This window comes from Providencia sp. PROV200 (assembly GCF_049901995.1).
GTDB classification, from domain to species: domain Bacteria; phylum Pseudomonadota; class Gammaproteobacteria; order Enterobacterales; family Enterobacteriaceae; genus Providencia; species Providencia rettgeri_E.
In genome coordinates, this window is the sequence record NZ_CP096307.1 from 634,386 (window position 1) to 692,056 (window position 57,671).

Sequence of the window (57,671 nt, forward strand, 5' to 3'; positions counted from 1 at the left end):
TTTATAGGGTTAATGGCTGACAATATAGGTAACGATTATACTCTCGAGTATAAAATAACGGTATAATGGCAAAAGTTATCATTGATGGCTTGGGATAAATTTCCGTAACATGAAAAAAACTCATCAAAATCGTAGTGGATCACTCATTGCTTGCACTTTAGCCCTTTTATGAGCTTCATAGGTATGTAGTAATAAGTTAGTAGTGCTGATTATATTAATCATATGATACCGCAGAAAATAATGTATTTTTCTCCATTAACCGCAGTCCCAATAACCACCAACCACAGAAAGAATAATCGCATTTTTGGAGATAAATAATGCAAGTGTTATGGTTAACCACCAAACGGATTTTGGCATATATACCTCTGTTTATTAATTAAAAATAAATTAGCTAATGTTTCCATCAAGGGCGAAATCCCTTGAGTTGGAGCAAAGGATACAACTTGAAGTTAACTTTAAGTCAAGGTTTTGTTGGGATTTTGAATGGTGATTAATTCTATATTTTTTTATTTTGCTAGATAATATCTCTGAGTGAGTGGAGTGTGATGAGTGTCGCAATTACTATTCCTTTGGGATAAAACAAGAAAAAATGATTGTCATGCTGGGAAATTTATGTTTTCTTAAGAAAAGAAATTGAAAAACAATAATCAAATAAATTAGACAGACTAAACAGGAAGAACCCGTGAACATGACTATTAATCACTCAAACCTACTACTAACCGCGCCACGTGCCGCGGTGGTCGTGCGTGTGGTGGTGGTCGTGGGCTTAGCGCCGTAACGGGTACAAATCAACGCAGATTTAGAAACCCCGCCGGCGCAAACCGAGCGGGGTTTTTTATCACTTCTCGCTCAAGTCCGCAGGCTAGCAAAGGATAATTATGATGAGCGAATCGGGCACCACAACACCACATAAAACCCGCTTTACGGGCGCAGAATTAATCGTACATTTACTGGAAAAACACGGTATTACCATCGTTTCTGGCATTCCTGGGGGAGCGGCTTTGCCTTTTTATGATGCATTAGGCCAAAGCCAGAAAATCCGTCATATACTGGCTCGCCATGAGCAAGGTGCAGGTTTTATTGCTCAGGGAATTGCGCGTACCACAGGGAAAGCCGCGGTTTGTATCTCTTCAAGTGGACCTGGGGCAACAAACTTAGTGACGGCTATTGCCGACGCAAAACTGGATTCTATCCCGTTGGTTTGCATTACGGCTCAAGTTTCTTCGTCAATGATTGGCACAGATGCTTTCCAAGAGGTTGATACCTATGGCATTTCGATTCCAGTAACGAAACATAATTATTTGGTTCGTAATATCAATGAATTGCCACAAGTGATTTGTGATGCTTTTCGTATTGCAGAGTCAGGCCGCCCTGGACCTGTTTGGATTGATATTCCAAAAGATGTTCAAACTGCCACAATTGAACTAACTGAAATACCAGAAGTATTACCGAAAGATAAAGCGCCTGCATTTGACATGGAAAAAGTTCTGCAAGCGGCTGAAATGATTAATAACGCGAAACGTCCAGTCTTGTATTTTGGTGGTGGGGTGATTAGTTCCGATTCCACAGAAACCGCAATCGCCTTTGCGGAAAAAGCCTCATTGCCAACCACCATGACCTTAATGGCACTTGGTACTATCCCGATGAGGCATCCGTTATATTTAGGTATGTTAGGTATGCACGCTGCGGCGAGTACTAACATGATAATGGAAGAATCGGATCTATTGATTGTTATAGGTGCCCGCTTTGATGACAGGGCGATAGGTAAGGCAGAAAAATTTTGTCCTAACGCGAAAATCATCCATGTGGATATCGATAAAGCAGAAATCAGCAAAATTAAGCGTCCAGATATCGCTATTCATGCAGATGCAGGACAAATATTGGAATTGTTATTGCCTTTGGTTGAACGTAATGAGCGCGCTGATTGGGTGGCGCAAGTCAATCAATTAAAAGAGAAATATCCACTGAATTTCAGTGATGCGGATAACCCGCTGAATCACTATGGCTTAGTTCTGTCTACAGCACGTGCAGCAGGTGAAGATGCCATTGTGACAACGGATGTTGGTCAGCACCAAATGTGGGCAGCTCAAGCTTATCCTCTGTCTCGTCCACGTCAATGGCTGACATCAGGCGGGTTAGGTACCATGGGGTTTGGTCTGCCTGCTGCGATAGGCGCGGCGTTAGCAAAACCTGAAAAAACGATAGTGTGCTTCTCTGGTGATGGCAGTTTGATGATGAATATTCAAGAACTGGCAACCGCAGCGGAACATCAGTTAAATATCAAAATCATTTTAATGAATAACCAAGCATTAGGAATGGTTCATCAACAACAAGATTTATTTTTTGAAAACCGCATATTTGCTGCAGCTTATCCGTACCAAACTGACTTTATCAAAATTGCGGCAGGGTTCGGTTTGCAAACTTGCGATTTAAATAATGAAGCAGACCCTGAAATGGCGTTAGAAGCGATAATGAATACCAAAGGTCCATGTTTGATCCATGCCTTGATTGATGTTAATCAGAAGGTATATCCAATGGTTCCACCGGGTGCAGCTAACATTGATATGATTGGAGCGTAATTATGGTATTTGAACATCATCCGATTGCTTTAGAGCTAATTGTTCGTAACCACCCAGGTGTAATGTCACATATTTGTGGTTTATTTGCCCGTAGAGCATTTAACGTTGATGGCATTCTCTGTATGCCGATTAAAGATAAAGATGAAAGCCGTATATGGCTATTAGTACAAAAAGATGAGCGCTTGTCGCAAATGATTAACCAAGTTGAAAAACTAGAAGATGTTCGAGAAGTACGCTTTAGTGATGATTTGAGTCTTTTCGAAACAATGCAAAATTATTTACAGTAATTCTGAGATTAAGTTTTATGACCGAATAGCCCATTCAACTGTGTGGGCTATTTTTGTTTGATATTTAATCATAGTGATAAATGGGGTTTCCTAAAGCGAACGATGATGGTATAAATTCAGTTGCTGAACAATAATTTTTCGAATGTATTGTGGGTTTCTATTTGGTAAATTGAATAACAAACAGGTATGAATCTATGCAAAATAACATCTATTTATCGAACACTTATCAGTATGAAATCGAAACTTCCTTACTGGCGCAAGGAGGAGATGATGAGGGTTATTGGGTTGCTTTAAAAGATAATATTTTCCACCCACAGGGTGGTGGACAACCCATGGATACTGCTTGGGTGAATGATATCGCTGTTCGCATTAAGAAACACTCAAGTGGTTTAATTGTGGCATACTTACCAGAAAATGTCATTTTGAGCCAAGATAGCAATGTGGTTGCAAGGGTCGATAAGGAAAAACGTCAGCGTTATGCGGCGCTACATACTGCTGGTCACTTGTTGAATTGGGAATTACGTCGCTTTGGTTGGCTTGCACAAAAAGGCCATCACTTTCCTGATGAATCACGGGTGGAATTTAGCATGATGGAAGGGGATGTCACACCTTTTGAAGAGCTAGATAGTCAATACATTGAAGATATTGTTAACCAAAGCCTTCATAGTGGGCGAGCCGTTGCAATAAAGCAAAAGGGGGATTTGCGGATCAGCTATATCGACCAAACTGAAGAAATGCCTTGTGGTGGAACACATGTTTCTTCGCTAGATAACATTCAGCATTTTTCAATTAAGTCGATGAAATTTAAAAAGGGGACGTTGCGCATTAGTTATGATGCACAACATGCCGCAATTTAAACGCTATCACTAAGGTGAGAGTAAGTCATGACGACGGTTGCTTGCAGTTCTCCTTCCATACAGAGATAACTGTGTGGGAAATCACCACTGAAAGCATAAAAATCCCCCGCCTCTAAGACGACATTTTGGTCGTTATGCAGCCGTAACATGAGTGAGCCAGAATTCACCATAATGTGTTCGTGGGTTCCACTCATATGGGCGGGGCTATTAATGATAGCGCCTCTTTTCATGGTTAATTGCCAAATTTCAGAGATATTTCCCATGCTAATGCGAAACTTAAACTGTTGTGAATACTCTTTTTCATTGGGAGTGGCTTTGAGAAAATAGGGATAGGCCTCATGTTGCCGTGTAAACAGATCGCTTAGTGGAAAGCGCAGGGCAATGGCAATTGACTCTAATGTATCAATGCGTGGGTTTGAATCGCCAGATTCCAACTTGGATAAAGCCGCTTTCGAGATCCCCGATAGACGAGATAGCTCGTTTAGTGAAAGATCTCTTGCTTGCCTAAGTAAACGAATTTTCTGACCTATTTTTAAATTAATTTTTTTATCCACAATGTGTCTTTACCTGAATTTTAATTTATTGTGCTAGTTCTGTATCACTCAGTGAAGCAAATTATACACTCTTAGTTGTATATTGTATTTAAAGTGGCTATTTTGTTTTTTGATATAGATTTGAAATTTAAAATCCGACAAAAATAAAACTATTTTCTGTATTTGAAAGAACCTATAGTGAGGACGTTAAAAAACGTCTGGAGTTAAGGTCATGCCGTTTGAATTATTATCATTAGAAATGGCGATTTGTTTCTCAACGCTACTTTTTGCTTATTTGGTTTTTGGTATGGCGGGGTTTGGTTCGGCCCTCATAGCAACCCCTGTGTTAGCCATGTATTTGCCATTAAATATGATTGTTCCAATTCTTGCGCTAATTGATCTAACCGCCGCAGTTTTGAACTTATTTAAAGATGGTAAAAATGCAGATTATCAGGAAATTAAATGGATAATTCCATTAATGATAGTAGGGAGTTTAGTTGGCGCTGCGATTTTATTAAAAACACGCCCCGATATACTCGTATTATTACTTGGGTTATTTGTTGTAGGTTATGTATTACACGCATTCTTTTCTAAAAAATCAAAATTACCCTTTTCAAAGGCATTGGTTGTCCCATTTAGTTTAGTGGGCGGTGTTTTTAGTGCTTTATTTGGTAGTGGTGGTTTTATCTATGCCATGTATTTATCGAGCCGAATTGAAGATAAACAACGTTTTCGACTCACTCAAATGACGTTAATTGGGTTTAGCACGCTAACTCGAGTGGTGATATTTTTGGTGATGGGAGTGTATCTCAATTTGGATATTTTATTGATTGCTTTAGCTTTTTCTCCTGCTATGTTAATCGGTACGTGGGTTGGGCGGCATATAACATTAAAAATTTCACGTGAAAGTTTTTTAAAATTTATTAATGTTATTATTTTATTATCAGGTATTGCTCTGCTTTATCGATACTTTTTCGTCCTTTAAGTATTTAGAATATTAAAAATAGTTTTATAAAGATAAATAGCAGAATATATAGGTCGTGTTACAATCATCGCGAACATTATTGGTTTTACTAATAATGATGTGGTTTTTTATTTCTAATAACAATCTATTTTATGGAGTTAAAGTCTGTTGTTTTGTTAAAAAGAAACAGATTAATTTCAACATGAGCTCTGATAATCAGCGTTTACAACATTTTCGTCGTTCCCCATCCTTTGCTATTTTTACCATTACAATGAGTATTGCTGTCATTGGTATCGTTATTGGGCTAAGTATTCCAATGGTAGCGCTTAGGCTAAATAATTATGGTATCAATGAGTTGTATATTGGCATTATTTCAGCGGCACCTGCATTAGGCATGTTTTTAATTGCACCTGTCGTTCAACGTATTGTGCGTTGGTCAGGTAAGCGAAAAGCAATGCTATTAGCAACACTTGTTTCTGCTTTAAGTTTATTACCATTATTGAGTTCGTTGCCTCTTTGGTTATTATTTCCGTTACGGTTAGTAACAGGCTTAGCGAGTGGCGTGCTGATTTGTTTGGGAGAAACGTGGATTAATGAATTATCCCCTGAAAATAAACGGGGCCGTATTTTGGCAATTTACACCACTGTATTCACAGTAAGCCAGCTACTCGGGCCTTCCTTTATTGCTTATTATGGTGTGGAAGATAAATCCCCTTTATTGATTTGTACGTTGATCCATTTAATCTCTGTGGCGCTATTTATTTTAATGGACCAAAAAGTCGGTGATCGTTTAGCCGAAAATGCCGAAAAATCTAATTTTTCAATTGTTCAATTTGTGAAAATTGCACCGGGTATTTGTGGTGGAATTTTATTTTTTGCCTTTTTTGATGGAACCATTTTATCGATATTCCCAATTTATGGCATGGGAATGGGGCATACAGAGGCGGTTGCCGCGTTAATGATTAGCGCCATTCTTGCTGGGGATGCCATTATGCAACTTCCTTTTGGCTGGCTAGCAGACCATATGAATAGAGAAAAATTGTACCGAATCTGTGGCATTATCACACTTGCAGCCAGTCTATTATTGCCTTTCCTTATAACTCAACCTTATCTGATTTGGATATTACTGTTTGTCTTAGGGCGACAGCAGGGGCAATTTATACTATTGCGTTGGTGCAAATCGGCCAATATTTCAAAGGGAACGAGTTGATCATTGCTAATGCTGCGGCTGCCATGCTGTGGGGAATTGGTAATTTATCAGGGCCACTACTTGCGGGAATTGCGACTTCAATCTCACCTGTAGGCTTACCGGTGTTATTGGTTCTGTCTGTGACTGTATTTTTATGGTTCACTCGAGAAAAATACAGTGCCCAAAAAGTTGAGCAAGTTACCCAATAAGCTCATTTGCGGTGCTCTACTCAGTCAGCGAGCACCGCAAATAAATTACTCAATAACTTTATACACAACGAGGTTTTCTCGGTATTCATCCGGCCGATGATTGTGCCAGAATAATTCCATGCCTTGCGGTGCTGGTTTAATCGTTTTTGAGAGTACAATTAGCCAGCGGCATTGTTCCGGTTTTTCAAACCGGTCTTGGCGTTGATGTAATACCCCAGTGTAGTAGTAGAGCATCGGCGCTTCAGATTCACCAATATTATCAGATGCCATACAATCATTTTCTGTAAATTGGCCAGTTAAATGCTGGTCTAAATCGACAAAAACCCCTTCGAAACCTTTTGCATAGTCTATCCACCCCAAAAATAAGGTTAAAATTATCCCCCAAACGGCACATAAGCCTAATAACCAGTTTTTCATCATCTGAAAAGCAGGAGGCATAAGGTTTGGAATAATTTTATTGCGTAAAAACCATACCAATGTAATCAACAGAGCACAGATAAATACAACGGGAGAAAATGACATTTGGTAGCTCATGGGGAGCCAGCGACCAAATGGAGCTAGCCATTCTTGCTGATAGCCAGCCAAAGAGATGAAATAGCAGGCCCATAAAAAAAGAATGAGTGCAGACCATAAAACAGCTGCAAAGCGGGCAATATTATTGAGGAGCTTTTCTGGGAAACAAAATAGTGTCTGGGTTCCTAATATGGCCATGGGGGCAATAAAAGGCAGTAAATATAACGCCCGACCAGAAGCTGAAATCTGTAAAAAAACAATACCTAATAAAGGAAATAGCGCTAATAGAAACTCGTTAGAATTCAATAAACGCTTAACTGGGTGCCTTAGAAAATAAGCAACTGCCAGTAAACCAGACGGAAAGGCAAATAAGGAAACCGCTGCTGGGATACGAGTTAAATTCGCTTTTGCCCCTAATTTCTCAACCGAAAAACCAAAGAAGCGACCGATATTATTTTCCCAAAACCATACGATAAACAAATCAGGGTGTTGAAGGTACAGTTGGATAGGCCAAGGTAAAATCGCGATAAAGGCAATTAACCCTGCAGTTAAGCTGTATAACCAAAACTGCTTAGTTCGGCACTGGACGAGAAAAATTGGCGATAAAAATAGGCAAATCCAGAGAACACCTGGGATGAAAACGCCCTTTGACAGCATGGTGACGATGGTTCCAAGAGATAACCAAAGTGCAGACATGTGCATTTTTTGTTGTTGTATCAGCCCCAATAACCCGTACAAGCCAATAGTCGCCCCTGCCATTAGCGCAACATCGGTAAACATATCATGGCTATGCCTGATAACACCGGGAGCGCAGGCATACAGTGCAAAAGCAACCCAAATACGGGTATCGGTGAAGTCTTTGGCATGGAAAAAACGGCGTGCTAAAAGGATAAAAAATGAAAAATTGATAACCGAAAAAATTAAGCTTGCACTACGAGCTGCATCATAAAGTGGCATCAGATTTGAAAGTAAATGAGAGGTAATAGTTGCAACCCAATAATAAAGCGGAGGTTTTTCCATAAATGGCTCACCCGCATTTGTGGGAACTAACCATTTACCTGTTTCATACATAGTGTGAATAATACCAAAACTATAATTTTCATCTTGCTTCCAAGGGCTATGACTATATATTCCTGGTAACAAATACATAGCAAGAAAACCAATAAAGAGTAATAAAATACTCCGCTGCAATATGATTAATGGTGCATTATTATTTGGCATTTTAATGTGTTTTTACTAAATTAAATTGAAACTATAACTGCAGTTGATAATAATTGAGATTATATACTTAAATATATATTTACTCAGTGGTTGATGGCTGTTTTTTTATAAAAAACAATAGGAAACGTATTTTTAGGTACATTTAAAATGACGCATATTACCACCAATAAATAAAATTTCAGCTATTCGTTTTGTAAGAGGATGTTCTAGAATTATATCAAAAAAATAACCGTACTCTTTAAACAGAGACTATATGAAAGGTATTTAGCTATTCTTACGTAACGTAAATGTAACGAAAAATAATCATTATTTAAAAATAATGTTCATTGCATAATAATCTGTATGTTTAGGTATTAAAAAAGATCAAGCAGGCAAGAAATGCTAAAAATGCTTGATCATTTCCCCTATTTAGAATGATAATTGCACCCCTCACAATATGTTTTATTCTAATTTTAAAGCCAAACGATTGCGCAGCTGTTTTCATTGGGGTTTTTCCCCAGTTAGTTTGTTTTTTTCTGAAAAACGTAATCGTTTACGTCAATGTATAGGTTAGTTGTTAGCAGTATTTGAGAGCTTTCGTTTTCCATTAACAGCAGAGGTATACCATGTCAGGCCAACAGGCTTCATCCAGTTGCAAATTGGATTCATTTTTTAAGATAACAGCGCGCGGTTCTTCTGTTCGCCGTGAAATCATTGCAGGGTTAACCACATTCTTAGCGATGGTTTATTCTGTCATCGTTGTACCTGGCATGTTAGGGCAAGCAGGGTTTCCTCCAACCGCGGTCTTTATTGCAACTTGCTTAGTGGCGGGTTTTGGTTCTTTGTTGATGGGGTTATGGGCCAACTTACCGATGGCAATTGGTTGTGCAATTTCACTTACTGCATTTACGGCATTCAGTCTGGTGCTAGGCCAGCAAATTAGCATTCCTGTGGCACTGGGCGCTGTATTCTTAATGGGGTGTTTATTCACCATTATTTCGGTTACAGGTATTCGTAGTTGGATTTTACGCAATATGCCAATGGGGATTGCACATGGTACAGGTATTGGTATCGGTTTATTTTTACTGTTGATCGCAGCGAATGGGGTAGGTTTAGTGATCAAAAACCCAAATGCCGGCCTGCCTGTTGCTCTAGGGGAATTTACGTCTTTTCCTGTCTTGATGTCACTCATTGGGTTAGCGGTCATTTTTGGTTTAGAAAAACGTCGTGTTCCGGGTGGCGTACTCCTTGTTATTATTGCGATTTCAATTATTGGTTTAATTTTTGATCCTGCGGTGAAATATCAGGGCTTCTTCAAGTTGCCTTCATTGGGTGATGATGGGCTCTCATTGGTTTTTAATATGGATATCATGGGTGCATTACAGCCAATGGTATTGCCAAGCTTGCTTGCATTAGTGATGACAGCCGTTTTTGATGCCACAGGCACTATCCGCGCAGTGGCGGGGCAAGCGAATTTATTGGATAAAGACGGCCAAATTATTGATGGTGGTAAAGCATTAACAGCAGACTCCGTGAGCAGTATTTTTGCGGGGGCGATTGGCGCATCTCCTGCGGCGGTATATATTGAATCTGCGGCAGGTACCGCTGCGGGTGGCCGTACCGGTTTAACCGCAGTGGTGGTTGGCGTACTATTCTTATTGATTCTCTTTTTATCGCCACTCTCTTATTTAGTGCCTGCTTATGCAACGGCTCCTGCATTGATGTATGTTGGGCTTTTAATGCTCAGTAATGTCTCTAAGCTAGATTTCGACGATTTTGTGGATTCAATGTCTGGCTTATTATGCGCGGTGTTCATTGTTCTGACTTGTAATATTGTCACGGGTATCATGTTGGGCTTTGCTGCTTTGGTTATCGGCCGTATTTGTGCAGGTGAATGGCGTAAATTGAATATTGGTACTGTCATTATTGCGGTACTTTTAGTGGTATTTTATGCTTCAGGGTTGGCAATCTAAAGTGAATTGCTTCAGGAAGGTGGCTGGCATTGCCACCTTTTTAACTTATTGTATTAATTAATCGTAAAGTCTCAATTTTTTCCCCGAAAATGGATAGCTAGGGATAAAATAGAAAGAAGGCAGTTAATCAAGTGGCTGTGTATGATTTCCACTGGTGGCTGGCTTGGTCTCAATTATCATGGTCTGGACGGTGCTATCTCTTACTATGCGGCGGCAGGCAAAATTTTAGGTTCTAGTCGCTAGGTTAATTCAGTAAGGGCAACATGGAAATTTTCTTTACTATTCTTATTTTGATTTTAGCTGTCTCTGTTTCAGGGGTTGCCGCTAAAATTCTTCCTATTCGTATTCCTCTTCCTCTCATTCAAATCGCGATTGGTGCACTATTGGCTTGGCCACAATTTGGCCTACATGTCACCTTTGACCCAGAACTTTTTATGGTTCTATTGATCCCACCTCTGTTGTTTGTTGATGGGTGGAAAACACCAACACGTGAGTTCTTTCAAAACGGCCGAGAAATTTTTATTTTAGTGTTGGTTCTCGTATTGGTTACGGTTATTGGGATCGGCTATTTAATTTATTGGTTGATGCCAGGTATTCCATTGATTGCTGCGTTTGCTCTCGCGGCTGTGTTATCGCCTACTGACGCCGTTGCATTATCTTCCATTGTTGGAAAAGGGCGTATCCCTAAGCGGATGATGAGCGTTCTGGAAGGGGAGGCATTGATGAATGATGCCTCTGGCCTAGTTGCATTGAAATTTGCAGTTGCAATTGCCATGGGAACCATGGTGTTTAGTGCCTCTGGCGTGACCATTGAATTTTTCAAAGTTGCGATCGGTGGGCTACTCGCAGGTATTATCGTGACTTGGCTGTACAGTAAATCGTTACGTTTAATGAGCCGTTGGAGCGGTGATGACCCCGCGACCCAAATTGTGTTTATGTTATTGCTACCATTTGCCTCATACATGATTGCAGAACATATTGGTTTTTCAGGCATTTTAGCCGCGGTAGCAGCGGGTATGACCATCACAAAATCTGGGGTTATCCGTAATGCGCCATTAGCAATGAGGCTACGTGCTGATAGCGTTTGGTCGATGCTTGAGTTTGTCTTTAACGGATTAGTCTTCATTATGTTAGGGCTTCAATTGCCCGGTATTTGGGAAACGTCTGTTATCCAAGCGGATCTCGATCCAAGCGTAGAAACGTGGATGCTATTTGCCGCGGTGGCAATTATCTATTTTGCTCTACTGCTATTGCGTTTCTGTTGGCTATGGTTGATGAAAAGGTTTAGCCGTTTATTCTTAAAGAAAAAACCGCTGCAGTTCGCTAACTACACTGTACGTGAGCTTTGGCTCGCCTCTTTTGCAGGGGTACGCGGAGCAATCACCTTAGCAGGTGTGCTCTCTATTCCGTTATTTTTAACGGATGGTTCGCCATTCCCTGCCCGTTACCAGTTAGTATTTATTGCCGCAGGGGTTATCTTATTTTCCATTTTTGCAGGTGTGGTCGCTTTACCGCTTCTGCTGCGTAATTTTAAAGTGGGCGACAAAGAAGCGGATGCCAATGAAATTCGAATGGCAAAAGCTGCCATGGCTGAAGTGGCGATTGTCAGCTTAAATAAAATGCAGGAACGTTTATCTGCTGACGTTGATGAAAAACTCGATTCAGAAGATATCAGTGAAGTCGCTTCCCGTGTGACGGGGTATTTAAGACGGCGTACGGCAGGGCAAGATGAAATTGACCATAATTTGCTGATAGAAGACCTTGAACGACGTTTTCGTTTAACGGCACTACGTGCAGAGCGTGGTGAGCTTTATCACTTGCGTGCTACCAAGAAAATCAGTAATGAGACGCTACAAACGTTATTGGTCGATCTGGATTTATTGGAAGCCGTCTTGATCGAAAAAGAGCATTAAAACCAAAAAGCGAGTATTCTAGCCAACATTCTTAAGTTTGGGGCGAAATACAGCATATGTGGTTACTTGTTATTACGACGCTGCTTTGGGCAGCGTCGTTTAGTCTTATCGGCGAATACCTTGCGGGCCAAGTCGATAGTTGGTTCTCAGTATTAGCGCGGGTCGCACTGGCTTCGCTAGTTTTTTTACCTTTCCTACGTTGGCGGCAGTTTAGCGCTAAAGTGATTTCGCTCTATATGCTAGTGGGCGCTTGCCAACTTGGCATCATGTACCTGTTTGTATTCCATGCTTATCAATACCTTACTGTTGCTGAATTTTTGCTTTTTACAGTGTTAACACCGCTATATGTCACGTTAATTTATGACTTATTAGAGCGGCAGAAGCTGCGTAAAGGTTACCTGTTTAGCTCACTATTAGCGGTGATTGGCGCAGCAATTATTCGTTATGACCATTTGAGTGAATCTTTTTGGTTAGGTTTACTTTTTGTGCAGTTGGCAAATATCTTTTTTGCGATTGGACAGGTGGGGTATAAACGACTGATGGAGATACATCCGATCCCTCAACATCAGGCTTTCTCATGGTTTTACCTTGGTGCAACGCTAGTTGCATTGCTTGGATGGCTGCTATTTGGTAATAAATCAATGATGCCCACAACAACGCTCCAGTGGGGGGTCTTATTGTGGTTGGGCATTGCGGCTTCAGGCATTGGTTACTTTATGTGGAACTATGGTGCAACCAAAGTGGATGCTGGAACCCTTGCTATTATGAATAACATGATGGTCCCAGCGGGGTTATTAGTTAATTTTGTTATCTGGCAACAGCATCCAGATTGGCTGAGTTTTACCATAGGGTCGAGCCTGATAGTTGCTTCTCTTTGGGTGCATAAGCGTTGGATCCTTTCGCGGCCTTCACATAAGACAAGTACTCCACAGCGTGATCCGTCGTCGCCTCAGTAAATGCTTCAATAGCTGGCTGGCGTTGCTCTCCTTCACGGCAGGCCGCATACAGCCGGCTCCATAAACCGCTACCCAAAGTTTTGGTTTTTACTAATCCTTGTTTTTCAAATGAATCAACCGCCCAGTGAGGAAGTGCTGCGATCCCCATTTTTGCTGCAACCATTTGAATCAAAATCAATGTATTATCGACATTTTTCACGTTGGGTGACACACCCGCAGGTTGCAGAAAATGGCGCCACACATCGAAGCGATCCCGTTGTACTGGGTAGATAAGCAACGTTTCATCTGCCAAATCATGGGGTTCAATATGTGGTTTCTTGGCTAGAGGGTGGTCATTTGCCACAATCAGCTTCACTTCATAATCAAACATTGGCGTATAGTGGATGCCTTGATCTGGCAAAATGTCAGAGGTCATCACAATATCCAATTCCCTTGAGAGCAATTCAGGTTGTGGGTCGAACGCTACCCCAGATTTAAAATCCACACTAACTTGTGGCCAAGTTTGCCTGAATTGTTGTAGTGCAGGGGTCAGCCACTGAATGCAGCTATGGCATTCAATGGCGATGCGTAACGCACAAACTCCAGGCTCATTACATACTCGAATGGCGTCTTTCACTAATGGCAGAACTTGTTGTGCCAATTGTAATAAAACTTCCCCTTGTGGCGTAAAGCGTAAAGGTTGGCTTTTACGAATAAATAACCGGAAACCTAGCCGATGCTCTAAATCACTAAATTGGTGTGATAAAGCTGACTGTGTCTGGTGCAAGTGTGTTGCTGTTGCCGCTAATGAACCGTATTGGCTGAGCGCTTGCAATGTTTTTAGATGTTTTAATTCGATCATGAGAAACCTTCACGGTGACAATGAAAAATTTGCGCTTGTGCTTTATACAGTACCTGTTGATTATGGATGTGTAAACATCTAGACGGCTAAATATTTTAAGGGGTCAATATGTCTGTTATAAATCATACACTTGGTTTTCCTCGTGTCGGTCTAAAAAGAGAGCTAAAACGTGCACAAGAAGATTATTGGGCAGGTAAGATTGACCAAGCCGCGCTATTAGAAACCGGTTATCAGTTACGTGCGCGCCATTGGCAACAACAAAAAAGTGCAGGTGTTGAGTTATTACCCGTTGGTGATTTCGCTTGGTATGACCAAGTGCTGACAACCAGTTTGCTATTGGGCAATGTGCCGCCACGCCATCAAAATGAAGATGGTTCGATTGATTTAGATACCTTATTTCGAGTTGCTCGCGGTCGCGCACCAACGGGCAAACCTGCTCCAGCAGGTGAGATGACGAAGTGGTTTAATACGAACTACCACTACATCGTGCCTGAATTTCAAAAGGGGCAACAATTTTTCCTGTCTTGGACACAATTGTTTGACGAAGTTGATGAGGCGTTAGCATTAGGCCACAAGGTAAAACCCGTTATCATTGGCCCTATAACCTACCTCTGGTTAGGTAAAGTGAAAGGGGAACCATTTGACCGCTTATCATTACTGAATGAATTACTACCTGTATATCAGGAGATCTTGTCTCGCTTAGCAGAAAAAGGCCTTGAGTGGGTGCAAATCGATGAGCCCGTATTAGTGTTAGATTTACCAGAGCAATGGCAGCAAGCTTATCAGCAGGCTTATCAAGCGCTGTCAGGTTACATAAAGCTGTTGTTAACCACCTATTTTGATGGTGTGAGCCACCATTTAGACTTGATTAAGCAATTGCCAGTGCAAGGTTTACATGTTGATGTGGTCGCAGGCGCTGATGATATTGAAAAACTACACCAAGTGCTACCAGCAGACTGGGTGTTATCACTGGGAATTATTAATGGTCGTAATGTATGGAAGGCTGACTTAGGGGAAAAATTTTTACGGGTGAAGCCACTCTTAGGTCATCGTGATATATGGGTCGGGACGTCATGTTCATTGCTGCATAGCCCAATCGACTTAAATGATGAGACACGTTTAGATGCGGAAGTAAAAAGCTGGTTTGCTTTTGCTGTCCAAAAATGCGAAGAACTTGCCCTGTTAACAAAAGCGTTAAATCAGCCAACAGACAGCCACATTGCTGAATTAGAGACATACAGCGCACCTATTCGAGCACGTAAAACATCAACTCGTGTGAATAATGCATCAGTGGCTCAGCGTTTGGCGGCTATTAGTGAAGGGGATACCGAGCGTTATAGCCCGTATCCACAGCGGGCAGTGCGCCAACGTCAACGCTTTAACTTACCATTATGGCCGACCACCACGATTGGTTCTTTCCCACAAACCAGTGAAATTAGAACGCTACGTTTAGACTTCAAAAAAGGGAATGTGGATAAAACCTACTATCGCACCAATATTAGTGAGCACATTAAGCAAGCCATTAAAGAACAAGAAATTTTAGGTATCGATGTCCTTGTGCATGGTGAAGCTGAACGTAATGACATGGTGGAATATTTCGGGGAGCACTTTGATGGTTATGTATTTACCCAAAATGGTTGGGTACAAAGTTATGGCTCCCGCTGTGTAAAACCCCCTGTAATTATTGGTGATATTAGTCGGCCAGAGGCGATAACCGTGGAGTGGGCAAAATACGCTCAGTCTTTAACGGAGAAACCGGTCAAAGGGATGTTAACAGGCCCAGTAACGATTCTGTGCTGGTCATTCCCACGTGAAGACGTTAGCCGTGAAACCATCGCCAAGCAAATCGCATTAGCGCTACGCGATGAAGTGGATGACTTACAAAAAGCGGGGATCGGCATTATTCAAATCGATGAGCCTGCACTGCGTGAAGGGTTGCCATTGCGTCGAGACGAGTGGGGGGCTTACCTCAAATGGGCGGTTGATGCCTTCAAACTCAGTGCGGCGGTTGCCGATGATGACACGCAAATTCACACCCATATGTGCTATTGCGAGTTCAATGACATCATGGATTCTATTGCGGCGCTGGATGCTGACGTGATCACTATCGAAACATCACGTTCAGATATGGATTTGTTGGACGCATTTGAACATTTTGATTATCCAAATGAAATTGGGCCCGGCGTCTATGATATTCACTCACCAAATGTACCGAATGTGGAATGGATTGTTGCATTATTAAGAAAGGCGGCGAAGCGTGTTCCGGTTGAGCGTTTATGGGTTAACCCAGATTGCGGCTTGAAAACGCGAGGCTGGCCAGAAACTCGCCAGGCATTAGCCAACATGGTAGAGGCAGCGAAACAACTTAGAAACGAACACTAAAATTTAAGTTGGCGAGTTATAGAGGGCGGAGAAACCTGCCCTTTTTGTTTTCCGCATTATTAGTTAAAGATAAAGTTTAATAACTAAACAATTACTGCTATATATTTTATTTAGTTGGTTTATGTGCAGGGATAATATTGAAAGTTGTTAAATTATCAGGTAGTTAATATGTTAAAAAAATATATAAAAAAAACATTAATACCAGCGAGTACAGTTGCACTTTTCTTCGCTGCCTCATTTGGTGTACAGGCTCAAGGGGACAATCACATTATCGAAACAACGGCGGGTAAAGTTCAAGGTAGCACGCAACAGACACTAGTCGTGTGGACAGGAATACCCTATGCACAGGCTCCAGTTGGGGAATTACGTTGGAAAAAACCGATACCAGCAAGTCAATGGCAAGGCATTTTTGATGCAACAAAACCTGCCACAGATTGCATTCAAATCAGTAAAACTGGGCCTACAGGGGCCGAAGATTGTTTGAATCTTAATGTTTATCGTCCTGATAATAACCAGCAAAATCTTCCGGTACTATTTTATTTGCATGGTGGAAATAACCAAACGGGAGCTTCCAGCGAATTTAACCCTCAGGTCGTTGCAACCGAATTGAATGCCGTGATTGTCACGGTTAATTATCGCCTCGGTGCATTGGGTTTTAACCCGATCCAAGCGCTTAATACCGGTGATAAAGTCGAAGATTCAGGAAACTATGCCTTACTTGATATTAAGCTCTCATTAGACTGGGTAAAAGAAAATGTTGCGGCATTCGGTGGTAATCCAAATAACATCACCATTTCCGGTTTTTCTGCGGGGGGGCGTAATGTTATGGCAATGCTGATCTCTCCAATATTTGATAGATCATTCAATAAAGCGATTGTATTTAGCGGGGGTATGACCACTTCAGATAAGGAGCAAGCAGAACAGATCTTTGCAGATAGGCTGGCTAAACTTGTTGTTAGGGATAATAAAAAGCCTACGCTAGATTCAGCGAAAGAATGGGTTCTAAGTCGTTCGCCTGAACTGAAGGCTTATCTCTATCAATTATCTGCAGCAGATCTTGCGAGTTTATTTGGTGATGCAGGCATTCGTATGTCACATTTCCCACACCTTTATCGTGATGGGGTCGTCCTGCCTAAAAATGGCTTTGAAACAGATAAATACCATTCAGTGCCAATTATCATGGTCACAGGACAAGGTGAGTTTTCGTTATTTGCTTTGGGTGATAAGCGCTTTGCGAGTGCAAGTAAAAATCATACTCTGTTCTCCAACACAACGCTTTTAAATCAATATAACTTTGCGAATAAATACGGAAGTCTGTTGTATAGTCTATTTAATGTGAATCAATCGGCACAAAAGATGTACCCACATTATAATGCGCCAATTTATGGCATTGAGTTTGGTATAGGGAACAATGAATTAGTTACGGGTAGTGAACTTGTTCCGTTAGGGACTTTCCACGGTATTTTTTTAGTACTATGGGATAAAACTAAGTTTAGTCCATTTACTCAGCAATTAGTGACGTTAAACGGTACTAAGGATGTAAGGCAAAAATTCAATGGTTATCTCGCTAATTTTTTGATTAATGGAGAACCATCCCTTGAAGGACAAGTGGTATGGAAACGTTGGACACCGGAAAATGAGCAAGCAGGTGAGTCATTATTGGTTATCGATGAGAATAAAGAAAAATCAATAATTTATATGAGTAATAAGCCATATAAATATCAGGATGTTATTGATTCAATTGAGCAGGATAATACCGTAACAGCAAAAGACAAGCAGGAAATTGTCTCTCAAGTACTGAATGGACGCTGGTTTAGTGAACCTTTAGATGCGTATTTTAATCAACAAACGGCGCAATAAATAATTATTGGTAAATTGTGTGATTGATAAGCCCAAAGCTTGGGCTTATCAAGTGAAGTATTAACCAAATAATTTAGATTTCAGTAAGTTCATACCGATAGAAGCCAAATCGAGGTTTTCTGGGACTTCGCCATTGGGTGTGGCGCTATCAACTAACTGAGGAAGATATTTAGCAATCATTTCTGAGGTTGCTTGAGGCTCTAAGCCAACCTGTTGAGCTAATTCCTGGATATTCGCATTTCCAAAAACTTGCATTAATTGGCTAGCATCGATAGGTAAATTATTCCCTTCACTGATCCACGATGCAATAACACCACCTAAGCCTTGTTCGTTAAATTTTTCGATAACACCTTGAAGGCCACCTTGCTCCTCAACCCAGTTTATTACTGATTGAAATTGCTGCATTTTATCGCCTGCAACCATACCCATCATTTGCTCAAATAACCCCATGTTATCTCCTAGGCAATCAGCCAATTCATGCTCTCATCCATAGTATGGAGCATTATTCATAAAATTGTAGTCGGCTATTTTCAGCAATTTGAGTTTTAGGTCAATAGAAATGATGCATTGAATATAGCTCAGTAGAGAAAAAAGGTTTTTCATTTGTGAATTAAACGTGAATAAACATAACGCGCATCACATTTTTTATCACATTATTCTGTGAAAGCTTGTTTCAGGTGTCTTTGCTTTTATTTTGTTTTAATTCAATTGGTTATATTTTAATTGTTTGTTTTTTATATTATCTCAAATGTGATGTTAGTCATGTGTTTGTGAATTTTATTATGTGAGAATTCACAACAGTCACGAAGATTAACAACATCAGGGGTCATTATGGGAAATTTCGTTAATAAAGTTGGCGTGATTGGCCTAGGTTCTATGGGGATGGGGATCGCACAATCTCTTATAAAAAAGACGATCCCTACCTATGGATTTGATTTAAATCAAGACGCTTGCGAAAGCCTACTGCGTGGTGGAGCCGTCGCGGTGGGGCAAAATGCAGCGGAATTCGCCCATGAGATTGATGCTTTATTGCTAGTGGTCGTCAATGGTCGTCAAGTTGAAGCGATTTTATTTTCGGGTGAACAGCCTCTGGTTGAGCAATTAAGCCCCGGTACCATTATTGTACTGCATAGCACACTTTCCGCTGAACAAACCAAAAATATCGCTCAACGCCTTGCTTCATACCAATTGCCTCTTGTGGATGCGCCTATTTCAGGTGGTTCAATTAAAGCGGCTGAAGGTAAATTGACCATAATGGCATCAGGTGCTCCCGCTTTATTTGAGCAGCTTTCACCCGTATTTAACGCTATTTCTGAGCGCTTATATCGCGTAGGGGATGAGGTTGGATTAGGTTCAACCGTCAAAACAATCCACCAGTTATTAGCTGGGGTGCATATTGCGGTAGCGGCAGAAAGCATGGCTTTAGCCGCCAAGGCGGGGATTAACCTTGACGTAATGTATGACATTGTTACCCATGCAGCTGGAAATTCATGGATGTTTGAAAACCGCATGCAACATGTTCTAGACGGAGATTACACCCCAAAATCGTCAGTCGATATTTTTGTCAAAGATTTAGGGCTAGTGATGGAAACAGGGAAAGCATTAAATTTCCCGCTCCCACTCGCGTCAACCGCCCATCAAATGTTTATTTCAGCGAGCAATGAGGGCTTTGGTTTACAGGATGACAGCGCGGTGATCAAAACATTTAAAGGTATTACTTTACCGGAGAAAAAAGCATGACAGTGAAGTTAGGCGTAATAGCGGATGATTTTACCGGTGCGACTGATATCGCAGGCTTTATGGTGCAAAACGGTTGGAAGGTTGTCCAGTTATTGAATGAACCCGATGAAAACACACCGGTACCACAAGATGTTGATGCCATAGTCATTAGTTTAAAAAGTCGCTCTTGTCCTGTGGATGAAGCTGTCAGTGCATCGACTAATGCGTGCAATTGGCTGAAACAAAAAGCGAATTGTCAGCAAATTTTCTTTAAATATTGCTCGACGTTTGACTCCACCGAAAAAGGCAATATTGGTCCCGTTACAGATGCATTAATGGCGCAACTAGGAACAGATTTAGCATTAGTTTGTCCTGCGTTACCGATTAACGGCAGAACCGTTATTCATGGGCATTTATTTGTGAATGGCCAGCTACTTAATGAAAGTGGCATGCAGCACCACCCTGTAACCCCAATGACAGATGCAAACTTATTGCGTGTGATGGAAAAGCAATCAAAAGGCAAAGCAGGTTTAGTCAGACTTGATGATATTCAAAAAGGCAGTGACGTTGTTAGCCAAAAACTTGCCGAATTAGCTCAACAAGGTGTGAGTTACGCGGTCGTTGATGGCTTGACGATGGATGATTTGCTTCCTATCGCACAAGCGGTTAAAGCGATGCCATTGTTAACTGGGGGTTCCGGCCTCGGTGCTGCACTGGCCAATGTGGATAGCCAATGTCCATGGGGGGGCACAACGCAACGAGGTGAAAAACCAACAGGTAAAAACAGGAAGACAGTTGTTTTATCAGGCAGTTGTTCGGTAATGACGAACAAACAAGTGCAGGCTTATCAACAAGTTGCCCCTGCAAAAATGTTGGATGTGGGGGAGTGTTTAAATAACCCAGAGTATGCCAAAACATTGGCAGATTGGGTGCAAGCACAGCAACTAACTGGTTTAGCACCAATGCTTTATGCCACTCAATCACCTGAGTTATTGAAACAGACACAAGAAAAATATGGCGCAGCGGAATCAAGTTCCGCGGTCGAGAAGGTATTTGGTGAAGTTGTCGTGCTGTTGAAAGCGCAAGGGTATGACACCTTTATTATTGCTGGCGGCGAAACCTCTGGAAAAGTGGTTCAAAGCCTTGGAACAGAACAATTAAGTATTGGTTCACCAATCGCCCCTGGTGTGCCATGGGTACAGGACTTAGCAAGCGGTAACTGGTTAGCGCTGAAATCAGGTAATTTCGGCCAAGAAAATTTCTTCCAGTTTGCACAGGAGATGTTTAATGAGTGATGAAAAGGCGCTGCGCCAAGAGTTAGTCGATTGGGCTAAATCAATGTTTAACCGCGGCTACAGTAGCGGTGGTGCAGGGAACATTAGTGCTCGGTTACCTGATGGTTCGATTATCGTGACACCGACCAACTCCAGTTTTGGTGATTTAGAGCCTAACAAACTGAGTAAGCTCGATGCGCAAGGCAATTGGATTGGGGGAGATAAACCGACAAAAGAAGTTTCTATGCATATGGCGATGTATTTACAACGTCCTGATTGCCAAGCGGTTGTTCATCTTCATTCACCTTGGCTAACTGCGTTGTCTTGCTTGCCAGGGTTAGATACAAAAAATTGTTTACCGCCAATCACGCCATATTATGTGATGCGAGTGGGGAAACTGCCATTGATTGAATACTTGCCACCGGGGGATGACCGAATTGGTGAGGAAATTGCAAAATTAGCACCGACACATAATGCGGTATTGCTATCGAATCATGGCCCGGTCGTGGGTGGTAAAACATTAAGACAAGCTTTCTTCAATGCAGAAGAATTAGAAGATACAGCTCGCTTATATATCACATTACGCCCACATGGCTTTACAACATTAACGCAAGAGCAGGTTGAACAGCTCGAAAGTCGTTATCCACAAAAGTAGCGAGGCAAAAATGGCTAAATTTGCTGCAAATCTAAGCATGATGTTTACCGAAGTGCCTTTTATACAGCGCTTTGAACGGGCTGCAAATGCAGGGTTCAAAGGTGTTGAGTATCTTTTTCCTTATGAAGAAGATGCCGATGTCATTGCCGGTGAGCTGAGTAAATACCATTTAACTCAGGCCCTGTTTAATATGCCAGCGGGTAACTGGGCACAAGGGGAGCGCGGTATGGCTTCGATCCCCGGTCGTGAGAACGAATTTGCCGAAGGCGTACAAACCGCATTGAAATATGCGAAAGCGTTAGGCTGCAAACAAGTTCATGCGATGGCAGGAAAAGTGAATGAAAATTATACGCTTGAACAACAAACTGCGTGCTATATCAAAAACATTCAATATGCGGCCGATGTGATGGCTGAGCACGGTATTCGTGTACTCATTGAGCCAATCAATACCCGTGATATGCCTGGATATTTTTTAACAACACAAAAACAAGCGGAAGCATTGCTACCTGAAATTGACCGTGAAAATGTATTTATCCAGTTGGATTTATATCACTGCCAAATTATGGAAGGTGATTTATTGAAAACAATTGAACGTTTATGGGGTAAATTTAGTCACATTCAGATAGCGTCAGTCCCATATCGTCATGAACCGGATAGCGGAGAAGTCAACTACCCATGGATTTTTAAGCAATTAGATGAAATGGGTTATGAAGGCTGGTTAGGATGTGAATATCATCCAGCAGGCCGCACCGAGGATGGATTAGGCTGGCTTAAACAAGCAAATTCATAATTAGGAGAACCTATGCTCCCTTCTGAGCGTCGTGATTTTATTTACCGTTACGTGCATGAACATCAAACCGTATCGATCAGTGATTTGGTTGAGTTAATGAATGTCTCTCATATGACAGTGCGACGTGATATTCGGATGTTGGAAGAAGAAGGGAAGGTACTCAGTATTAGTGGTGGTGTTAAGTTAAATGATGTGTTGCGCCAAGAGCTACCTTGGAGTGAAAAGGCGCGGTTGCATCATCGCCATAAGCGTGAAATTGGCCAGTTTGCTAGCTCGTTAGTCGAAGATGGGCAGGTGGTGTATCTCGATGCGGGAACCACCACTTTTGAGATTGCACGTGTACTTGGTGAGCGTTTTAACTTAACGATTGTCACTAATGACTTTTCGATTATGCAGTATTTAATGAATAAATCGCAGCTGAATCTATACCACACCGGGGGATTAGTGGATAAACGTAACCACTCTAGTGTCGGAAATACGGCTGCGATGATGCTGAAAACGCTCAATGTTGATATTGCTTTTATCAGCACCAGCTCATGGGATTTACAGCATGGGGTTTCGACTCCACATGAGGAAAAAGTTCAGATAAAACAGACGCTATTGGATGTTGCTCGCCGTTGTGTGCTGGTTTCAGACAGTAGTAAGTTTGGCAAATATGGCATGTTTCGTGTTTGCCCATTGAATCAATTGCACGACATCATTTGCGATGATCAATTGCCAGCTGATGTGGTGCAGCGGATAACAGAACAAAACATAAAACTTCATTTAATCAAGACATAAAACATAAATAATCTTACCTAATACTGCATAGCCAGTTAAAGGGCTATAGCAAGGAGAATTACAATGAAAGTTATTATTACTGGTGGCGCAGGCTTTCTGGGCCAGCAGCTAGCCGCTGCTTTGCTTAAAAATACTCAGGGTTTAAAATTTGACCACCTTGTTTTAGCCGATATTCAATGCCCTACATCACCGATTGAAGATGCCAGAGTCAGTTGTGTCGCTTTAGATTTAACGCAAGCCGGCGCGGCAGATAAACTGATTGACGCGCAAACCGACGTGGTTTTCCACCTTGCGGCTATCGTAAGTAGTCACGCTGAAAGTGATTTTGACTTGGGTATGAAGGTTAACTTCGAAGCCACTCGCCAATTACTGGAAGTCGCTCGAGCCAAGAACCCAGCAATCAAATTTATGTTCACCAGCTCCCTCGCTGTGTTTGGTGGTGAGCTACCTGATGTCATCACAGACTTGTGTGTCGTTAACCCACAATCGTCCTATGGTGCTCAAAAGGCTATGTGTGAATTGATGGTTAATGACTATTCACGTAAAGGCTTTGTTGATGGCCGTGTGATGCGTTTGCCAACTATTAGTATTCGTCCGGGCGTGCCAAATAAAGCGGCTTCTTCATTCGCAAGTGGCATTATTCGTGAGCCATTAAATGGGGTTGAAAGTGTTTGTCCTGTCTCCCCAGATCTCGCGTTATGGTTATCTAGCCCTGAAACCGTGATTAACAATTTTATTCATGCAGTCAGTATCCCTGCTGAGAAATTCGGTAAATCACGCACTGTAAACCTGCCAGGTATTACCGTTACTGTTCAAGGCATGATTGATGCTTTACGTGATGTTGCAGGTCAAGAAGCGGTGGATCTTATTCGCTTTGAACCTGATGAAGCCATTAACCGTATTGTGGCGAGCTGGCCGGGCAAATTTGATATCAGCCGTGCATTGGATCTTGGTTTCCGTGCAGATGGCTCTTTTGGTGATGCGATCCGTTCGTTTATCACCCACCACGGTTCTTCTAAGTAGGAGATAGCCTATGTCCTATATTCCTGTTATTGGCCTCGCAGTGGCCATATTTGTCTTGATCTTTTTAGTATTACGAACGCGTGTTCATGCGTTATTAGCAATGCTAATTGCTGCGGCCATCGCGGGTGTATCCGGTGGTTTGACTGCAGCAGAGACGGTGACAGTCATCACAAAAGGCTTTGGGTCAACACTCGGTAGCATCGGTATTGTTATTGGACTCGGGGTAATGATGGGAAGGGTGCTGGAAGTTTCAGGTGCTGCTGAACAGATAGCTTATAGCTTTATCAAATGGCTAGGTAAAAAACGCGAAGAATGGGCGTTAGCAATTACCGGCTATATTGTCAGTATTCCTATCTTCGTTGATTCTGCTTTTGTGATTTTATACCCATTGGCAAAAGCATTAGCCAAAAATGGTAAACGTAGCATACTGACTCTAGGCGTTGCACTCGCGGGTGGGTTAGTGGTGACACACCACACCGTTCCACCAACACCTGGGCCTTTAGGCGTGGCAGGGATCTTTGGTGTCGATGTTGGCGCAATGATCCTGGCAGGAATGAGCCTCGCTATTCCTTGTGTTATCGGTATTGTTCTTTACGCAAAATGGTTAGGGACTAAATACCCTGAATTTATGCCAGATGAAACGGGTAGTGAAGACCTGAAAGAAGTTCACGCTCGTTATATGGAAGAAAAAGCGAATAAACCATTACCAAGCCTGTTCTTATCGCTTTTACCGATTATTACGCCTATTTTGTTAATTTTCATAAATGCAATCAATGGGTTAATGCTAAAAACGGAATCTTTCCAAGGCATGGAAAGCAATTGGTACTTCCAAACGTTTCAATTTTTAGGTGCACCGATTATCGCATTATCAATTAGTGTGTTGATCTCTGTTTACACATTAATGCCAAAAGCAACAAAAGAAGAAGTCATCGACCGTATGGAAGAGGGCTTGCAAGCTGCCGGTATCATCCTACTTGTAACGGGGGCTGGTGGTGCATTAGGTGCAGTACTGCGTGATAGTGGCACAGGAAATATTCTTGCAGAACACGTGGCAAATCTGCCGATTACACCTGTATTGATTCCGTTTATCATCGCAACGTTGGTTCGTTTGATTCAAGGTTCGGGTACAGTAGCAATGATTACTGCAGCATCTATTTCTGCACCAATTATTAGCCAAATACCTGATATTAACTTATTGGTCGCGGCGCAAGCGGCAACCATGGGGTCTCTGTTCTTCGGTTACTTCAACGATAGCCTGTATTGGGTGGTGAACAGAATGATGGGAATTAAGGACGTTAAACAACAAATCATTGTTTGGTCTATTCCGACCACCATTGCGTGGGCGATAGGTCTAGTTGGTGTCCTCATTCTTGATGTAATTCTCTAACATAGCGTTATCAGTTTTAGTTCTGCCAAATAATCAAAGCGCCCAGTCATTTGGGCGCTTTTTTCGTTATGTCAAACTTTCATCTATACTGATGACAATGGATGTTAAAGAGAAATAAAGACAATGAATATATGTGATTCAAATCACTAAATGATGAAATCAAACTTTTATTGTTTTCATTAAAGGTGACGGCCATCACTAAAAATTTATCGTTTTCTCGTTATATTACAAATAACGATTAATCAGTATCGACTGATTTAATGATGCCATTGTGTAAAGGAGTTTGAAATGTCCGACGTTTTCCACTTAGGTTTAAAGAAAAGTGACTTACAGGGTGCGACCGTAGCGATTGTTCCTGGGGATCCTAACCGTGTTGAAAAAATTGCACGTCTGATGGATAACCCTGTACACCTTGCGTCATTACGTGAATATACCTCTTGGCGTGGTGAACTTGACGGCAAAGCCGTCATTGTTTGTTCAACGGGTATTGGTGGGCCATCAACCTCGATTGCCGTAGAAGAATTGGCACAACTTGGTATCCGCACGTTCTTACGTATCGGTACAACGGGTGCAATTCAAGAAGATATCAATGTCGGTGATGTGTTAGTCACTACGGGAGCTGTACGTTTAGATGGCGCTAGCCAACACTTTGCACCATTAGAATACCCTGCAGTTGCTGATTTTAACTGCACCAATGCGCTTTATGCTGCTGCGAAAGACGCGGGCGCAACCGTTCATGTCGGTGTCACTGCATCATCAGATACCTTCTACCCAGGTCAAGAACGCTATGATACCTATACCGGCCGTGTAATGCGTCACTTCAGAGGGTCGATGAAAGAGTGGCAAGACATGGGCGTGATGAACTATGAAATGGAGTCAGCGACATTACTGACCATGTGTTCAAGTAGTAAAGGCTTGCGTGCAGGTATGGTGGCTGGTGTTATTGTAAATCGTACCCAGCAAGAAATTCCAAATGAAGCGTTACTGAAGAAAACGGAAGGTAACGTGTTAAGCATTGTGGTTGAAGCCGCTCGCCGCTTACTGTAGTTCGTGATTTACTGGCTCGCTTACTTGAATTTCACTCGGTTGTGGACGAAAAGTAGGCGGGCTTAGTCCTTTTATCTATTTTTCATCTCTCTTTATTTCCTCTATAGATTTAGCCATTATTCATTAGTTTTCAGGAAATATTCTGATCCTCTTATTTGCTAGATCTGTTATTGTCATAAAAACAATTATCAATATTATGTGCCCTTAAATTATTCAGGTTACATTTGTTTTATTGTTAACTGGAATGAAAGCTATAGGGCGAAAAGGAATTATTATGTCAACAACACCTTATCTTCATCCTTCTGTTTTGCCTTTAAAAGGCGGTATTAACTTCCGCGATCTCGGTGGTAAAAAACTCGCTAATGGTGGAAAAATTAAGCCTGGAGTCCTGTTCCGTTCTGGTGCGTTAGACCGATTAACACAGGAAGACGAAGCGGTTTTGCGTTCACAAAATCTTTTTCAAATCATTGATTATCGTGATGAAGCTGAAATCTTAGATAAGCCTGATGTCATTTGGCAAGGCGCGCATTATATTCATGCTCCAGCGAATCCCTTAGCTAAAGAAGTCACCGCAAATTTAGATAAATTAACGCCAGAAATATTGGAACAGTTCGATCCACAAGCCTTTATGTTTCGTTTATACGAACTATTACCCTTGAACAATCCTGCTTATCACCAATTGGTCAATTTACTCAAGCAGCCAGAAAAAGGCGGGATCGTGCAACATTGTGCAGTAGGAAAAGACCGCACAGGGGTCGGTTCTGCACTCGTATTATTTGCGTTAGGTGCAGATTTAGACACAGTAATGGAAGATTATTTACTGACTAATGAAACACTTGCACCATACCGTAAACACTTACTCGAAGAGCACGCAAAAACGATGGACGAAAATATCGTGAAAAAATTTGAATATGTCTATTCAGTACGTGAAGACTTCTTGAGAACAGCTCTAAACAGTATTGAAAGAGAGTATGGCAATGTAGATCAATGGTTAGAAAAAGATTTTGGCCTAGGGAAACAGCAACGAGAAGCACTACAAAGTCAATTTTTGGACTAAGTCATACTAACTGAAACATGAGTTGTGGATGAGCCATTTTTCTATATCCACAACTCGGTTTTTCCAAAGGTGTTTTTGCCTTGTTTAACTTTGATTTACTACTTTTTCGCTACAGTATTCTGATTATCCCCTAATGAAAGGAACTGACCGTGACACTCAATGAAATTGTCACCATAGTGACGGACTTTACACGCGAACATGAAGTATGGGCGCTTCCTATTATTTTCTTTTTGGCGTTTGGGGAGTCTCTGGCATTTCTGTCACTTTTGTTACCTGCAACGGTTATTTTACTCGGGCTTGGCGCTTTGATTGGTGAAAGTAATATTACTTTCTGGCCAATATGGTTAGCGGCTGCACTCGGTGCTTTCTTTGGGGACTGGCTCTCTTATTGGATTGGTTATCATTACAAAGAAAATGTACGCCATATGTGGCCAATTTCTCGAAACCCGCAAATGATTGATAAAGGGCAGCGTTTCTTTGACCGTTGGGGTATCTGGGGAATTTTCTTTGGGCGCTTCTTCGGGCCTTTACGAGCCATTGTTCCCTTGGTTGCTGGGATTTGCGCAATGCCACAACGGCATTTCCAGCTCGCCAATATCGCCTCTGCGATGATTTGGGCATTTGGTATTTTAGCGCCAGGAGCACTGGGCCTAAAGTGGTTCGCAAGTTGGATAGGCTAAGCTTGCGAAGCGCTTCGCAAAATTTTCTTCAATGGCTAAATTACCTCTGGACACTTATACAGTATCCCATTACCTTACACTAGACTTTGTAAAGTAAGGATTTAACCGTGGATACCTCTCTTTTATATGCTGTCATTGGTGTGCTGAGTGGCGTTTTAGTTGGTGGTTTAGCAACTTGGTTCTCTATTGCCCAAAAAATTGCGCAAAAAGATCAGGAACTGCAGCAACTCAATCGTCAACTTGCAGCGAGTGACGAAAAAAATATTCATCTTGCGCAATGGAAAGAGGAATATGACAGGCTAGATCAAGAACTGCGTACTCAAAGGGATATCAATCGAGAGCAAGAAGCGGAACTTCGCGAGGTCATCACCCGTTTTGAGCAAAACCAGTTAGCAAATGAAGAAAAACAACGCATTTTACAAAATAGTGAACAACGGCTGACAGCGCAATTCGAAAACCTAGCAAATCGTATTTTTGAGCAAAATGAGCGGCGTGCATCTGAGCAACAACAGAAAAGCCTATTGGCGATGTTGTCACCTTTTCGTGAGCAATTAGATGGTTTTCGTCAGCAAGTTCAGCAAAGTTTTGGTGAAGAGGCCAAAGAACGCCACACTTTAACCTATGAGATTAGGCAATTACAGCAACTCAACAATCAAATGACCAAAGAAGCTGTTAACCTGACACGCGCTCTGAAAGGAGATAACAAAATTCAAGGGAACTGGGGAGAAACCATTCTGACTCGGATCCTAGAAGTCTCAGGTTTACGTGAAGGAAGTGAATTTGAAACCCAAGTTAGTATCAACACAAGTTATAATAGCCGCTATCAACCAGATGTGATTATTCATCTTCCTGAAGGTAAAGATGTGGTCGTTGATGCCAAAATGTCGCTGGTTTCTTATGAACATTACTTCAATAGCGAAGATCCACATGAACAGCAACAAGCACTAAAAAACCATGTGGCATCTATTCGCAACCATATGCGTATGTTGAGCCGTAAGGATTACCATCAGTTACCGGGAATTCGTTCATTGGACTACGTTTTAATGTTTATCCCTATTGAACCTGCTTATTTACTGGCTTTGAAAGAGGCTCCCGAGTTACTTGATGAAGGAATTAAACAAAATATTATGTTAGTTTGTCCTTCAACATTGTTAGTCGCAGTGAGAACGATTAATAATATGTGGCGATATGAACGCCAAGGGCAAAATGCTCAGGAAATAGCAAATAGAGCAGCGAAAATGTATGACAAGCTGCGCTTGTTTGTGGATGATATGCAAGTTTTAGGCACCAGTCTTGATAAAGCGAATAATACTTACCTATCGGCAATGAAACGCCTTGCCGAAGGACGTGGAAATTTAATTAGCCAAGCGGAAAGTTTTAAAGAGCTCGGAGTCGAAATTAAGCAGCCTATCGAGCCTCAATTAGTTGAGCGGTCTGATACGTCTAATTGTGCGGAATCTTAGACTTCTGATAGGGTTTTGGCTCAAAGACTGTTACACTTCCTACAAAAGTTTGAATGATAAGCAGGCATAAGAGAAATGACTGAACCAACTAAAGAAACCATTGATTTCGGTTTCCGTACTGTCGGCAAAGAAGATAAAGCTGGCCTAGTAGCGAATGTTTTTCACTCAGTAGCATCAAAATATGACTTAATGAATGATTTAATGTCATTTGGTATCCATCGTATTTGGAAGCGTTTTACCATTGAAGCGAGCGGAGTACGTCGTAATCAGCGAGTACTTGACCTTGCAGGTGGAACAGGTGACTTAACCGCTAAATTTTCACGTTTAGTGGGTGAAAAAGGCGAAGTCATACTCGCAGACATTAATGACTCAATGCTAAAAATGGGGCGTGAGAAATTACGTGACCTAGGTATTGTCGGTAATGTTAATTATGTACAAGCCAATGCGGAAGAACTGCCATTCCCTGATAACTATTTTGATTGTATTACAATCTCTTTTGGTCTGCGTAATGTCACCGACAAAGACAAAGCGCTACGCTCTATGTTCCGAGTGCTAAAACCAGGTGGGCGTTTATTGGTACTAGAGTTCTCAAAACCAATTATTGAGCCTTTGAATAAAGCTTATGATGCTTATTCATTCCATATACTCCCTCGTATTGGTCAGGCGATCGTTAATGATCCAGATAGCTATCGTTATTTAGCTGAGTCAATCCGCATGCATCCAAACCAAGAAACACTAAAAGGTATGATGGAAAATGCAGGTTTTGAACAGGTGTCGTACACCAATATGACAGGTGGAATTGTCGCATTGCACAAAGGGTTTAAATTCTAAGATGGAAGCACCATCAACACATACCGAAAATCAAAATACAGTTTTGTATTCTTTGATAACAGCATTGATGGAAACCTCTCTTAACCACGTGTTGTTTAAAGAAAAAGTTCTACAGCCTGCTAGAATGCGTTTGGCTGGTAAAGTTATGGCAATTGAACTTAAAGAACTGAATAAAACGTTAACACTTGTTTTTGCTGAAAATCATGTTGATGTGTTAAGCCAGTGGGTTGAGCCTGCGGACTGTACCATTAAAACATCCATCTTTACGCTTGTTAAATTGAAAGACAAACAGCAATTATCTCAACTTATCAATCGTGGTGATATCGTGATTGAAGGGGATATGCAAATTGTGCAGCACTGGTCTTCTTTACTCGATTTAGCAATTTGGAATCCTGCTCACTATTTATCACCGTATATCGGTGATGTTGCAGCTGAAGGGCTTAGTAAATTACTGAATAAAGGTGCGTGCCTTGCATCTCATTTAGTAAAACGGCAAAAAACGTATATCAAAGACGCAATAATTGAAGAATGGAAAATGGCTCCTAGCCAACTTGAACTTGCTCATTTTAGTGATGGAGTCGAGCAAGTAGAAAATTCATTGAGTGCCCTTGAACAACGGTTAAGCCAGTTGGAGGAGAAGAATGACACCCGGTGAAATAAAACGACTTTACTTCATTATTCGGGTTTTTCTCTCTTACGGATTAGACGAGTTAATCCCCAAAATTAAACTAACGTTACCATTACGAATCGGGCGCTTAGGTTTCTTTTGGATTAAAAATAAGCATAAAGATAAAGCATTGGGCGAAAGGCTTCGTCTTGCTTTGCAAGAACTTGGGCCTGTTTGGATCAAATTTGGCCAAATGTTATCGACTCGCCGAGATCTTTTCCCTCCTGCGATCGCAGATCAACTTTCGCTATTGCAAGACAAAGTGGCGAGTTTCGATGGCAAACTGGCGCGAAGCTATATTGAAGAGTCTCTCGAAGGGCCACTAGAACAGTGGTTTGATGACTTTGATGAGCAAGCTTTAGCGTCTGCGTCCATTGCTCAGGTTCATACCGCAACATTAAAAGAAAATGGCAAAGATGTTGTCATCAAGGTGATTCGTCCTGATATTTTGCCAATTATTAAAGCTGACATTAAATTAATGTACCGCATTGCAAATTGGGTTCCTTTGTTGCCAGATGGGCGACGATTAAGACCAAAAGAAGTCGTGCGTGAATATGAAAAAACATTGATTGACGAGCTGAATTTGCTCCGTGAATCAGCAAATGCCATTCAGCTTCGTCGTAACTTTGAAAATAGTGCAATGCTGTATGTACCAGAGGTCTATCCAGATTATTGCCGTGAAAACGTGATGGTCATGGAGCGTATCTACGGGATCCCAGTTTCCGATATTGCTGCGCTTAAAGCGCAGGGGACCAATATGAAACTGCTGGCAGAGCGCGGTGTTAAAGTCTTCTTTACACAGGTTTTCCGTGACAGTTTTTTTCATGCAGATATGCATCCAGGCAATATCTTTGTGAGTTACGATCATCCAGAAGATCCTCAGTACATAGGGATAGACTGTGGAATAGTCGGTTCATTAAACAAAGAAGACAAACGCTATTTGGCGGAAAACTTCATTGCTTTTTTTAATCGTGATTACCGTAAAGTTGCAGAATTGCACGTTGACTCGGGCTGGGTTCCTTCAGACACAAATGTGGAAGACTTTGAGTTTGCTATCCGTACCGTATGTGAGCCTATTTTTGAGAAACCATTGGCTGAAATTTCATTTGGGCAAGTATTATTAAATTTATTTAATACAGCACGCCGTTTCAATATGGAAGTTCAGCCACAGTTAGTCTTATTGCAAAAAACACTGCTGTATGTAGAAGGGCTAGGACGGCAGCTTTATCCCCAACTTGATCTCTGGAAAACAGCAAAGCCCTTCCTTGAAGACTGGGTTCATAGCCAAGTAGGGATACCTGCAATTACCCAAGCATTAAAAGAAAAGGCACCTTATTGGGCAGAAAAAATGCCTGAAATTCCTGATTTGATTTATGGTGCTTTGAGACAGCATAAATATTTACAATCGAATATTGACCAACTAACGCAGCAACTGAAAAGTCAGCGTAATAAACAACGAAAATCTCAGTACCTTTTAGGTATCGGTGCCACATTTATACTCTGTGGAAGTTTATTCCTTATTTCTAATCTCACACCGTTTGGAGTTGTGTTTATGGTTGCAGGAGCGCTGTCTTGGTTGTTTGGTTGGAGTAAAACCGGCGGTAATTAAGTAAACTTTGTTTTGCGACAAGTTTATAAGGCTGTGAACATTTCCGTATTTTGTGTTGGTTGTATATAATAGATCTCATAACATTGATCCCAAAACTATATAGAGGTATTAACAATGGAATCAACTTTCGCAATGGCTGCTTTCGGTAGTCCTTGGCAGCTCATTATCATTGCTTTACTTATTATTTTAATTTTCGGCACCAAAAAATTGCGTTCTTTAGGCTCAGACTTGGGTGAATCACTCAAAGGCTTTAAAAAAGCAATGAACGATGACGAAAAAGCAAAAGCAGAACAAGAAAAGCAAGATGCTGACTTCGCACCTAAAAATATTACTGAACAACAGGCTGCTGAGAAGAAAGAAAGCCCAGTTGAGAGCAAAAATAAAGAGCAGGGTTAAACCGTGTTTGACATAGGTTTTAGTGAACTGTTGCTTATTGCAGTTATTGGTCTCGTTGTATTAGGCCCTGAGCGGTTACCAGTGGCAGTGAGGACTGTCGCTGGGTGGATCCGTGCGATGCGTTCTATGGCTGCAAATGTACAAAATGAGTTAACGCAAGAGTTAAAATTGCAGGAGCTACAGGACACGCTGAAAAAGGTTGAAGAAAAGGCTAATTTAGAAGCACTTTCTCCTGAACTTAAGCAGTCCATGGAAGAATTGCGTACAGCTGCACAATCGCTTAAAAGCGGCTACCAAGAGACAACCAATGATATTGAAACAGAGTTAAATAAAGCAAAAGAGATCACTGACAGTTACGATAGTGCTGTAAAGGAAGCGAAAGATAATACTCAGCAACCTGAAGAGTCTGATCCAAACCCTGAACATGCAGCTAAAATGGCTGCCGTTGTTGAGGATGAAAAAACGGAAGATTCAACAGCTGTAAAAACAGTAGGATCACTCGAAGCTAATGTAAAAAACTCTAATCAAACTGAAAGTGAAAAATAACACATGGCTGTAAATGATACACAACCACTTATTAGCCACCTCATTGAACTTCGTAAACGGCTGCTAAACTGTTTAATTACCGTATTAATTGTTTTTGCTGCCCTTGCTTATTTTTCAAATGATATCTATCGGCTGGTAGCAGCCCCTTTGATTGATAAGCTGCCAGTAGGTTCGCAAATGAGTGCGACGGATGTGGCGTCAACATTTTTTACCCCAATTAAATTGACAATGATGGTATCGGTTTTTGTATCGATTCCCGTTATTCTCTATCAAATTTGGGCTTTCATTGCGCCTGCCTTATACAAGCATGAACGCAAACTCATGTTGCCTTTGCTTGTCTCAAGTAGCTTCTTGTTTTATTTGGGAATGGCATTTGCCTACTTCGTTGTTTTTCCGCTCGCATTTGGTTTCTTTGTTAAAACAACCCCTGATAGCGTCAACTTTATTCCAGATATCAGTAAATACCTTAGTTTTGTCATGACATTATTCATGGCTTTCGGTGCCGCATTTGAAGTACCTATTGCAATTATTTTACTGTGTTGGACTGGCGTGACTACACCAGAATCACTGAAACGTAAACGTCCTTATATTTTAGTCGGGGCATTTATCGTTGGGATGTTTTTAACACCGCCGGATGTACTCTCTCAAACTTTACTTGCTGTTCCAATGTATTTGCTTTTTGAACTCGGTGTCCTGTTATCTAATTTCTATGTTGGTAAAGGCAGAAATCGGAAAGAAGGGGCAGAGGAAGAAGAAAAAGAAGAGTCCTGATTTGCACTAAATAGCGGTTATTTGAAATGTAAAATGATGAAAAGCCCTCTAGATAGGGCTTTTTTATTGCTTGAACGCTTGAAATATTTAATCTGTATTTTTTTTAAATTGTGTATTATCAAGCACTTTAGGTACACTTTTATTTAAAATATTCAGTAAAAGAATAGAGCGATACTCACCATTAGGCTCATCAAAAATAGCTTGTACACCCGCAAAAATACCCTCCGTAATGGTAACCTGATCACCATGCTTTGGCATATCTGGTGCAACGGTATGACTAATGGGAGCTTGTTGTAACAGCTCAATAATTTTTTCGGGGACTTCTACTGGCAATTGGCCAAAACGAATAAAATGGCTTACCCCTCTTGTTGATTGGATTGTTGTTGTATGAATTTCATTGTGATCAAATTTCACAAATAAGTAATTTGGGAACAGCGCTTCTTGCACAGTCATTCTTTTCCCTCTAACCACTTTTTCCATTTCGGTCATGGGGGTCATACAAATAACATTCTGTCGGTTTAAATGCTCCAGAGCACGCTCAATTTGGCCTCGTTTGCAATAAAGCAAATACCATTTTTCCATTTTTTGAATTCCATCTGACAAAACTATGTTTATGATAACAAATTACGACATAACAATGTGACTAATGAATAATGGCACCATATTATTGATACACTTAGGTCTATATTAATCCAATATATTCTTATGATAACTGTAGTGCAAAAACTAAATCAGTAGGAGACATAATGGATATCTTTTTGTTGAGTAACGGTAAGCTACCAGGCAGCCCTGTATGGCTTAGCTACGCCTTACCTCGAATCAAAGAAATGATTGTTCGTAAAAACATAAAGTCAGCAGTTTTGGTTCCTTATGCGGTTCTTCGAGGTTCACATGATGAGAGAGCTGAACAACTTTCGGAAGCGTTGGGAATAAAAGTCACGACTATTGAGCACTTTTCTAGCCCTGTAGAAGCGATTGAGCAAGCTGAATGTATTCTTGTCAGTGGCGGTAATACTTGGTGGCTGAATAAATGCCTACATGAAAATGGGCTGATCGTTGCTATTCAACGTGCGGTTCGTGAGCGTGGTGTACCTTATATCGGCTGGAGCGCGGGATGTAATGTAGCGACGCCAAGTATTCGTACTACGAATGATATGCCTGTTAGCAATGCTGCTATTATGCCTTCTCTAGGGTTATTTCCATTACAAATTAACCCCCACTATATTGATGCCCATATTTCTGGCCATATGGGCGAAACTCGTGATGAGCGATTACAAGAGTTTTGTGTGATTAATCCTCATGAAGTTGTTGTTGCACTCAGGGAGGGAAGTGGGTTACAAATTAAAGGTAATGAGCTTCACTATTTCAGCGGAAAAGATGAAGGTTTTAAACTATTTCAGCATAATAAAACATTCTCAGAACAATTTAATACAGTACTATTAGAAAAATTAGTGCCTTTTGATTGCCAGTAAAATGGTATACTAAGCCAGAAAAAGATTGATTTTAAAGTGTTTTAGGCAGTAACTTGTAACCTTGGCCGGACGTCTTATAATGAGACTCCCTCTGTAACAGTAAAAGAAGATAATGAAATACCGTGACCTTAGAGATTTCATCTCGCAACTTGAAAAACAAGGCGAGTTAAAACGTATTACAATGGAAGTCGACCCCTATTTGGAAATGACTGAAATTGCAGATCGCACACTAAGAGCAGGGGGACCGGCCCTATTATTTGAAAATCCCAAAGGTTATAACATGCCTGTCTTATGTAACCTGTTTGGCACAACTAAACGTGTTGCAATGGGAATGGGGCAAGAGGACATAAAAGCCTTACATGATGTAGGCAAATTACTTGCCTTCCTAAAAGAACCTGATCCTCCAAAAGGTTTCCGTGACCTCTTTGATAAGCTTCCAAAATTTAAACAAGTTCTGAATATGCCAGCTAAACGGTTAAGTTCGGCTGCCTGTCAGGAACAAATTTGGGCCGGTGAAGACGTCGATCTGACAAAGATCCCTGTTATGCATTGTTGGCCAGAAGATGCAGCGCCTTTAATTACATGGGGGCTGACAGTCACTAAAGGTCCTCATAAAGAAAGGCAAAATTTAGGTATTTATCGTCAGCAAGTTCTTGGAAAAAATAAAGTCATTATGCGTTGGCTATCCCATCGCGGTGGTGCTTTGGATTTTCAAGAATGGTGCCAAGCTCATCCAGGCGAAAAATTTCCTGTTGCTGTCGCACTTGGCGCAGACCCCGCAACCATTTTAGGCGCGGTCACACCAGTCCCGGACACATTATCAGAATATGCTTTTGCGGGGTTACTGCGCGGTAATAAGACTGAGGTTGTTAAATGCATATCGAATGACCTCGAAGTTCCCGCAGGCGCCGAAATTATTTTAGAAGGGTATATTGAGCCGGGCGAAATGGCCCCTGAAGGCCCTTATGGTGACCATACTGGTTACTATAATGAAATCGATACTTTCCCTGTATTTACCGTGACTCATGTGACTCAACGCCGCGATGCAATTTATCACTCAACTTATACAGGAAGACCACCCGATGAGCCTGCAGTATTAGGCGAAGCGTTAAACGAGGTCCTTGTCCCTATTCTTCAAAAGCAATTTCCTGAAATTGTTGATTTTTATCTTCCACCAGAAGGATGTTCATACCGTCTTGCTGTAGTGACAATGAAAAAACAATATGCAGGACATGCCAAAAGGGTCATGATGGGGGTCTGGTCATACCTGCGCCAATTCATGTACACTAAATTTGTTATTGTTTGTGATGATGATATTAATGCACGAGACTGGAAAGATGTTATCTGGGCAATTACCACACGAATGGACCCAGCTCGTGACACGGTGATGATGGAAAACACACCCATAGATTATCTCGACTTCGCTTCTCCTGTCTCAGGATTAGGTTCAAAAATGGGGCTTGATGCTACCAATAAATGGCCAGGTGAGACAGATCGTGAGTGGGGGCGTCCTATCGTAATGACAGAGAGCGTTAAATCTCGCATTGATGATATTTGGGAACAATTAAATATTTTTGATAAAAAATAAGAGGGAAACCATGGCAACTTTAAGCTGTAAAGTAACATCTGTTGAATCTATCACGGATACGGTTTATCGGGTGATTTTGTTGCCAGATGGTCCTTTTCATTTTAAAGCAGGCCAATATTTGATGGTCGTGATGGATGAGCGTGACAAACGACCATTCTCAATGGCTTCTACCCCAAATAATAAAGAAACGATTGAATTACATATTGGTGCTTCTGAGATTAATTTATACGCAATGGCTGTAATGGATCGAATTTTGGATCAAAAACGTATAAATATTGACATTCCTCACGGTAAAGCTTGGTTTCGGGAAAATAGCAGTAACGCAATGATTTTAATTGCGGGTGGAACAGGTTTTTCCTATACCCACTCTGTATTGCTAGCGGCATTAGCTGAAAACCCAAATCGTGACATAACGTTCTATTGGGGCGGTCGTCAATTGGAGCACTTATATGATCTTGGTGAACTACAGGCGCTTAGTGAAAGTTATCCTAATTTAAAGATCACCCCTGTTGTAGAACAGCCAGATGAACTATGGCGAGGAAGGACAGGAACGGTTCTTAGTGCAGTGCTTGAGGATTTTGGTGACTTATCAAGCCATGATATCTATATTGCAGGTCGTTTTGAAATGGCCAAAATAGCCAGAGAACGGTTTTGTAATGAACGCGGAGCTAAATCGGAGCAGTTATTTGGTGATGCTTACGAATTCATTTAACCCGTCCTAGTTCAAATTGTAGGGGTGTTGGCTTCGCTCATTCGCCCTAGTCACATACTTGTGTATGCTCCTAGGGTCTCGTTCACTTGCCGCCTACCTACAATCCGAACTATGAGGATTAAACTTGTTGTAGGTTTTGCATTAAAACCACATAAGTTCAAATTGTAGGGGTGTTGGCTTCGCTCATTAGCCCTTATCACAGACTTTTGTATGCTTCTAGGGTCTCGTTCACTTGCCGCCTACCTACAATCCGAACTATGAGGATTAAACTTGTTGTAGGTTTTGCATTAAAACCACATAAGTTCAAATTGTAGGGGTATTGGCTTCGCTCATTAGCCCTAATCACAGACTTGTGTATGCTTCTAGGGTCTCATTCACTTGCCGCCTACCTACAATCCGAACTATGAGGGTTAAACTTGTTGTAGGTTTTGCATGAAAACCACATGAGTCCAAATTATAGGGGTGATGGCTTCGCTCATTAGCCCTTATCACAGACTTTTGTATGCTTCTAGGGTCTCGTTCACTTGCCGCCTACCTACAATCCGAACTATGAGGATTAAACTTGTTGTAGGTTTTGCATTAAAACCACATAAGTTCAAATTGTAGGGGTGTTGGCTTCGCTTATTAGCCCTAATCACAGACTTTTGTAGGCACCTATAAGGGGTATTTACTGGCAGCTTATCGATAGTCTCAATATACTTGTTGTCGCTATTTAGGCAAAAAGGGTAAAAAAAACCCGCCCCTGACTAGGCGGGAACATCGACAAATACAATGTTTGCGAAAACTAAAAATAAACTGTTAAACACGCTCAATAATTGTAGCAATACCTTGGCCGAACCCGATGCACATCGTAGCTAAACCAAATTGTTTATCGTTTTGTTCTAATTGATTAAGCAATGCGGTTGAAATCCTTGCCCCTGAACACCCCAAAGGATGCCCCAGCGCAATCGCTCCCCCGCAGAGGTTTACTTTATCATCTAATTGATTTTCTGATAGATTCAAGCCTTTTAGGCATGCGATAGATTGCGCGGCGAAAGCTTCATTTAATTCAATAATATCAATATCATTTAAAGTTAGCCCTGCACGTTTCAAAGCCAGTTCACTTGCTGGCACTGGCCCAAACCCCATGATTGATGGGTCGCAGCCAACAACAGCCATCGCACGTATTTTAGCTCGAGGCTTAATGCCTTGCTGAGTGGCATAACTTTCGCTGGTCAGTAACATCGCAGATGCACCGTCAGAAAGAGCCGATGAATTACCTGCAGTTACCGTTCCACTAACAGGGTCGAAAGCGGGGCGAAGAGCGGCTAAACCTTGGAGATTTGCATCAAAACGAATCACTTCATCATAATTGACTGAAATGAGGTTACCTGTAGCATCATGGCCACTAATTGGGACGATTTCGTTATTGAATTTCCCTTTTTCCGTCGCTAAGGCAGCAAGTTGGTGAGACCTTAACGCAAATGCATCTTGCTCTTCTCGACTAATCTTATACATTTTTGCAAGCATTTCAGCGGTTAGACCCATAGCACCTGCGGCTTTAGCAACGTGTAAAGTCAGCTTAGGGTTGAAATCTATACCATGAGTCATTGGTACGTGACCCATATGCTCCACTCCACCAATGAGTACTGATTTAGCATCACCTGTCATAATTAACCGGCTTGCATCGTGTATTGCTTGCATTGATGAACCACAAAGACGGTTTACTGTAACTGCAGGAACGGTATGAGGAATATCTGTGAGCAATGCTGCATTTTTAGCAATATTAAACCCTTGCTCCAGTGTTTGCTGAACACAACCCCAGATAATGTCATCCAATTCTTTTTTACTTGCGTTTGGATTACGTTCAAAAATTGCATTCATGAGGTGTGCAGAAAGGTCTTCAGCTCTAACATGGCGAAACACCCCACCTTTTGAACGGCCCATTGGTGTACGTATTCCATCAATAATGACGACATTTTCCATAAAATTAACCTCTCGCAACTTTTTTGACATCAATCGCCACGACAGGTGGCTGTGGGTAATATCTTGCATTGGTAGCCGCTTTTTCTTTTAAGCCACTAGGTGCGTGATATAGCGGGCTTAAGTGCTGCAAAGATTCCGTCGTTTTCAAGTAAGACTGGCTACCTAAGGTATCTAAATAGCAGAACACTCCGCCTCTAAATGGCGGGAAACCTAAACCATAGACCAAAGCAATATCTGCATCTGAAGGGCTTTGAATAATACCTTCCTCTAAGCAACGAACCACTTCGTTAATCATGGGAGCCATCATTCGAGCAATAATTTCTTCTTTGGTGAATGAGCGCTTTGTTGGGCAAATAGTAGCTAGTAGTTCATCAGTCCTAGGGTCATCAATTTTTTTCGGTTTCCCTTTTTTATCTTTTTCATATTGATAAAACCCTTGGCCATTCTTTTGGCCAAATCGTTGTTGTTCATACATTACATCGATGGCATTTTTTCCTTTTTTCCCCATTCTTTCAGGAAAACCTTGGGCCATAACTTGTTCCGCATGAAAAGCGGTATCAATACCAACAACATCAAGGAGATAAGCAGGCCCCATTGGCCAGCCAAACTCTTTTTCCATGACTTTATCTATTTCTCTAAAGTCGGCTCCATCCTGTAACAGCAAGTTAAAGCCAGCAAAGTAAGGGAAAAGGACTCGGTTAACAAAGAAGCCAGGGCAGTCATTGACAACAATAGGGGTTTTACCCATTTTATTGGCGTAGGCAACAACCTTAGCAACCGTGTTATCAGAAGTTTGTTCTCCCCGGATAATTTCGACTAATGGCATCCGATGCACTGGGTTAAAAAAGTGCATACCGCAGAAGTTTTCTGGGCGCTTTAGTGATTTTGCGAGAGTTGAAATTGGAATCGTTGACGTATTTGAGGCCAGTATAGTTTCTGCTGTTACTAGAGATTCAACTTCAGACAATACAGCTGCTTTAACTTTCGGATTCTCAACAACAGCCTCAACGACGATTTGGCTATTTTCCACCCCGCTATAAGATAATGAGGGATGAATAGATGATAAGGTTGCCGCCATTTTAGCCGCTGTAATTTTTCCGCGTTCGAATTGATTATTTAATAGCTTTTGAGCCTCTTCAATTCCTAAGTCTAATGACTTAACATTAATATCTTTCATTAAGACCGGTACGCCTTTGCTGGCTGATTGATAAGCAATACCGCCACCCATAATCCCAGCACCCAATACGGTAGCATGTTTTGGAATATCAACGTGTTGTGCGATTTTTTTACTGTTTGACTTAATTTGCTGGTCATTTAGAAAAATACTGACTAACGCACGCGCAACATCACTATGTGCCAGAGGGACAAATGCAGCTGTTTCATGCTTCAAAGCCTCATCACGAGTACAATTTGCCGCCTTTTCAATCGTGTTCACAGCAGCCATAGGGGCTGGATAGTGTTTTCCTGCAACCTTATACACCATGCCTTTAGCAACATTGAAACTCATTGTTTGCTCAATAGGTTTCAATTGCAGAGGACTAAGTTTGGGTTGGCGTTTTTGCTGCCAATTAAAATCCCCTGCAACCGCAGATTCAATGACTTGAAGAGCTGATTGTGGGAGTGCTTCTGTGTTAACAATTGCGTCGATAAGACCGAGTTTTAAAGCTTGAGAGGCATCGACATCTTTACCCGCAGTAATAATTTCTAATGCGCTATCCAAACCAATTAATCGAGGTAGCCGAACTGAGCCACCAAAGCCAGGCATGATCCCAAGTTTCGTTTCAGGGAGTCCAACTCGAGCATCTGGAGAGGCAATACGGAAATCAGTGGATAAAATACATTCACAGCCACCACCTAACGCATAGCCATTAATGGCGCAAATCGTTGGAACAGGCAGATCTTCGATGCGATTAAAAATACTATTAGCGTAGTGTAACCAATCACTTAGTGTTTCTTTTGACGCTTCGAAAAGCGAAAGAAACTCTTTGATATCAGCACCGACAATAAAAGCGGGTTTATCAGAGCGGAAAATTACACCTTGCAGTTCGGTTTGTTGTTCAAGAACAGACACGGCTTCATCAAGTGAAGCAACGGTGTGGGTATCCAATTTATTAATTGGCCCTGGTGAATTAAAAACCAGTTCTGCAATCCCTTGTTTCAACCATTGAATATAAATAGTGTCACTTTGATAAAGCATTCTGCTCTCCTCTACGTGGTAATGTTATCTGGTACGACCAGATGAGTTGAGTGTGACTAGAATGTTAATTAATTGCAAACTTTTAATAACAAAAATGGAAGGTTGGTCACAGCAATTAAGTGAAATAATTAATGTTTTAGATGATAAATTCATTATATATCAATTGATTATTGTGAGTTTGCAACAGAGTGCATATCCGTTAATAACAGAACGTGGTAAGCTTAATTTTTCTAATTAATGCTGAAAGGTTGAAAGAAATGGAAAAACTGACTGCACTCTACGCTGAACACATTAAAACGTTACAAAACAGAACTCAGCAAGTTTTACAGCGCAGCGAATTAGATGCCATATTGATTCATTCAGGTGAACCGCTACGCATCTTTCTTGATGATAGCGACTATCCGTTTAAAGTTAACCCTCATTTTAAAGCGTGGGTACCTGTCACCGATGTTCCACATTCATGGTTATTAGTTGATGGCGTAAATAAACCTAAGTTATGGTTTTATTCCCCTGTTGACTATTGGCATAGTGTTGAGCCATTACCGAATAGTTTTTGGACTAAAGATATTGAATTAATCCATTTAAAAAATGCGGATGACATCAAAACGTTTCTTGCTAATATTTCAAAAGAAAATGTTGCTTACATAGGCTCATCAGCAGAAAGAGCTGAGTCTTTAGGGATTTCTCTGCATAATATTAATCCCAAATTGGTTTTAGATTACTATCATTATCATCGCTCTTATAAGACAGATTATGAACTTTACTGCATGCGTGAAGCTCAAAAAATGGCCGTAAATGGGCACGTTGCGGCTCTGGAGGCGTTCCGTGCAGGCATGAGTGAATTTGACATTAATGCTAGTTACTTGCAGTCGACTGGGCATCGAGACACCAATGTGCCTTATGGAAACATTGTTGCGCTGAATGAAAACGCAGCAGTGTTACATTACACTAAGCTGCAACAAACTGTGCCAAATGAACTGTACAGTTTTCTTATTGATGCAGGTACAGAATATAATGGTTATGCTGCTGATATTACGAGAACTTATGCAGCGAAGGGTAAAGATGAATTTGCTGAATTGGTTGCGGATGTCAATACGGAACAACTTGCTCTAATTGATACGATCAAGGCGGGTGTACGTTATACAGACTATCATGTGGATATGCATCACAGGGTTGCTAAAATACTGATTAAGCATGATATTGTTAAAGGTATTACCGAAGAGTCTATGGTGGAGAGTGGCTTAACAACGCCATTTTTGCCTCATGGTTTAGGGCACCCTCTTGGTTTGCAAGTTCATGATGCTGCAGGCTTTATGCAAGATGACAGGGGTACACATCTCGCGGCTCCTAAGATGTATCCATTCTTACGTTGTACTCGTGTTTTAGAGCCTAAAATGGTGTTAACTATTGAGCCTGGACTCTATTTCATTGAATCCTTATTATCTGAATGGCGAAATGGGGAGTTCAGCCAGCATTTTAATTGGGATAAAATCGAGTTCTTCAAACCTTACGGTGGGATCCGTATTGAAGACAATATCGTGATCCACGCAAATCGTATTGAAAATATGACTCGAGACTTACATTTACGTTAATGAAACCTTATTTAATACCGGCTGAAACCATTTCTTTTACAGAAGAGATCAAAAAAAGCCAATTTATTACGTATTTAGCTCACACAGATGGTATTGAAGCGGCAAAAGATTATATTCAATCAATTAAAGCTCAATACCCAGATGCTCGGCACCATTGCTGGGCATTTGTTGCTGGTCGTCCTGATGATTCACAAAAGCTGGGGTTTTCTGATGATGGTGAACCAACAGGAACGGCGGGAAAACCTATCATAGCGCAACTATTAGGGAGCAACCTAGGGGAGGTTACCTGTGTTGTTGTGCGTTATTTTGGTGGGATAAAACTGGGAACGGGTGGGCTAGTTAAAGCCTATGGAAATGGTGCCCAGCAAGCATTAAAAATATTACCGACAAAGACAAAAGTACCACAAAAAATCTTTAATTTAGTGTGTGACTATTCATTGATTAATGCGATTGAACAACTGCTTGCTCAGGTGAATGGCACGGTTTTGCACAGTGATTATAATGAAACTGTCTCTTTACAAATTGCAATTCCTGCTACTCTTGAGCAGGAGGTCAATGATAAATTACGCGATATAAGTCGTGGGGCCTTAGCGCTCACGCCAGAATCGGAATAGTAAACAGTTTTATCAAGGAACCTGCCGAATGCATTTTCGTGCAATAACCCGTATAGTCGGGCTGCTTGTCATTATCTTTTCTTTTACCATGGTAATTCCAGGTATTGTTGCGCTAATTTATCGTGATGGCGCAGGGCGAGCTTTTAGCCAGACTTTTGTTACTGCTTTGCTAATTGGTCTTTTTTTGTGGCTACCAACCCGTAATAGCCGGCACGAACTTAAAGCAAAAGAAGGTTTTCTTATTGTTGTTTTATTTTGGACGGTACTGGGAAGTGTAGGAGCATTGCCTTTTATCTTTTCTGAAAGACCCAACCTGTCGGTCACTGATGCTTTTTTTGAATCGTTTTCAGGTTTGACTACCACCGGAGCGACAACGTTAACAGGGCTTGACTCCTTGCCCAAAGCCATTTTATTTTATCGGCAGATGCTTCAATGGCTAGGGGGGATGGGGATCATCGTACTTGCTGTTGCTATCTTACCGCTACTGGGCGTTGGGGGTATGCAGCTATATCGCGCAGAAATGCCGGGCCCGTTGAAAGACAATAAAATGCGGCCTCGTATTGCAGAAACGGCAAAAACATTATGGCTAATCTATGTACTGCTAACCATTGCCTGTGCAGTCGCTTTATGGATAGCCGGAATGGATGTTTTTGATGCCATTTCTCACAGTTTTTCGACTATCGCTATCGGCGGGTTTTCAACCCATGATGCCAGTATTGGTTATTTCAACAGTCCAGCAATTAACACTATCATTGGTGTTTTCCTGATTATCTCTGGTTGTAACTTCGGTTTACACTTTGCAGTACTAACTGGACGTAGTTTGGGGATTTATTGGCGCGACCCCGAGTTTAGAATGTTCATCAGCTTCCAATTTGTCTTAGTGGTGATTTGTACTTTAATACTTATGTACCATTCAGTTTATGGTAGCTTCGGGCAAACACTTGATCAGGCGTTCTTCCAAGTGGTATCGATGGCAACAACCGCAGGGTTTACGACAGACAGTTTTTCCGGTTGGCCTCTTTTCTTACCAATGCTTCTATTATGTGCTGCATTTGTGGGTGGATGTGCAGGTTCAACAGGGGGCGGACTAAAAGTTATTCGTATCTTGTTGCTTTTCTTGCAAGGTTCGCGTGAATTAAAGCGTTTAGTTCATCCAAATGCGGTCTATACAATCAAACTGGGGCAGCGTGCATTGCCAGAAAGGATCATCGAAGCGGTCTGGGGCTTCTTCTCTGCCTATGCACTTGTTTTTGTTGTCAGCTTATTATTGCTAATCGCAACAGGTGTTGATGAATTTTCCGCATTCTCAGCAATAGCAACCACACTTAATAATTTGGGACCAGGCCTTGGGACTGTTGCAGATAATTTTACGTCAATGAATCCAACGGGTAAATGGATTCTAGTGGTGACTATGTTATTTGGGCGTTTAGAAGTGTTTACTTTATTAGTGTTACTGACTCCAACTTTCTGGCGTGAATAATTGAGTGCAATCTATATATAAGACTATCTATAAAGAAATGATAATAATCTAGGAACGATAATGAGCTATTTACTTTTACATTCCAGTACAGACGGGCAAACTAAAAAAATCATTTTAAAAATGGCGGAACAACTGAGAAGCTCGGGTCGTGAATGTGATATTCGTGATTTAAATACTGACCAACAGTTTAATTTATCAGGCTACGAGAAAGTATTAGTAGGGGCATCCATTCGTTATGGGCATTTCAATAAAAAACTGCAACGTTTTGTGGGAGCTCATCAAAATCAATTGAACTCAATGAAGACTGGTTTTTTTGCTGTAAATTTAACGGCAAGAAAAGAAGGTAAGAATACGGCTGAAACTAACGCGTATACGCGGAAGTTTTTAGAAGCGTGTCCTTGGAAGCCAACATTGAAATCTGTTTTTGCTGGAGCGCTGTTTTATCCGCGTTATACATGGTTTGATAGAATGATGATCCGCTTAATTATGAAAATGACAGACGGCCCAACTGACCCGAAAACAGAGATTGAGTATACTAACTGGGAAAAGGTTGCCGAATTCGCTGCGGAATTTGATCAGTTGTAGGTCGTAATTTCAACAAAATGTAGTTATTTTGCATTATTTGTTTAATAAATCATCGCTTGGTGAAATAAATCAAAAAAACACTTGCGAGAATTTTTCGACTCCCTATAATGCGCATCCGTTGTCACGACAAACCGGTTAGAAGAAAACTTCAAAACCCAGTGATAACAGAGGTGAGAAAGAAAAAGTTTGAAAATAAACACTTGACTTTCTAAATAAAAAACGTAATATACGACACCTCGCGACAACGACCTCGAAGTCGAAAATCGAAAGATTAAGTCGCAACGCTCTTTAACAATTTATCAGACAATCTGTGTGGGCACTCACAGGACACTATCAAAAAAATATTTGATTTTAAGTCTTGAAGAGTGACTAACACGTTAATTCATATATATGAAATAAGGTAGTAACGCTTATTTTGGAAGGATAACGCGAAGGCAAGCAGAGATAACCCGAGGCAGTACTTAGGTACGGCGAGGGGAAGCGATGCGAAGCCGACAAAGTTAGCCGAACAAAAGAACGTTACGGTCAGTAAGACATTCTTTGAGCATCAGACTACTTTTAATTGAAGAGTTTGATCATGGCTCAGATTGAACGCTGGCGGCAGGCCTAACACATGCAAGTCGAGCGGTAACAGGGGAAGCTTGCTTCTCGCTGACGAGCGGCGGACGGGTGAGTAATGTATGGGGATCTGCCCGATAGAGGGGGATAACCACTGGAAACGGTGGCTAATACCGCATAATCTCTTAGGAGCAAAGCAGGGGAACTTCGGTCCTTGCGCTATCGGATGAACCCATATGGGATTAGCTAGTAGGTGGGGTAATGGCTCACCTAGGCGACGATCCCTAGCTGGTCTGAGAGGATGATCAGCCACACTGGGACTGAGACACGGCCCAGACTCCTACGGGAGGCAGCAGTGGGGAATATTGCACAATGGGCGCAAGCCTGATGCAGCCATGCCGCGTGTATGAAGAAGGCCCTAGGGTTGTAAAGTACTTTCAGTCGGGAGGAAGGCGTTGTTGCTAATATCAACAACGATTGACGTTACCGACAGAAGAAGCACCGGCTAACTCCGTGCCAGCAGCCGCGGTAATACGGAGGGTGCAAGCGTTAATCGGAATTACTGGGCGTAAAGCGCACGCAGGCGGTTGATTAAGTTAGATGTGAAATCCCCGGGCTTAACCTGGGAATGGCATCTAAGACTGGTCAGCTAGAGTCTTGTAGAGGGGGGTAGAATTCCATGTGTAGCGGTGAAATGCGTAGAGATGTGGAGGAATACCGGTGGCGAAGGCGGCCCCCTGGACAAAGACTGACGCTCAGGTGCGAAAGCGTGGGGAGCAAACAGGATTAGATACCCTGGTAGTCCACGCTGTAAACGATGTCGATTTGAAGGTTGTTCCCTTGAGGAGTGGCTTTCGGAGCTAACGCGTTAAATCGACCGCCTGGGGAGTACGGCCGCAAGGTTAAAACTCAAATGAATTGACGGGGGCCCGCACAAGCGGTGGAGCATGTGGTTTAATTCGATGCAACGCGAAGAACCTTACCTACTCTTGACATCCAGAGAACTTAGCAGAGATGCTTTGGTGCCTTCGGGAACTCTGAGACAGGTGCTGCATGGCTGTCGTCAGCTCGTGTTGTGAAATGTTGGGTTAAGTCCCGCAACGAGCGCAACCCTTATCCTTTGTTGCCAGCGATTCGGTCGGGAACTCAAAGGAGACTGCCGGTGATAAACCGGAGGAAGGTGGGGATGACGTCAAGTCATCATGGCCCTTACGAGTAGGGCTACACACGTGCTACAATGGCGTATACAAAGAGAAGCGACCTCGCGAGAGCAAGCGGAACTCATAAAGTACGTCGTAGTCCGGATTGGAGTCTGCAACTCGACTCCATGAAGTCGGAATCGCTAGTAATCGTAGATCAGAATGCTACGGTGAATACGTTCCCGGGCCTTGTACACACCGCCCGTCACACCATGGGAGTGGGTTGCAAAAGAAGTAGGTAGCTTAACCTTCGGGAGGGCGCTTACCACTTTGTGATTCATGACTGGGGTGAAGTCGTAACAAGGTAACCGTAGGGGAACCTGCGGTTGGATCACCTCCTTACCATTGAAGTGTTTTTGTGAAGTGCTCACACAGATTGTCTGATAGAAAGTAGAGCAATAGGCTATACGTGGGAGACTTATTCGAAAGAATAGGGCTTACATGAGATACCGCGCAGTAAGTGCAATATCTTGTGTCCCCTTCGTCTAGAGGCCTAGGACACCGCCCTTTCACGGCGGTAACAGGGGTTCGAATCCCCTAGGGGACGCCAATTGCGCCGATATCGAGTGAAAGACGATGTCCCCAATAATGATTAAGCCAATTATTTTAATAGTTGGTTTAACAATTATGCTCTTTAACAATCTGGAACAAGCTGAAAATTGAAAACAACGCACATTGTTTATCGCTTAAACAATGTGAGAGTCTCTCAAAATTTCAGACCTGAAATTTTCGGTCACTTTAGCGAGTGGCATGAGCGAGCAGTCAGTCCTTCGCGGCGGCCAGCGCACAGCAAGCGCAGCATACATAAGTATGTGAGCATTGCGAGCACTGCCCAACAAAGAAGGAATGCACGCACAGCCATGACAGTAAAGTGAACGTTGAAACAATTTCGGGTTGTGAGGTTAAGCGACTAAGCGTACACGGTGGATGCCTAGGCAATCAGAGGCGATGAAGGACGTGCTAATCTGCGATAAGCGTCGGTAAGGTGATATGAACCGTTACAACCGACGATTTCCGAATGGGGAAACCCAGTGCAATTCGTTGCACTATCGTTTGATGAATACATAGTCAAACGAAGCGAACCGGGGGAACTGAAACATCTCAGTACCCCGAGGAAAAGAAATCAACCGAGATTCCCCTAGTAGCGGCGAGCGAACGGGGAGCAGCCCAGAGTCTTAATCAGCATTAGCATCAGGAGAACGGTCTGGAAAGTCCGGCAGTAAAGGGTGATAGCCCCGTATCCGAAGGTGTTAGTGTTGTGAACTCGACGAGTAGGGCGGGACACGTGTTATCCTGTCTGAATATGGGGGGACCATCCTCCAAGGCTAAATACTCCTGATTGACCGATAGTGAACCAGTACCGTGAGGGAAAGGCGAAAAGAACCCCGGCGAGGGGAGTGAAATAGAACCTGAAACCGTGTACGTACAAGCAGTGGGAGCCCCACCACCAAAGCATTTTCTGGTGTTGAGGACAACTTTGAAGTGACATTCAACACGCGTTGGCGGAGCGCTTTTTGCGACGCCCAACACACAAAACAAGCAGTGAATGTGCTTTGGGGTGGGGTGACTGCGTACCTTTTGTATAATGGGTCAGCGACTTATATTCTGTAGCAAGGTTAACCGTATAGGGGAGCCGTAGGGAAACCGAGTCTTAACTGGGCGAATGAGTTGCAGGGTATAGACCCGAAACCCGGTGATCTAGCCATGGGCAGGTTGAAGGTTGGGTAACACTAACTGGAGGACCGAACCGACTAATGTTGAAAAATTAGCGGATGACTTGTGGCTGGGGGTGAAAGGCCAATCAAACCGGGAGATAGCTGGTTCTCCCCGAAAGCTATTTAGGTAGCGCCTCGTGAACTCATCTTCGGGGGTAGAGCACTGTTTCGACTAGGGGGTCATCCCGACTTACCAACTCGATGCAAACTACGAATACCGAAGAATGTTATCACGGGAGACACACGGCGGGTGCTAACGTTCGTCGTGAAGAGGGAAACAACCCAGACCGCCAGCTAAGGTCCCAAAGTCATAGTTAAGTGGGAAACGAAGTGGGAAGGCTCAGACAGCCAGGATGTTGGCTTAGAAGCAGCCATCATTTAAAGAAAGCGTAATAGCTCACTGGTCGAGTCGGCCTGCGCGGAAGATGTAACGGGGCTAAACTATGCACCGAAGCTGCGGCAGCGATATGTAAATATTGTTGGGTAGGGGAGCGTTCTGTAAGCCTGTGAAGGTGTACTGTGAGGTATGCTGGAGGTATCAGAAGTGCGAATGCTGACATAAGTAACGATAATGCGGGTGAAAAACCCGCACGCCGGAAGACCAAGGGTTCCTGTCCAACGTTAATCGGGGCAGGGTGAGTCGACCCCTAAGGCGAGGCAGAAATGCGTAGTCGATGGGAAACGGGTTAATATTCCCGTACTGGTGATAATTGCGATGGGGGGACGGAGAAGGCTAGGCTATCCGGGCGACGGTTGTCCCGGTTTAAGAATGTAGGCAGGTGAATTAGGCAAATCCGGTTCACTATATGCTGAGGTTCGATGACGAGTCACTACGGTGATGAAGTAGCTCATGCCCCGCTTCCAGGAAAAGCCTCTAAGCTCTAGATTATCATTAATCGTACCCCAAACCGACACAGGTGGTCAGGTAGAGAATACTCAGGCGCTTGAGAGAACTCGGGTGAAGGAACTAGGCAAAATGGTGCCGTAACTTCGGGAGAAGGCACGCTGGCGCTAGGTGAAGTCCCTCGCGGATGGAGCTGAAGCCAGTCGCAGATACCAGCTGGCTGCAACTGTTTATTAAAAACACAGCACTGTGCAAACACGAAAGTGGACGTATACGGTGTGACGCCTGCCCGGTGCTGGAAGGTTAATTGATGGGGTTATCCGTAAGGAGAAGCTCTTGATCGAAGCCCCAGTAAACGGCGGCCGTAACTATAACGGTCCTAAGGTAGCGAAATTCCTTGTCGGGTAAGTTCCGACCTGCACGAATGGCGTAATGATGGCCAGGCTGTCTCCACCCGAGACTCAGTGAAATTGAACTCGCTGTGAAGATGCAGTGTACCCGCGGCAAGACGGAAAGACCCCGTGAACCTTTACTATAGCTTGACACTGAACATTGAGCCTTGATGTGTAGGATAGGTGGGAGGCTTCGAAGCGTGGACGCCAGTCTGCGTGGAGCCAACCTTGAAATACCACCCTTTAATGTTTGATGTTCTAACGTTGCCCCGTAATCCGGGGTGCGGACAGTGTCTGGTGGGTAGTTTGACTGGGGCGGTCTCCTCCCAAAGAGTAACGGAGGAGCACGAAGGTTGGCTAAGCATGGTCGGACATCATGCGGTTAGTGCAAAGGCATAAGCCAGCTTGACTGCGAGAGTGACGGCTCGAGCAGGTACGAAAGTAGGTCTTAGTGATCCGGTGGTTCTGAATGGAAGGGCCATCGCTCAACGGATAAAAGGTACTCCGGGGATAACAGGCTGATACCGCCCAAGAGTTCATATCGACGGCGGTGTTTGGCACCTCGATGTCGGCTCATCACATCCTGGGGCTGAAGTAGGTCCCAAGGGTACGGCTGTTCGCCGTTTAAAGTGGTACGCGAGCTGGGTTTAGAACGTCGTGAGACAGTTCGGTCCCTATCTGCCGTGGGCGTTGGAAGATTGAAAGGGGCTGCTCCTAGTACGAGAGGACCGGAGTGGACGCACCACTGGTGTTCGGGTTGTCATGCCAATGGCATTGCCCGGTAGCTAAGTGCGGAAGAGATAACCGCTGAAAGCATCTAAGCGGGAAACTTGCCTTGAGATGAGTCTTCCCTGACCCTTTAAGGGTCCTAAAGGAACGTTTAAGACTAAGACGTTGATAGGTTGGGTGTGTAAGCATAGCGATATGTTGAGCTAACCAATACTAATGAACCGTGAGGCTTAACCTGACAACACCGAAGGTGTTTTAGAGAGATTGGGTTGTTTTTGATAGTGAGTGAGAAGCCGAGAGGTGAAGGACACACAGCTTGTTTGAGATTGATGTTTTGGTTTAGTGAATAAAAAAGCTAAACGGGAACAAACAGAATTTGTCTGGCGGCAATAGCGCGGTGGTCCCACCTGACCCCATGCCGAACTCAGCAGTGAAACGCCGTAGCGCCGATGGTAGTGTGGGGCCTCCCCATGTGAGAGTAGGGAACTGCCAGACATTAAATTAGTGAAGAAGCCACCCATTGGGTGGCTTTTTTGCGTTTGGGGGAGCGAACTAATTGTTGATGTTAGAAGTGAAGTTCCTTAATGTTCCAACTTCCAACTTCCAACTTCCAACTTCCAACTTCCAACTTCCAACTTCCAACTTCCAACTTCCAACTTCCAACTTCCAACTTCCAACTTCCAACTTCCAACTTCCAACTTCCAACTTCCAACTCCCAACTCCCAACTCCCAACTCCCAACTTAACGACTCACTTAATTTAATCCTTTTACGCAGGGCGATTAGTCATGAATATAACTGCCGCAAATGGAAGTTCATGATACAAAGTAGTGAGTAACAACTCACGTGTTGAAAAGTTCACGGAGACAAGTGCTGAGTGTGGGGCGAGGCAGCATGAGTTAATAGAGTTAAGTCAAGCAATCGGTAGATAACACTCGGTGGTATTGTGATCATGAATGGAAGCTCTGGAACCAAAGTAGTGAGTAACAGCTCACGTATTTTTTAATTAAGTGAATATAACTCAATAAAATGAAATGGATATAGTTTGTTGGTAATTATCTATTACTCCAGAGAATGTAATCACTTGAGCCAAAGTAGTAAGTAACAACTCACGTGTTGAAGAGCGCGCGGAGATAAGTGATGGCTTTGGGGTAAAAAGAGTTAAGAGAGCTAGGTTAGGCAATCGATAGGTGACTCTTAGTGGTATTGTTTTGTGAATGAAAATTCTGGATATAAAGTAGTGAGTAACAACTCGCTTGTTGAGGTGGGGCGGTGGCTGCTGGCGATGGTGGTGGGGTGATAGGAACTAAAGAGTAATGGAAGAAAAGCGTTTGTATTGGTGTGACGGATGGATATTTTAGACGCAAAGTAGTGAGTAACAGCTCACTTGTTCCTTAACTAAGTATAGTTAATTTCAATAAAATCAAATAAGTATATTGAGTCGACAATTATCTATTGTTGGAGTGAATGTACTTGCTTGTGGTAAAGCAGTAAGTAACAGCTCACTTGTTATGGAAATATAAAAATATAGCTGGAAGGAAAGTAATAAAATGTAGAAAATAAGGTGGTAGTAATTTTCTAACTGATTAATTGTTATATAAAAACATGAGTCAGATTTATTGATAAAGAGAGTGGATTAGATAAAAGTTATCAATAATATTTATTATTGAAGATAGGCCGGGAGAGAATATTAATTTAACTTAAACTTAAATCAATACTATTGCTAAGTGGAGTTTAATAATATTACGTTTATTATTTCAGTATTTATAATTTTACAAATAGATATAAATGTTTTTCATAATTAAAAATGAAGATTAGAAAGTTAAATTATCAATATAAATGTTATAAAACATATTTATTTAAAATCCAATAAAGTAAATTCTTCTAATATTTTTTTGAACCACGGTGTGAAAATTTCAGGATTAAGAACGATCTCTTGTTTTAATTGAGGAAGACTTACCCACCTTATAGAAGAGACTTCATCTCTATTCGGTTGAATATATTGGTTATAATAACCAATAAAAATATGGTCATACTCATGTTCAATTAAGCCTCCTTGAACGTCAGCCTTATAAATTAAGGAACCTATATGAGTCAATGGAGTGACAAAACCTAATTCCTCTTGAAGCCGACGTTCAGCAGCTTTCTGAGTCTCTTCATTTGGTCTAGGGTGACTACAGCAAGAATTTGCCCATTGTCCTGCTGAATGATATTTATGAAAAGCACGTTGTTGAATTAGTAGCTCATTTTGTTCATTAAAGATAAATACTGAGAATGCTCGATGTAAGTGACCGAGCTGATGTGCCAATAGCTTTGGCATAACTCCAATAGGTTGGTCATGCTCATCGACTAAAATTAATTCATCTTCCATTTATATTATTTTCCGTCATTAAATGATTGCTTTAGTTTAGTATAATTAAAAATATAAGTTTGCATATTAGAGCTGTTTAATTATAAATATAATTATTTTTAACTCACAGCTATCATAAGGTGATATAGCTGTGAGAATAAAAATTATTTTTGTTGTAAAACCCAAACCGCAGCTTCAACTCTTGATTTTAAATTGAGTTTTTTTAGTAAATGTTTAACATGTACTTTTACTGTGCTTTCTGCAATATCGAGTTTACGAGCTATCATTTTATTTGATAAACCCTGAGAGATCAGTTCTAAAATATCGGCCTCTCTTGGTGTCAATGAGGCAATATTATTATCATCCTGTGTGGTGTTATCTCTTAGTGATTCAGCAAGCACAGAGGCTAATGTTGGGCTGACAACTAACTTACCGCTTGCAGCTTCTTTAAGGGCTACGATAAGCTCTTCAGGCTCCATATCTTTTAGTAAATAACCATCGGCACCTCTTTTTAGTGCATTGACTAAATCATCACTATAATTAGAAACGGTAAAAAGAATAATTCTACCTGATAGCTCTCGCTTCCTAAGTTCATCGAGAGTTTCAAAACCATTCATGCCTGGCATGTTGAGATCAAGTAAGATAAGGTCAGGATCTTGCTCTTCAGCGATCTGTATGCCAGTTTTACCGTCTCCAGCCTCACCGATAACTTGCAATGAAGACTCCAAACTAATCAATTGTTTGACTCCATTTCTTAGCATCGGATGATCATCAATAAGTAGAATGGTTGATTTTTCGTTCATTATATTTGTGTTTTCCATAGATGATTTTCCGGTATGTTAAGCGTCAGATAAAGGGAAGGTAACTTTTACCTCTGTTCCACCTTGAGGCCTAGGTGTAATACAACAATTTCCATTAAGGCTTAATGCTCTTTCTCTCATAATAATAAGCCCATAATGGTTAAGTTTATCAGTATTTGACGTGATCCCTGAACCATCGTCAGTCACTGTAATTGTAACAATACCATTATACTGGTTTAATGAAACCTCAGCCCATTTTGCATTAGCGTGTTTTAAAATATTAGTTAATGCCTCTCGGACTATTTGTATTATATGAATAGATTGATGCGGTGAAATACTTTTCGCGGGTAGATCGTAATTTAAGTCTATTGTATATCCTACACGTTCACTAAATTCACTAATGGTACTTTCTAATGAGGGAAGTAAGCCAGGCTCCATTAATTTAAGCCTAAATGTGGTTAATAATTCTCTTAACTGGCTATATGCGGTATTAATCTCGCTACGCATTTCTGTTAACAGCTGTTGAGGTTTTTCTGGTAATGGTTCTGGCTGTAATTGCAGATAGCTAATTTGCATTTTCAGACAGGATAAAGATTGAGCAATAGAGTCATGAAGTTCGCGTGCAATTGCAGAACGTTCATCCATGATAAGTAACTGTTGCTGTTGTTCTATCTGGTGCTCCATGGCTAGCATACCAGAGATTTGTTTAGCTAAAACAGAAACGAGACTGTTTTGCTCATCTGAAAGTATTTGGTTATCTTCAATCTCTCCAATAATAATGCCATAACGATGCATATTGTCTGATAAATCCCACTGTAAACTGAGCGGTTTTTCGATTGAAGCTTGTTGTTCTAGTTGCGTTGTATTCACTTCAGATAACCCGGTTGAATGGCAGCATATTTCGTGAAAATATGTTTCGTTGCTTTCTTCATACAACCGTAAACTGAGATTTTTGAGTATGGTAATATTTTCTAGTTCAATAAGGACTTTTTGTAATCGCAAGTAGAGAGGATCTGATGAATGAAGGATTTGGCTTGATTGATATAAATATGATAACACTTTATTTTTTGTGATTAAGTCTGCAGTTTTCTCAGCAACCCTTTCTTCAAGCTGATGATAACTTAATGCTAATTCATCCGACATTTGGTTAAGTGTTTCTCCGAGCGCATTTAATTCATCTTGCCTATTATTTTTAGGGTAGCGTTGGCTAAAATCTTTTCGTCCAATTGCATTGACCATTGATAATAATTTAACCCATGGATAATAAATTTTTCTGCGCAGGTGCCAGATGGTTCCAGCGAGTAATAAGAATACTAAACTGATAAAAATCAGTTGTGTCATAGCAACATAAGCAATCTTACTTTCCGTTTTTTCATCAATATTATGAACTAATTCATCAAGTTTACTGACAAATGATATAACTTCGTATCTTGCATCATTAGGGGTATTTGCTTTTATTAATGAAGGCTTTAAGACATGTAACCAATAATTGTAAAGCTCATCAAATTGCGGCGTTAAATTTTCGATTTTTACAACTTGAGTCAGTTCAGGGCTGATGAGGTCAGATTCTAATGCATCGAGATAACGCTGATTTTGAGTATTTAAAGGAACGAGAGAAAGTAACCTGTAGCTCTGCATTCGCAGTGAACCTGATTTATTTATTGCATGGGCATTACCTTGCACACTTATAATCATTCGATTGGAAATCGTCATCCCAATAATTCCTAAGATCGCAATAAGTAGCATTAGACCGATCACTTGGTTAATGATTGAAAATCGACGATACAACGTGGGCATGTGTCACTTCCTTAAAGAGTCGTACTAGTGAACTTAAAATGCATATTTCTCGTATTGTTCATAAAGGGTTGAATATTAAATATACTACTTTGGTAGTATATTTGGGGATTTATAACAAAATAGTAAATAGAAA

Annotated in this window: 45 protein-coding genes, 1 tRNA gene, 3 rRNA genes and 1 pseudogene; 39 read left to right on the forward strand and 11 right to left on the reverse strand. The window is 41.7% G+C overall.

Annotated features, from left to right (window positions below):
- Positions 1-688: 688 nt before the first annotated feature.
- From ivbL to M1E86_RS02725, 4 genes are all read left to right on the forward strand, one after another.
- A complete protein-coding gene (gene ivbL, locus M1E86_RS02710; protein ID WP_413776238.1) occupies positions 689-778 on the forward strand; it encodes an ilvB operon leader peptide IvbL in 90 nt (29 codons plus the stop codon).
- Positions 779-881: 103 nt separating this feature from the next.
- Entirely contained in the window at positions 882-2,579 is a 1,698-nt protein-coding gene (ilvB, locus tag M1E86_RS02715) for an acetolactate synthase large subunit (RefSeq protein ID WP_125892972.1), read from the forward strand.
- A 2-nt stretch (positions 2,580-2,581) separates the two neighbouring features.
- A complete protein-coding gene (gene ilvN, locus M1E86_RS02720; RefSeq protein ID WP_125892816.1) occupies positions 2,582-2,866 on the forward strand; it encodes an acetolactate synthase small subunit in 285 nt (94 codons plus the stop codon).
- A gap of 194 nt (positions 2,867-3,060) precedes the next feature.
- Positions 3,061-3,723: a hypothetical protein gene (locus M1E86_RS02725; protein WP_213913986.1), complete on the forward strand. Its 663-nt coding sequence runs from the start codon at positions 3,061-3,063 to the stop codon at positions 3,721-3,723.
- Here the strand turns inward: M1E86_RS02725 and M1E86_RS02730 are convergent.
- Positions 3,720-4,277, reverse strand: coding sequence for a helix-turn-helix domain-containing protein (locus M1E86_RS02730; RefSeq protein WP_213913984.1), 558 nt, complete (start codon positions 4,275-4,277; stop codon positions 3,720-3,722). The genes M1E86_RS02725 and M1E86_RS02730 overlap by 4 nt on opposite strands.
- A 211-nt stretch (positions 4,278-4,488) precedes the next feature.
- Here M1E86_RS02730 and M1E86_RS02735 point away from each other — a divergent pair, with 211 nt between their 5' ends.
- Together M1E86_RS02735 and M1E86_RS02740 are read left to right on the forward strand one after the other, a co-directional pair.
- A complete protein-coding gene (locus tag M1E86_RS02735) occupies positions 4,489-5,241 on the forward strand; it encodes a sulfite exporter TauE/SafE family protein (protein WP_102139097.1) in 753 nt (250 codons plus the stop codon).
- Between the two features lie 94 nt (positions 5,242-5,335).
- Positions 5,336-6,618: pseudogene (locus tag M1E86_RS02740) on the forward strand (MFS transporter).
- A gap of 45 nt (positions 6,619-6,663) precedes the next feature.
- Here the strand turns inward: M1E86_RS02740 and M1E86_RS02745 are convergent.
- Positions 6,664-8,352, reverse strand: coding sequence for a hypothetical protein (locus M1E86_RS02745; RefSeq protein ID WP_213913982.1), 1,689 nt, complete (start codon positions 8,350-8,352; stop codon positions 6,664-6,666).
- Between the two features lie 605 nt (positions 8,353-8,957).
- Between M1E86_RS02745 and M1E86_RS02750 the strand changes: the two genes are divergently transcribed.
- The 3 genes from M1E86_RS02750 (at position 8,958) to M1E86_RS02760 (ending at position 13,173) form a co-directional block, all read left to right on the forward strand.
- Positions 8,958-10,304: an NCS2 family permease gene (locus M1E86_RS02750; RefSeq protein ID WP_004260863.1), complete on the forward strand. Its 1,347-nt coding sequence runs from the start codon at positions 8,958-8,960 to the stop codon at positions 10,302-10,304.
- A 263-nt stretch (positions 10,305-10,567) separates the two neighbouring features.
- The gene (locus M1E86_RS02755) at positions 10,568-12,217 is read left to right on the forward strand and encodes a Na+/H+ antiporter (protein ID WP_125892807.1); all 1,650 of its coding nucleotides are present in this window, start codon (positions 10,568-10,570) and stop codon (positions 12,215-12,217) included.
- 56 nt (positions 12,218-12,273) lie between these two features.
- The gene (locus M1E86_RS02760; protein WP_213913980.1) at positions 12,274-13,173 is read left to right on the forward strand and encodes a carboxylate/amino acid/amine transporter; all 900 of its coding nucleotides are present in this window, start codon (positions 12,274-12,276) and stop codon (positions 13,171-13,173) included.
- On the opposite strand, the gene metR is transcribed toward M1E86_RS02760, so the two are convergent.
- Positions 13,058-14,014, reverse strand: coding sequence for an HTH-type transcriptional regulator MetR (gene metR / locus M1E86_RS02765; RefSeq protein ID WP_125892803.1), 957 nt, complete (start codon positions 14,012-14,014; stop codon positions 13,058-13,060). The two genes, M1E86_RS02760 and metR, sit on opposite strands and share 116 nt — an antisense overlap.
- Positions 14,015-14,122: 108 nt before the next feature.
- Between metR and metE the strand changes: the two genes are divergently transcribed.
- Positions 14,123-16,396, forward strand: a complete 2,274-nt coding sequence (gene metE / locus M1E86_RS02770) for a 5-methyltetrahydropteroyltriglutamate--homocysteine S-methyltransferase (RefSeq protein ID WP_213913978.1) — start codon at positions 14,123-14,125, stop codon at positions 16,394-16,396.
- A gap of 168 nt (positions 16,397-16,564) precedes the next feature.
- A complete protein-coding gene (locus M1E86_RS02775; protein ID WP_213913976.1) occupies positions 16,565-18,256 on the forward strand; it encodes a carboxylesterase family protein in 1,692 nt (563 codons plus the stop codon).
- A gap of 60 nt (positions 18,257-18,316) precedes the next feature.
- On the opposite strand, the gene M1E86_RS02780 is transcribed toward M1E86_RS02775, so the two are convergent.
- Positions 18,317-18,706, reverse strand: coding sequence for a YidB family protein (locus M1E86_RS02780; protein WP_004260854.1), 390 nt, complete (start codon positions 18,704-18,706; stop codon positions 18,317-18,319).
- Positions 18,707-19,087: 381 nt separating this feature from the next.
- Here M1E86_RS02780 and ltnD point away from each other — a divergent pair, with 381 nt between their 5' ends.
- From ltnD to tatC, 17 genes are all read left to right on the forward strand, one after another.
- Positions 19,088-19,996 (forward strand): L-threonate dehydrogenase, encoded by a 909-nt coding sequence (ltnD, locus tag M1E86_RS02785; RefSeq protein WP_213913974.1) that lies wholly within the window; start codon positions 19,088-19,090, stop codon positions 19,994-19,996.
- Positions 19,993-21,270: a 3-oxo-tetronate kinase gene (otnK, locus tag M1E86_RS02790; protein ID WP_125892795.1), complete on the forward strand. Its 1,278-nt coding sequence runs from the start codon at positions 19,993-19,995 to the stop codon at positions 21,268-21,270. Before ltnD ends, otnK begins: the two co-directional genes overlap by 4 nt.
- Positions 21,263-21,904, forward strand: a complete 642-nt coding sequence (locus tag M1E86_RS02795) for an aldolase (protein ID WP_125892793.1) — start codon at positions 21,263-21,265, stop codon at positions 21,902-21,904. Before otnK ends, M1E86_RS02795 begins: the two co-directional genes overlap by 8 nt.
- A gap of 10 nt (positions 21,905-21,914) precedes the next feature.
- A complete protein-coding gene (gene otnI / locus M1E86_RS02800) occupies positions 21,915-22,694 on the forward strand; it encodes a 2-oxo-tetronate isomerase (RefSeq protein WP_125892791.1) in 780 nt (259 codons plus the stop codon).
- Positions 22,695-22,706: 12 nt separating this feature from the next.
- Positions 22,707-23,474 (forward strand): DeoR/GlpR family DNA-binding transcription regulator, encoded by a 768-nt coding sequence (locus M1E86_RS02805; protein WP_004914906.1) that lies wholly within the window; start codon positions 22,707-22,709, stop codon positions 23,472-23,474.
- 63 nt (positions 23,475-23,537) lie between these two features.
- The gene (gene denD, locus M1E86_RS02810) at positions 23,538-24,497 is read left to right on the forward strand and encodes a D-erythronate dehydrogenase (protein WP_213913972.1); all 960 of its coding nucleotides are present in this window, start codon (positions 23,538-23,540) and stop codon (positions 24,495-24,497) included.
- Between the two features lie 10 nt (positions 24,498-24,507).
- Complete coding sequence (locus M1E86_RS02815) at positions 24,508-25,884, forward strand: GntP family permease (RefSeq protein ID WP_125892787.1); 1,377 nt, start codon at positions 24,508-24,510, stop codon at positions 25,882-25,884.
- Positions 25,885-26,172: 288 nt separating this feature from the next.
- The gene (gene udp / locus M1E86_RS02820; RefSeq protein ID WP_042848832.1) at positions 26,173-26,931 is read left to right on the forward strand and encodes a uridine phosphorylase; all 759 of its coding nucleotides are present in this window, start codon (positions 26,173-26,175) and stop codon (positions 26,929-26,931) included.
- A gap of 274 nt (positions 26,932-27,205) precedes the next feature.
- On the forward strand, positions 27,206-27,988 hold the full coding sequence (locus M1E86_RS02825) for a tyrosine-protein phosphatase (RefSeq protein WP_125892786.1): 783 nt from the start codon (positions 27,206-27,208) through the stop codon (positions 27,986-27,988).
- A 149-nt stretch (positions 27,989-28,137) separates the two neighbouring features.
- Positions 28,138-28,668 (forward strand): DedA family protein, encoded by a 531-nt coding sequence (locus M1E86_RS02830; protein ID WP_140172653.1) that lies wholly within the window; start codon positions 28,138-28,140, stop codon positions 28,666-28,668.
- Positions 28,669-28,775: 107 nt separating this feature from the next.
- Complete coding sequence (rmuC, locus tag M1E86_RS02835; RefSeq protein ID WP_140172654.1) at positions 28,776-30,131, forward strand: DNA recombination protein RmuC; 1,356 nt, start codon at positions 28,776-28,778, stop codon at positions 30,129-30,131.
- Between the two features lie 75 nt (positions 30,132-30,206).
- The gene (gene ubiE, locus M1E86_RS02840; protein ID WP_102139083.1) at positions 30,207-30,962 is read left to right on the forward strand and encodes a bifunctional demethylmenaquinone methyltransferase/2-methoxy-6-polyprenyl-1,4-benzoquinol methylase UbiE; all 756 of its coding nucleotides are present in this window, start codon (positions 30,207-30,209) and stop codon (positions 30,960-30,962) included.
- 1 nt (position 30,963) lies between these two features.
- On the forward strand, positions 30,964-31,617 hold the full coding sequence (locus M1E86_RS02845) for a ubiquinone biosynthesis accessory factor UbiJ (RefSeq protein WP_213913968.1): 654 nt from the start codon (positions 30,964-30,966) through the stop codon (positions 31,615-31,617).
- On the forward strand, positions 31,604-33,238 hold the full coding sequence (ubiB, locus tag M1E86_RS02850) for a ubiquinone biosynthesis regulatory protein kinase UbiB (RefSeq protein WP_213913966.1): 1,635 nt from the start codon (positions 31,604-31,606) through the stop codon (positions 33,236-33,238). Before M1E86_RS02845 ends, ubiB begins: the two co-directional genes overlap by 14 nt.
- Positions 33,239-33,352: 114 nt before the next feature.
- Positions 33,353-33,634 (forward strand): twin-arginine translocase TatA/TatE family subunit, encoded by a 282-nt coding sequence (gene tatA / locus M1E86_RS02855; protein ID WP_125892776.1) that lies wholly within the window; start codon positions 33,353-33,355, stop codon positions 33,632-33,634.
- Positions 33,635-33,637: 3 nt separating this feature from the next.
- Entirely contained in the window at positions 33,638-34,180 is a 543-nt protein-coding gene (gene tatB / locus M1E86_RS02860; protein ID WP_125892774.1) for a Sec-independent protein translocase protein TatB, read from the forward strand.
- A 3-nt stretch (positions 34,181-34,183) separates the two neighbouring features.
- On the forward strand, positions 34,184-34,951 hold the full coding sequence (tatC, locus tag M1E86_RS02865) for a Sec-independent protein translocase subunit TatC (RefSeq protein ID WP_213913964.1): 768 nt from the start codon (positions 34,184-34,186) through the stop codon (positions 34,949-34,951).
- Positions 34,952-35,038: 87 nt separating this feature from the next.
- On the opposite strand, the gene rfaH is transcribed toward tatC, so the two are convergent.
- Complete coding sequence (rfaH, locus tag M1E86_RS02870) at positions 35,039-35,533, reverse strand: transcription/translation regulatory transformer protein RfaH (RefSeq protein ID WP_125892772.1); 495 nt, start codon at positions 35,531-35,533, stop codon at positions 35,039-35,041.
- A gap of 164 nt (positions 35,534-35,697) precedes the next feature.
- Here rfaH and pepE point away from each other — a divergent pair, with 164 nt between their 5' ends.
- From pepE to fre, 3 genes are all read left to right on the forward strand, one after another.
- Positions 35,698-36,423 (forward strand): dipeptidase PepE, encoded by a 726-nt coding sequence (pepE, locus tag M1E86_RS02875; protein ID WP_213913962.1) that lies wholly within the window; start codon positions 35,698-35,700, stop codon positions 36,421-36,423.
- Positions 36,424-36,535: 112 nt separating this feature from the next.
- A complete protein-coding gene (gene ubiD / locus M1E86_RS02880; RefSeq protein WP_125892768.1) occupies positions 36,536-38,011 on the forward strand; it encodes a 4-hydroxy-3-polyprenylbenzoate decarboxylase in 1,476 nt (491 codons plus the stop codon).
- A gap of 10 nt (positions 38,012-38,021) precedes the next feature.
- Entirely contained in the window at positions 38,022-38,723 is a 702-nt protein-coding gene (gene fre, locus M1E86_RS02885; protein WP_140172658.1) for an NAD(P)H-flavin reductase, read from the forward strand.
- A 798-nt stretch (positions 38,724-39,521) separates the two neighbouring features.
- Here fre and fadA read toward each other — a convergent pair.
- Positions 39,522-40,688, reverse strand: a complete 1,167-nt coding sequence (gene fadA, locus M1E86_RS02890; protein WP_213913960.1) for an acetyl-CoA C-acyltransferase FadA — start codon at positions 40,686-40,688, stop codon at positions 39,522-39,524.
- A gap of 4 nt (positions 40,689-40,692) precedes the next feature.
- Positions 40,693-42,885 (reverse strand): fatty acid oxidation complex subunit alpha FadB, encoded by a 2,193-nt coding sequence (fadB, locus tag M1E86_RS02895; RefSeq protein WP_213913958.1) that lies wholly within the window; start codon positions 42,883-42,885, stop codon positions 40,693-40,695.
- A gap of 257 nt (positions 42,886-43,142) precedes the next feature.
- On the opposite strand from fadB, the gene pepQ reads away from it, so the two are divergent.
- From pepQ to rrf, 8 genes are all read left to right on the forward strand, one after another.
- Positions 43,143-44,477 carry a Xaa-Pro dipeptidase gene (gene pepQ, locus M1E86_RS02900; protein WP_213913956.1) on the forward strand — a complete coding sequence of 445 codons (1,335 nt, stop codon included), beginning with the start codon at positions 43,143-43,145 and terminating at the stop codon, positions 44,475-44,477.
- Positions 44,477-45,091 carry an IMPACT family protein gene (locus tag M1E86_RS02905; RefSeq protein ID WP_426099242.1) on the forward strand — a complete coding sequence of 205 codons (615 nt, stop codon included), beginning with the start codon at positions 44,477-44,479 and terminating at the stop codon, positions 45,089-45,091. The genes pepQ and M1E86_RS02905 overlap by 1 nt, the downstream gene beginning before the upstream one ends.
- A gap of 28 nt (positions 45,092-45,119) precedes the next feature.
- Positions 45,120-46,571, forward strand: a complete 1,452-nt coding sequence (gene trkH / locus M1E86_RS02910; RefSeq protein ID WP_125892757.1) for a Trk system potassium transporter TrkH — start codon at positions 45,120-45,122, stop codon at positions 46,569-46,571.
- A 60-nt stretch (positions 46,572-46,631) separates the two neighbouring features.
- Positions 46,632-47,156 carry a menaquinone-dependent protoporphyrinogen IX dehydrogenase gene (gene hemG / locus M1E86_RS02915; RefSeq protein WP_213913953.1) on the forward strand — a complete coding sequence of 175 codons (525 nt, stop codon included), beginning with the start codon at positions 46,632-46,634 and terminating at the stop codon, positions 47,154-47,156.
- Positions 47,157-47,715: 559 nt separating this feature from the next.
- Positions 47,716-49,255 (forward strand): 16S ribosomal RNA (locus tag M1E86_RS02920).
- A gap of 132 nt (positions 49,256-49,387) precedes the next feature.
- Positions 49,388-49,463 (forward strand) — tRNA-Glu (locus M1E86_RS02925).
- A gap of 350 nt (positions 49,464-49,813) precedes the next feature.
- Positions 49,814-52,831 (forward strand): 23S ribosomal RNA (locus M1E86_RS02930).
- Between the two features lie 141 nt (positions 52,832-52,972).
- Positions 52,973-53,088, forward strand: a 5S ribosomal RNA gene (gene rrf / locus M1E86_RS02935).
- The 16S, 23S and 5S rRNA genes sit together here with 1 tRNA gene alongside, the layout of an rRNA operon.
- Positions 53,089-53,174: 86 nt before the next feature.
- On the opposite strand, the gene M1E86_RS02940 is transcribed toward rrf, so the two are convergent.
- The 4 genes from M1E86_RS02940 to narX all read right to left on the reverse strand — a co-directional run bounded on the left by M1E86_RS02940 (position 53,175) and on the right by narX (position 57,538).
- Positions 53,175-53,312 carry a hypothetical protein gene (locus M1E86_RS02940; protein WP_426099243.1) on the reverse strand — a complete coding sequence of 46 codons (138 nt, stop codon included), beginning with the start codon at positions 53,310-53,312 and terminating at the stop codon, positions 53,175-53,177.
- 1,134 nt (positions 53,313-54,446) lie between these two features.
- A complete protein-coding gene (gene idi / locus M1E86_RS02945) occupies positions 54,447-54,962 on the reverse strand; it encodes an isopentenyl-diphosphate Delta-isomerase (protein WP_213913009.1) in 516 nt (171 codons plus the stop codon).
- Between the two features lie 143 nt (positions 54,963-55,105).
- Positions 55,106-55,762 carry a two-component system response regulator NarL gene (gene narL, locus M1E86_RS02950; protein ID WP_125891849.1) on the reverse strand — a complete coding sequence of 219 codons (657 nt, stop codon included), beginning with the start codon at positions 55,760-55,762 and terminating at the stop codon, positions 55,106-55,108.
- Between the two features lie 18 nt (positions 55,763-55,780).
- The gene (narX, locus tag M1E86_RS02955) at positions 55,781-57,538 is read right to left on the reverse strand and encodes a nitrate/nitrite two-component system sensor histidine kinase NarX (protein WP_125891850.1); all 1,758 of its coding nucleotides are present in this window, start codon (positions 57,536-57,538) and stop codon (positions 55,781-55,783) included.
- Positions 57,539-57,671: the final 133 nt, after the last annotated feature.

Bases quoted from the DNA above. Each gene is read 5' to 3' on its own strand.
- otnI (WP_125892791.1), top strand. From the start codon at position 21,915: ATGGCTAAATTTGCTGCAAATCTAAGCATGATGTTTACCGAAGTGCCT.
- ltnD (WP_213913974.1), top strand. From the start codon at position 19,088: ATGGGAAATTTCGTTAATAAAGTTGGCGTGATTGGCCTAGGTTCTATG.
- trkH (WP_125892757.1), top strand. From the start codon at position 45,120: ATGCATTTTCGTGCAATAACCCGTATAGTCGGGCTGCTTGTCATTATC.
- otnK (WP_125892795.1), top strand. From the start codon at position 19,993: ATGACAGTGAAGTTAGGCGTAATAGCGGATGATTTTACCGGTGCGACT.
- udp (WP_042848832.1), top strand. From the start codon at position 26,173: ATGTCCGACGTTTTCCACTTAGGTTTAAAGAAAAGTGACTTACAGGGT.
- ubiD (WP_125892768.1), top strand. From the start codon at position 36,536: ATGAAATACCGTGACCTTAGAGATTTCATCTCGCAACTTGAAAAACAA.
- M1E86_RS02750 (WP_004260863.1), top strand. From the start codon at position 8,958: ATGTCAGGCCAACAGGCTTCATCCAGTTGCAAATTGGATTCATTTTTT.
- ubiB (WP_213913966.1), top strand. From the start codon at position 31,604: ATGACACCCGGTGAAATAAAACGACTTTACTTCATTATTCGGGTTTTT.
- M1E86_RS02825 (WP_125892786.1), top strand. From the start codon at position 27,206: ATGTCAACAACACCTTATCTTCATCCTTCTGTTTTGCCTTTAAAAGGC.
- ilvN (WP_125892816.1), top strand. From the start codon at position 2,582: ATGGTATTTGAACATCATCCGATTGCTTTAGAGCTAATTGTTCGTAAC.
- M1E86_RS02760 (WP_213913980.1), top strand. From the start codon at position 12,274: ATGTGGTTACTTGTTATTACGACGCTGCTTTGGGCAGCGTCGTTTAGT.
- M1E86_RS02755 (WP_125892807.1), top strand. From the start codon at position 10,568: ATGGAAATTTTCTTTACTATTCTTATTTTGATTTTAGCTGTCTCTGTT.
- denD (WP_213913972.1), top strand. From the start codon at position 23,538: ATGAAAGTTATTATTACTGGTGGCGCAGGCTTTCTGGGCCAGCAGCTA.
- M1E86_RS02775 (WP_213913976.1), top strand. From the start codon at position 16,565: ATGTTAAAAAAATATATAAAAAAAACATTAATACCAGCGAGTACAGTT.
- pepE (WP_213913962.1), top strand. From the start codon at position 35,698: ATGGATATCTTTTTGTTGAGTAACGGTAAGCTACCAGGCAGCCCTGTA.
- ubiE (WP_102139083.1), top strand. From the start codon at position 30,207: ATGACTGAACCAACTAAAGAAACCATTGATTTCGGTTTCCGTACTGTC.
- fadA (WP_213913960.1), bottom strand. From the start codon at position 40,688: ATGGAAAATGTCGTCATTATTGATGGAATACGTACACCAATGGGCCGT.
- M1E86_RS02725 (WP_213913986.1), top strand. From the start codon at position 3,061: ATGCAAAATAACATCTATTTATCGAACACTTATCAGTATGAAATCGAA.
- metR (WP_125892803.1), bottom strand. From the start codon at position 14,014: ATGATCGAATTAAAACATCTAAAAACATTGCAAGCGCTCAGCCAATAC.
- rfaH (WP_125892772.1), bottom strand. From the start codon at position 35,533: ATGGAAAAATGGTATTTGCTTTATTGCAAACGAGGCCAAATTGAGCGT.
- M1E86_RS02735 (WP_102139097.1), top strand. From the start codon at position 4,489: ATGCCGTTTGAATTATTATCATTAGAAATGGCGATTTGTTTCTCAACG.
- M1E86_RS02780 (WP_004260854.1), bottom strand. From the start codon at position 18,706: ATGGGGTTATTTGAGCAAATGATGGGTATGGTTGCAGGCGATAAAATG.
- M1E86_RS02795 (WP_125892793.1), top strand. From the start codon at position 21,263: ATGAGTGATGAAAAGGCGCTGCGCCAAGAGTTAGTCGATTGGGCTAAA.
- M1E86_RS02745 (WP_213913982.1), bottom strand. From the start codon at position 8,352: ATGCCAAATAATAATGCACCATTAATCATATTGCAGCGGAGTATTTTA.
- ivbL (WP_413776238.1), top strand. From the start codon at position 689: ATGACTATTAATCACTCAAACCTACTACTAACCGCGCCACGTGCCGCG.
- fre (WP_140172658.1), top strand. From the start codon at position 38,022: ATGGCAACTTTAAGCTGTAAAGTAACATCTGTTGAATCTATCACGGAT.
- M1E86_RS02905 (WP_426099242.1), top strand. From the start codon at position 44,477: ATGAAACCTTATTTAATACCGGCTGAAACCATTTCTTTTACAGAAGAG.
- tatC (WP_213913964.1), top strand. From the start codon at position 34,184: ATGGCTGTAAATGATACACAACCACTTATTAGCCACCTCATTGAACTT.
- narX (WP_125891850.1), bottom strand. From the start codon at position 57,538: ATGCCCACGTTGTATCGTCGATTTTCAATCATTAACCAAGTGATCGGT.
- tatA (WP_125892776.1), top strand. From the start codon at position 33,353: ATGGAATCAACTTTCGCAATGGCTGCTTTCGGTAGTCCTTGGCAGCTC.
- fadB (WP_213913958.1), bottom strand. From the start codon at position 42,885: ATGCTTTATCAAAGTGACACTATTTATATTCAATGGTTGAAACAAGGG.
- pepQ (WP_213913956.1), top strand. From the start codon at position 43,143: ATGGAAAAACTGACTGCACTCTACGCTGAACACATTAAAACGTTACAA.
- M1E86_RS02815 (WP_125892787.1), top strand. From the start codon at position 24,508: ATGTCCTATATTCCTGTTATTGGCCTCGCAGTGGCCATATTTGTCTTG.
- ilvB (WP_125892972.1), top strand. From the start codon at position 882: ATGAGCGAATCGGGCACCACAACACCACATAAAACCCGCTTTACGGGC.
- metE (WP_213913978.1), top strand. From the start codon at position 14,123: ATGTCTGTTATAAATCATACACTTGGTTTTCCTCGTGTCGGTCTAAAA.
- hemG (WP_213913953.1), top strand. From the start codon at position 46,632: ATGAGCTATTTACTTTTACATTCCAGTACAGACGGGCAAACTAAAAAA.
- M1E86_RS02805 (WP_004914906.1), top strand. From the start codon at position 22,707: ATGCTCCCTTCTGAGCGTCGTGATTTTATTTACCGTTACGTGCATGAA.
- idi (WP_213913009.1), bottom strand. From the start codon at position 54,962: ATGGAAGATGAATTAATTTTAGTCGATGAGCATGACCAACCTATTGGA.
- narL (WP_125891849.1), bottom strand. From the start codon at position 55,762: ATGGAAAACACAAATATAATGAACGAAAAATCAACCATTCTACTTATT.
- M1E86_RS02845 (WP_213913968.1), top strand. From the start codon at position 30,964: ATGGAAGCACCATCAACACATACCGAAAATCAAAATACAGTTTTGTAT.